Source organism: Streptosporangium sp. DT93 (assembly GCF_049844535.1).
GTDB lineage: Bacteria > Actinomycetota > Actinomycetes > Streptosporangiales > Streptosporangiaceae > Streptosporangium.
In genome coordinates this window covers 1-56,466 of sequence record NZ_JBNCLF010000009.1, presented here as the reverse complement: position 1 = coordinate 56,466, position 56,466 = coordinate 1, and the positions used below count along the sequence as shown (strand labels likewise).

Genomic DNA, 56,466 nt, shown 5'->3' with positions numbered 1-56,466 from the left:
AGCCCGGCGGTCCAGCGCAGCACGATCAGCCACCCGGCGCGCACCCCGTAGCGGTCCAGTGCCCGACCGCCGATCAGCGCGACGATCAGGCCCAGATCCACCATCGGCGAGAGCATCCACGCGATCGCCCGGTGCACGCCATGGGCGATCAACAGGCCGGTCACATTGCCCGCGCCGTAGACCATCACCCCGATCGCGACCCCCCACACCGCCCGGTTCACGATCCGGCTGGTCTTGCGCAGCCCGTCCAACTCGGCGAGGGCTTCGGCGTGAGTCATCAGGGCTCGCTTCCGCAGGTGTGGGGGTGGTCGGTGCCCTCGTCGTAGAGTCGGGCGGGCAAGTAGTGCCGGTCGGCGTAATCACGCAACTCCACCGACACGCCGCAGTAGCGGCATGCCCTGGTACAGATCACACGAGGGTCTATTGGGTGTGTCATGGTCAGGCCGCCTTGACGTTCTCGTCGTCGCAGTCCAGGCAGGTGCCCAGGTGGCGCGGCAGCACATACCCGACATCCCGCCGGCAGGCGGGGCAGGTGCGGCGGGCCGCGAGCGCTTTGGCGAGTGCTTCGAGCTGGGCGGGGGTGGCGGTGCGCTTGGGCAGCGCGAGGCGGACGTCGTACAGGTAGGCGGCGCGCACCCCGGGGGCGCCGTGCCGCTTCGAGCGCCACAGGATCTGCGCTTGGACGCCCTGCCCGCCGGGGCGCAGCCCGGCGGCGGTGAGCTGGCGGCGGGTCAGCAGGTGGGTCGGGGCCAGGCGCCAGGGGTAGGTTGGCAGGCTGTGCTTGGCGCCGGCCGGGTCCCAGAACTGGGCGCGGATGCGGCTCATCAGGCACTCCTCTTCATGGCGCCCGCGCCGGACAGCCCGCATGCGGTGCAGGAGAAGCCAGGCGCGACGGTGGGGGCGGGGGTGCGCTGCCACATCAGCGCCCAGCGCAGGCGCCGGGCCGGGCGGCCGGTGGCCAGGGTCCGGCGCCGCGCCCGCGGGCTCGGGTGCCCATCGAAGGCCCAGCCGATCAGCCGGTAGCCGGGGGGCGCCTCGATCACGTCGGCCAGCGCCGCGGCGACCATGCGCCGGCCCGGCAGCCCGATGGCGTCCAGCAGCCGTACGGCGTGGGTGTCGGCGTCGTACTCCTGCAGCCGATCCCGCCGGGCCGCGGCCAACACAGTGCCCAGCACGGCGAAGGCCAGCACGCCCAGAACCGGCAGGGGCAGGTGGAGGATCGCGCCGATCAGCAGCGCGGCCTTGGCCAGCCAGCGCGGGTCACCCCACAACGGGCGGGGGTGGCCGTGGTCGAGGGCGTGATGGGCGATCTCGTGGGCCAGCACGCCGTACAGCGGCAGCGAGTCCGGGTCACGCAGCAGGTCTGCGCCCAGCTCGACACGCGGGATGCGGTCGCAGCGGGTCTGTCCGGCTTCGGCGTTGCCGTCGAGGTCGGGGGTTATGCGGATCAACAGGCCGGGCAACTGGGCGCAGTGGCGCAGCGCGCACACCAGCTCAGCCAAACCCGGCAGGACGTCCGGGGCGCCGTGGGCGTCGTGGGGAGCGGTCGGGGTGATGATGGGGGCGATGGTCATAGCTCACCTCCTTGGGTTAGAGGTCGGACTGGGAGCGGGTGAGAACGCGGCAGGAACCGCAGCGACGGACGGGGCGGGCGCCGTGGGAGCGACAGACCTCGATCTGGGCGCGCGGGGTGCGACAGCGCGGGCAGCAGGCGGCGGCGTGGTGCTCGTGCTCGCAGTCCAGGCACTGAAAGCGGCTCATCGGCCACCTCCGCACGGGGTCTGCGCGACCGCGGTCACGCAGCCGCCGCACGCCGGGTCGTAGCCGTGGGAGTGGGTGGCGCAGCGCGGCAGGTTCTCGCTGCGGTGGATGCTCTGGCACAGCGGGCACTGGTAGCGGCCCATGTCAGATCACCTCGATCTCGGTGCACGGACAGTCCGGGCAGGCGCCGGTGCTCATCACGCCACCTCCTGCGCGATGTCAGCGGCGGCCTCGACGGTGGGCCACAGCGACAGGGGGCGAATCTCCTCGACCGACAACCCCGCCCACACGCCCTCGGCGGGGCGGATGTCCAGGGCGTAGGCCAGGCACTGGGGGCGGGCCGGGCAGGTAGCGCAGATGCGCTTGGCGGCGGCCTCGCGCTCCTGACGGGCGGTGTCCGGCTCGGGCTCGAAGACGTCGGGGGCAGTGAACAGGTCGGCGTCGGCGCCGGTGCAGGCCGGCCCGGCGGCGAACATCGCCTGACGCAACTGCTGGCGCCGCTTGAGGTAGGCGCGGCGCGGGCTGTTCACTGGGCCGCCTTGGAGGTGGCGGTCGGACGGCAGAACGGGCAGGGGTAGGGGCCAGACCCGGGGTTCCAAATCTGGCCGTTGCGGCAGTCCGACGGGCATCCGGCGGACTTGGACACGCTGAACAGGCGAGTCATGATGGTTGTGCTCCTTGTTGAGGAGTGAAGGGGCGGCCTTGGGTCTTGGCGGATCAGGGCCGCCCCAACGACGTGTAGACCTAGATGTCACGCGCAGGAGCGAAACGAATCCCCTGCGTAAGTCGCCTTTTCAGTGGGAGGCGACGGCCCGGATTCAGTTGGAAAAGAGCGAATGCTTCAGCCCGTTGGCGTGCGGCTTGGCCGCCTTCCCGAGTCTTCCGGCTGAGCAAAAGGGCGATCCCTTAGAGCTAGCTCTATTAGGCCCTCACGGCCCTCGCTTGTCAATAGAGGTAGCTCTATCTCTGATAGTGGGAGCTCCAGACCGATACCGCTACCCTTATTCAGTGAGCGTTGAGCGAAGGGGATGACATGACCGTCGGCTACCGTGAACTGGCCGAAGTCCTTCGCGAGGGCATCGCGCAAGGCGACTACCCGGCAGGGGAGACCTTGCCGAAGCAGGAGGAGATCGCCGTCCAGTACGGCGTCAACATCAAGACCGTTCGACAGGCTGTCCGGCTCCTCGAAGCCGAAGGGCTCGTCACGCCCGTACGGCGCAGGGGAACCGTCGTCCGCGAGCGTCCGCCGATGAAGCGGCTGGGTGTCGAGCGCTACGCCAAGAGCAAGTGGAAGTTCGGTCTGGTCGCGTTCGCTGCCGACCGCGAGGCGTCAGGGCGCGCGTGGAGTCCGGGCGACCAGACACAGAAGGTACGCCTGATCGAGGCGGACGCCGAGGTGGCGAAGGCGTTTGAGTTACCTGATGGCGCCCATGTGTACGAGCGTGCACGGCTTGTCAAAGAGGGGGACTCGCCTACGCACACTCTGACGAGCTACTACCGTCCCGAGGACGTTCAGGGGACACCGCTTGTAGATCCGACCCCTGGACCTGCAGGCCGCGGAGGAGGGTTCGCCGTCCTTACGCTTCAGGGATTAGAGCCGGACAGCATGACCGAGACGATTCACTCGCGTATGCCGACGCCAGATGAGTCTGAGATGCTCGCGCTGCCGGGCGGTGAGCCGGTCGTGATCCTGCAGCGGCGGACGTTCACTCGTGAAGGCCGATTGGTCGAGTTCGCCCGAGGTGTGCATGCTGCGTCGCGCTTCGAGTGGTCTTACACGTTCAAGATTCCCGACTGAAGACAGATAGGTGACATGACTGCCAACGCCCTTATTCCCGACGTTCTCCGCGCCGACGTCGAGACATTGTGGGACTACCACGACATGCATCACGTCGTCCAACCTGCAGATGTCGGCATCGGCCTAGGCAGCCATGACCTAGGAGTTGCTACTTACGCTGCCGATCTTTACCTGCAAGGGCTCTTCCCTCTGATCGTGTTCACCGGGGCCAATGCCCCTACTACAATCAGCAGGTTTCCCCGCGGTGAAGCCGTCCATTACAAAGAGCACGCTGTCGAGCGGGGGGTTCCCGACTGGGCGGTGCTGGTCGAGTCGCAAGCGACGAATACGGGAGAGAACTTCGCCTACACTCGCGCCCTCCTGGCTCAACACGGGGTAATTGTTACGTCGGCCGTGCTCATTTCTCGTCCCTATCAACAGCGACGCGCATACGCCACATGCAAGAAACTCTGGCCAGAGATTGAGATTACTTGCACGTCACTTCCCCTTTCTCTTGACGACTATGTCGAGAGTGTCGGGGATGTAGATCGTGTGATCAACATGCTAGTTGGTGACACTCAGCGGATCACGGAGTATGCGAAAAAGGGTTTTGCTGTCGAGCAGCCGTACCCGAATGAGGTCGATGCTGCCTTCAATCGACTGGCCGCTGCAGGTTATACGAGCCGCCTTATTTGATCGCGAGCATTGCTGAAACTTAAATGGGGACAGTCCCCGGGATTCTATCCCTTAATTGAGACTGTCCCCGAAGTCGAGGAAAATTATTCCCTGGCTTGCATCAGCCGGACCTTTCCATCAAGTGCGCGGCTAACCCTTAATGCTGTGATGACCGAAGAGAGAGACTACTTCGCCTTCTCTCTTGGGTTCCTCGTGGCTATCGGATTCGATATCACCTCGGTCGGCTACTGAGCCTAATGTTCTTGACTGACGTGCAGTGGCTGTTGAAAATATACTCATTGGCGCGCGAGCTTCGCGTGCAATGTCCACAGCCGAAATTCCTGCACCTTCTAAAAGTTCAAGAGACTTGGGCAGCAGCGAAGGTTGCTCAAGTCCGGGATGACGTCCCGGTTCTTGGCGGCGCCACCCCTCCTTGGACATTCTAATCATGGCATTTCGATAAGTTACATCAGATAAGGTCCCCAGCTCCCTGGCTCTGTACAGTAGTGCCTGCATGCTTACACCCCAGTACTCCTTTAGGGTAAGGAATTGTGACCAGTTGAGGCGGTGAGGGAGTTGGCTAATTATTTCATTCGCAGGCATAAGTAGCTCTGAGGCAAACTGGTGAGCTTGTAGTTCTACTATGCGCCCTCCCGGTTCCGCGTCTGTATGCATAATTAAGTGACCTAGTTCGTGGGCAAGGTCAAATCGCTGCCTGTAATAGTCATCCTTTATTGGATTGAGGATGACTATTGGTCGATGAGGTGTCTCGAAGGAGTATGCGTCTACGGATGCTGACTGGGTAGGGCCGAAAGCCACCACGATTCCATTGTTCTCTGCAGACCTTAGAAGGTGCGGGATGGGGCCTTTCTCGACTTCCCACGCCTTACGTAGTTCTTGGGCAGCCGCAGTTGGTTCTGACGTTATTTCACCATCTATTGGTACTGGAAACGATGGAATGCGGCATTTCGGCATATCTATATATCGTTCGAATGTTTGAACAATATCGTGAACCATCCACCCGTAGGCGGTCGCTTGATCTCGTACTAATTGTGTTGTAGTCCTCAGGGATCGAAAGTGCGGAATGACATTTGATGAGAGTGAGAGCATGGTGCTCGGGGTGGCCAAGAAAAAACCTGGCTCCACCCCGAGCGCCACGGACAACTGAGCAACTGTGCTGGGAGCTGGCCGCGTACGACCAGACTCATAAGCCGTAATCGCTGCCGGTGTCTTCTCAATTTGTGCCGCTAGCTCAACTTTGCGAAGTCCAGCTAGCTGGCGTGCCAATTTGAGACGGTTCCCAGCAAAAAGTTTAGCTGCTTCTGTTACCCCTGCCCTGTATTGCTGGTTGTTCACCTTTATTCTTTCTGTGAATTAGCCTCGCGCGGTGTAGCACGAAGAGTAACTTCCACGTCCCGCGCGTCCTGGGGGGGAGGAGTCTTAGGCGGGGTAGTGGAGATGGGCTCCCTGCTCTGCCTACCCTCAGGGGGGCCGTTACGCAGTTCGACACGCCAGTGCCAAGCCTCCGACCCCTTCCTGTTGTAACGCGGCCGGCCGAGGTGGAGCGCAGAAACCTTGGTGTGTGCGTCGATGGCCCACGCCGCGACCAGCGTCACCACAGTGAAGTCGTTGGTAGAGGCATTAAAGACGTCCGCGAGGACATCGATCGCCATGAGCTGTTCGAACCCCGGAAGCACCATCTCGTCGGGGTAGGGCTGTGCGGCGACTGCCCTTTTCGTGGGCCGCGCCTGCGGCCACGGGATGCTGTCCACATCCTTACCGCCGAAGGACTGAAGAAGGAAGCGCCACTCCTTGTAGCGCCACCCGGGGGACCCGTGAAGGTCGTCGCGTACGACAAGACCGGGAGTCAGACGGGGCATGGCCTTGTACTCTCCAGACAGCAGGCCCTCGGCAACCAGGTCCCCTCCGCTCTCGAACGGGTCGTCGGGGTGCACGAAGAAGCGTTCGCACGAGAACACCCGGTCCAGGCGGTCGGTGAAAAACTTCCAGGCGGTGTAACCCACCCAACCTTGATCGTGGCCTGTCGTGGGCTCGTACGAGTCGAGGGCCTGCTTCGCGGCGCTGTCCCAGGCCCAGCACAGAGCCTTGAGTACGGCGGCATCCCCCAGGTCGCCGAGCGCATCATCCTTCTCAGTCATACGGGGAGCATAACTGATCTCAGTAATCCTTGCTTGAAAATGAACCACAAGAGTGATGTTGTGCTTCTAACTGAACCTACTTGGATGTTGAGTCGTGCTCCCGCCAAGCTGCAGTGCTCCTAGCGGCACTGAGCGCTGAGTGACTGATTGTCCGCCCGTGTACGTACCTCCCCTGGTCTGGATGCAAGTCCTGTGGACCAGTCGTGGACCGAGACGGCTTGAAGCCATGGGCGGGTGCTTGTTATCCCAGCTCAAACGCACAATAGGGTTTGCATCCGCACTCCTCTCCGGAGCCGGGAGCGCAAGTTCGAATCTTGCAGGGGGCACCAACCAGGACCAGCTCACACACCTGTGTGAGCTGGTCTTTCGTGTCTCCGGCGTGGGAGTGGTTCCGCCTTTTCGCGACATCGTCCGACCCCGGTGACGGACGCTGCGGGCAGGACATGGGCAGAGATCATGAACTGAGCTTCGGGTGGGAGGCGGGTGCTGCCACTGCCCGGCCGGCCGAGGAGGGTCAGCTCACGGGATTCACGCCAGAGCCGGAGTCCGGGCGTCGTCGGCAGCCGGCTCAGGACCGGGCACCACAGGGTGCCGGCCCCGAAGCCGTCCTGGGCACGCTCAGTCCTCGATGGTGATGCCCATCGCCCCCGCCAGGCCGTAGACCAGCCCCTGGGCGTCCCGGCTCGTGATGGTCGCACCTTTGAGGCTGGTGACGCCGCTGATCCTCAGCAGGGCACAGTCGGCGAACCGCGCACCTTCCATGCGGGCGTTGGAGAACTGCGCTCCCGTCAGCTCACACCGCTCGAAGCGCGTACCTCGAAGGTCGGCGTTCTGGAAGTTGGCCTCCAGCATGGTGCAGTCGCGGAAGACGACGTTCTTGAAGGTGGAGAAGCGAAAACCCGCCAGGTCCATACGGCAGGCGTCGAACACCACGTCCCGGAACACGCATTCCGACCAGGACATACCGGTCAGTCTGCTGTCTGACACCCGGGTTCGCTGCATCACCGAGGTCCCGGCCGCCAGGTTCGACAGGTCGCACCGCCGCATCTCCACGTCGGAGAAGCCTGCCCGGCGCATCTCCATGCCGGAGAGCCTCGCATCGGTGAAACGGCATCCCTCGAAGTCGAACGCGTCCGCGCGGAGGGACGCCATGTCCGTGCCTGTGAACTCCAGGGACCGGTACATGCCGTCGTCCTCAAGTGCGGGAAGCCCAGCGGGGATGAGCGGTGTGGGCAGTTTGGGCGCGAGTGGTTCCTTCGGCTTGGGCGGGCGGGCGGATGAGGCGCGGGAGGGCATGAGCAGAGCGTAATCCCGGCAGTGGGAGCAGAGGCGCGGCCAGGTGGTGATCGCGGGCACGGCGTTGTCGGTGGTGGTTGCGAAGATCGTCGCCATGACCGAACTCACGTCCGCGATCGTCGGCTACTGGGATGCCGCTGCCCGTGCCTTCGATGACGAACCCGACCACGGCTTGCGCGCCGAGCACACACGTGCCGCCTGGGATCGCCTGCTGAGAGCCTGGACGCCCGCAGAGCCGGCCGACATCCTGGACGTCGGTTGCGGCACCGGCTCGCTGTCCGAGCTGCTGGCCGCGGCCGGGCATCGGGTGACCGGTGTGGACCTGGCGCCGCGGATGATCGAGCAGGCCCGGACCAAGCTCGCGGACGCCGAACTCGCCGGGCGTTTCATGGTCGGTGACGCCGCCGCCCCGCCCACCGGCGGCGGACGGTTCGACATGCTGCTGTGCCGGCACCTGGTATGGACCCTGCCCGATCCCCGTGCGGCGCTGCACGAGTGGGTCGCCCGGCTCCGACCGAACGGTCGGCTGGTGCTGGTCGAAGGCCGTTGGGGTGAGACCGGACAGGCGGGATCTCCCTATGTGGCGGGAGCCGAGAGGCTGCCGTGGGGCGGCGGCGTCACTGCCGCTGACCTCGCCTCCGCGGTACGGCCGCTCGTCACCGACCTGCGTATCGAACCGCTCGACGACGATCCCGACCTGTGGGGCGGCCCGGTGAGCGACGAACGCTACGCGCTCATCGCTCATGTCTAGCTGTACTCGGCCAGAAGATCGGTGACGATCCCCCCGTACAGCCACGGCCGTGAGCGCGCGGACGCGTCCAGGACCGCGCCTGGACGACCCGCCGCGGGCGTACGGCGCCGAAGGCCGGTCACCCGCGGCCGTGCCGCCGGCCGGTCAGGGCGGGGCGGCTATCTCAGGACCCGGTAGCGCAGGTGGGTGGCGTGGCGGGACTCGATCACCTCGGCCCGCTCCAGCCGGATCTGACGGCCGAGGTGCTCGAACAGCCGGGTGCCGCCGTTCAGGAGCACCGGGGCCACGTGCACGAACAGCTCGTCGACGAGCCCGGCCGCCAGCGCCTGCTGGACGATGCCGGCGCCGCCCATGATGTGCACCGCCTTGTCCCCGGCGGCCTCGGCCGCCTGCTTGACGGCGTCCTCGACGCCCCCGGTGACGAACGTGAACGTGGTCTCGCCCTTGACGACCACGTCGTGCGGGCGGTGGGTGACCACGAACACCGGCAGCCGGTAGAACCCGTCCTCGGCCGCCCACCCGTCGGTGTCGTCGTACACCCTGCGGCTGGTGATGACCGATCCGGCGAGCTGACGCTCCTCCCCGAAGGCGAGGTCCATGCTCCGGTCCTCGCCGACCCAGGCGTGGAGGGCGTCGCCGCCCTCGCCCAGGCCGGGGTACCGGTCGAGATCCGGGCCGGTGACGAAGCCGTCCAGTGACATCGAGATGTTCGCTTCCACGGTGGCCATCGCGATTCTCCTTTGGGTCGGCGGGGCGCGGCCGTCACATCCGCGGTCGCGTCCCGGTCCGTACGCGTTGAGGTCGTCCCTGTGAACGTCGATCGGGACTACCCGTTTTTCGCGCGTACCGCTCCTGAACGGGTCGTCTTTCGCCTCTCGCGCGTGCCGGCCGCGTGGATCGTCTTCCGGCCGCGCTCACCGGACAGGGCGGGGTGGCCTCGCAGGCACCTGGTCGCAGGCTCGGCCACCGGGCGGCACGGGGCCCGGACGCGCGGTGGCGTGCCGCCCGCCCGGGGGGCGGAGGGCACGCCACGGATCGGCGGGAGGTCAGACCACCTGGCAGGGGCTTCCGTTGAGGGAGAAGGAGGCGGGTTCGGTGGTGTTACCGGTGTGGGTGGCCTGGAAGCCGATGCTGACGGAGCCGCTCGGCGCGAGGGTGCCGTTCCAGCTGGCGTTGGTGGCGGTGATCTGGGAGCCGGTCGCCGCGTACGACGCGTTCCAGCCGTTGGTGAGGGTCTGGCCGGAGGGCAGGGTGAACGTCAGCCTCCAGCCGTTGAGGGCCGAGGGGCCGGTGTTGGTGATCGTGACGTTGGTGGTGAACCCGCTGTTCCACGCGTTCATCGTGTACGCCACCCGGCACGCGGCCGGAGGCATCGGGGTCGGCGTGGGGGTCGGGGTCGGCGTGGGAGTCGGCGTCGGGGTGGGAGTCGGCGTCGGGGTGGGAGTGGGCGTCGGGGTGACGCCGCTGTAGACGGCGGCCTCCTTGGCCGTGGCCTTGATGCCGTTGACGCCGTTGAAGATCCGCTGACCCCAGGTGGTGAGGCGGGCGGGGTCGAAGTCGAGCGCCATGTCCAGGATCGGGTCGGTGTTGCCGCTCCAGGACCAGGCGAGGTAGCCGAGATCGCGCGACACCGCCTCCGACAGCAGCGTCTCGTGGTCCACCTCGCCGGCGTTGAACCGCCAGCCGAACTCGCCGATGACCAGCGGCCATCCGTTGGCCTTGAACCGGTCGAGGTAACCGGTGATCGCCGAGGCGGTGTTGTACACGGCGTACATGTGGATGGACAGGACGGTGTTGCGCTGGCTGTCGGCGTCCAGGACCGCCTGCGCGTTGTCCCGCATGACGTTCTGCCAGTCCTGACCCCAGTTCGGCGCGTCGACCATCAGCAGGTGCTGGAAGCCGTTGCTCCGCATCTTCTTGACGGCGGCGACGGTCGCGGCGGTCCACTGGCCGGCGTTGGTGTTGCCGATCGGCTCGTTGCCGATGTTGATGACGACGTGGTTCTCCTGGCCGACCAGCGCGCTCTTCTGGCTGATCCAGTAGTCGGCGGCCTCGTCGAGCGAGGCGGCCGCGCCCTCCTCGCCGTACCCGGTGGTGTCGTGCACCTCCAGGACGCAGATGAGCCGGTTCTGCTTGCACAGGGTGATCACGTCGGCGACGTCGTTGGAGGGGCCCCAGCGCTTGCCGCTGCCCAGCACGACGCGCACGGTGTTGGCTCCGAGCGCCTTGACGTCGGCGAACGAGGAGGTACGGCCCGTGTACCAGACGTGCGGGTGGTTGACGCCGCGCATGACGAACTTCTGTCCGCCCGCCTCGACGATGTTCGTACCGCTGATGTGGAGTCCCACGGCCGCGTGCGCGGGTTTGACGGCCGTGAGCATGACGGCGCACAGGGCTACGGCCAGGGCGACGATTGCCGCACCGGCCGTGGAGAGACGCCCTATGGATCTCATCGGATCTCCTCGCTGATGTTTCGTACCACTTGGTGGCACCCGTTCGCGGTAGGCGGCGACGCGTCGGCGATGGGGGCCACGGGAACGCCCCCCAGAATGTAGGCAGAGCCACCTGAGCGGTACAGCCGCCGCCGGGCCGACCCGCTGCCGGCCACGGCGCCCGGCCCGGGGGCCTCGCCGTCACAGGGGTACTGAGCTGGCCGGACCTCTCCTCGGGGCGGGCAGGACGATCTTTCCGGTGCCCTCGGCCCGACTCGTCCCGCGATGAAAATTCCACGCGGGAGGCTGGTTCCGCGTACCGAGGAGTCCGCGCGGGCTCGGGGGCCCGGGGGCTCGTGTGGGACGGTCTTGCGCCGCCGGGCTCCCGTACAGACGCGGCCTCTCGAAGGGGACGTTTTACTACTTATTACGCTTTTATGATTTTTGTCGACAATTCTATTTCTTGTCGTTGGAGCTCCAGATTGTTTCGGATATCCAATTTTATGTGTAGCTGTGGCATGTGATATCCGAATTTATGATCTGAAACTCGGTGCCTCGTTGATTCGTTTCCCTCTGTGGTCGCACTGGATCGAATTTCGCGGATCGGGAGCGTGTCCCGGTTGCGGATGCTGTGACCGGGACAAGGAAAACGGAAAGGGCTCCATGGCAGAAATGATCACGGCTCCGTCGGTTCGGCTGGTCACGCCTCGACGCGCACGGGCCGGTGCGCCCGTCACGATACCCGGTCTCCTGCTGGTGCTCCTGGTCCTGACCGGCTGCTCGGCCTCCGCGATCGAGGGCTCGTACCGGCCGCTGTTCATCCCCGTGAAGTTCACGATGAACGGCTCCGGAGAGGTACAGGTCAGCGGCGAAAGCACTCTGGTGACTCCGGTGGGCGTCTTTTCGATCAGCGCGAAACACAACATCCCAAATCGGAGGAGTGACGCCGTCTACGTGATCATTCGGGACGCGAACGGTTCCGGCGACGGGTCGGTGGCGGGACGGGATCATATCTACGAGGTCAGAAGCGGGGCGGGCGAGTTCAGGACTCGCGTGCACGGGAGGGCCTCCGTAAAGGTCGTCGATCGCGAGGTGCTCATCGACGTCACCCCGGGCACGGTTCTGACGATCGAGTTCACGGGGTCGAGGGTCATCGTCCAGGAGCGCCCCGCCGACATCGTGACACGGTGGCAGCAGTACTGGGCGTCCTCCCTGTACACGCCCATGTCGCTGTCCACCTGGGCATACGACGACTCGACGATGGGGAAGTGGTTCGGGATCGGATTCGTCTGGTTCCTGGTCCGGCTCGTGGCGGCCCTGGTCCTCTTCGTGTTCGACGCCCTCCTGACGGTGGGCTGCCTCCTGGCCGCCGCCGCTTTCGCGCTCTTCGGCCCCACCGGCCAGAACATCGTGTACGGGCTGGAGATCCTGCTCGTGCTCGCGGTGATCTGGTGGGGGCGGGTGATCGCTTCCGGCCTGTGAGCGCCGGAAGACCGGGCACGGTGAGACCTTCCGGAGCACGCCGATCGGCTCGTGTCCCCCTCGTCGATGCTCGAACACGGCGGCTCACGGGCACGAACGGGCGTCGTCGGGAAACGCGCGTGACGTACCGGGCATCCTCACCGGGATCGCTGCCGCCGGACGCCGTTCAGGGCCCAGCGGCGCAGTACGGCCATAGCCAGCGGCACCGGGACCGTGCCCGCGCCGAGGCCCACGTCGACCAGCAGGTCGAACACCTCCTTGCGGCGGGCCGCGGTGTCGATCGCCGCGTCGATGAACCCGGGCCGCTGGGAGGCCAGCGCGAGCACGTCGGTGGTGCGCAGGTGCCGCCCGAGGGCCTTGCCCAGGCCGCGCCGGTAGGCCGGCAGCGGATCGCCGGCCGCCCGCACCGCGGCCTCCCCGGCGAGCCGGCCCGAGACGAGCGCGTAGTAGATGCCCTCACCGGTGAGCGGGTTGATCAGCCCGGCGGCGTCCCCGGCGAGCAGGACCCGTCCCGAACCCGGCCTGGGCCGGCCGGGGGAGAGCGGCAGGTGGTGGGCGCGCAGGTCGCGGGCGCGCAGGCCGGGCAGGAGCTCGGCGAGCCGGCCGTGCAGCACCTCGCGGCCCGGCAGGCCGGTGGCGTGCAACCGGGGAAGCAGCATCCCGTAGCCGATGTTGGCGGTGCCGTCGCCGATCGGGAACGACCACGCGTACGCGGGCCACCCGTCCCGCTGCATGAAGATGGACTGCACGTCGTCGTCGGCGGGCACGTCGGCGTAGCCGCGCACCGCGATCGCGGTGTGCCGGTCGGGGGACGGCGGGACGCCGATGAGGCGCCGGACGGTGGAGTTGGCGCCGTCGGCCGCGACCACGGCGCGGGCGGTGACGGTGCCGTCGAGGACGACGTGGCCGTTCCCGGCGACCAGCGAGCGGACCTGGTGACGGCGGACCTCGACGCCGCGGGCCCGGGCGGCGTCGACGAGGCGGGCGTCGAAGACCTTGCGGGGGACGACGTGGTTGGGCCGGGCCGAGGTGGCCGAGACGCGCGCGCCGCCGGGGGAGACCACGGCCAGGCGTTGCGTCGGCCGGTAGTCGGCGATCAGGTCGGGGAGCCCCAGCAGGGCGAGCTCGTCGCGTCCGTGCGCGGCGATGCCGTCGCCGCAGGCCTTGTCGCGCGGGAAGTCGGCCCGGTCCAGCAGGAGCACCCGCGCGTCCGGCCGTAGCTGCCTCGCGCGCAGCGCCGCCGCCGCCCCGGCGGGCCCGCCGCCGACCACCACCAGATCCCAGACGTCGTCCACCCCGCTGAGCCTTCCCCGTACGCCCGGCCGGAACCTTTCCGCATGCCCGGGGTCCTCGCGCGCGGCGGACGTCAGAGGCGGCGCAGCGCGGGGAGCAGCTCCCTCTCCGACCAGTCGAAGAACGCGCCCTGGTGCTCGTGACCGATCTGGACCAGCGCGACGTGGGTGAAACCGGCGTCGGTGAAGGCGCGGAACGCCTCCACGACCGCGTCCACGTCGGAGCCGCACGGCACCTTCTCCGCCACGTCCTCGGGCCGCACGGTCTTGGCGGCGGCGTCGAAGTTGACCGGGGCGGGAAGCTCGGACATGACCTTCCAGCCGGACACCGACCAGCGCCAGAGCCGGTGCGCCCGCTCCTTGGCGGCCTCCGGGTCGGGGTCGTAGCAGATCGGGAGCTGGCCGTAGACGGGCTTGTTCGCGCCGCCCTCCGCGGCGAACAGGCTCACCAGGTCCGCGTCGGGGTCCGTCGCGACCAGCGCGTCCCCGTGCTCGGCGGCGATCCGGCCCGACTGCCCGCCCGAGGCGGCGATCGCCAGCGGGACGGGCCGGTCCGGCCGGTCGAAGAGCTTGGCCGAGTCGACGTCGAAGAACTCGCCGCGGTAGGTGACGTAGCCGCCCTCGAACAGCTCCCGGATGATCTGGACGGCCTCCCTGAACATCCCGTGCCGGGTGTCGGCCGACGGCCAGCCCTGGCCCACCACGTGCTCGTTGAGGTTCTCCCCGGCGCCCAGACCCAGCGTGAAGCGCCCCTCGGTCAGCACGCCCATGGTCGCGGCCTTCTGCGCCACCACCGCCGGGTGGTAGCGCATGATGGGGCAGGTCACGTACGTCATCAGCGGCAGGCTCCGGGTGGCCTGGGCCGCCGCGCCGAGCACCGACCAGGCGTACGGCGAGTGTCCCATCTCCTCCAGCCACGGGAAGTAGTGGTCGGAGATGACCGCGTAGTCGAAGCCGATCCGCTCGGCCGTGACCACATCCTCGACGAGCTGCCGGGCGGGCGTCTGCTCGCACATCATCGTGTAACCGATCTTTGCCATACCCGGCCCCCTACCCCGCTCCTCGCCCCCATCGCCCGGGGAACCGATAAATTCGTCCTCTTTTACGCTTCACCCGCTCGGCGTTGGGAGCCGTCCGGGCTCGTCACCGGTCCGTTCGGTGTGGAGAGCCGGTGGTGCTCGTCATCGGTCCGTTCGGTGTGGAGAGCCGTTCGTGCTCGCCGCCGATCCGCTGAGCACCGAGGGCCGTTCGGGTTCGCAGCAGACGAGAGGCACCGCCGAGGCCGGGACCATGTCGAGCTGGACGGTCTGGCGGGGCAGCATGAAGTCCAGCAGCCAGCTCCCGGCGATCCGTCCCCGGCCGTGCGGGACGGCGAGCAGGTGGTAGGCGCGGGTGACGATCTTGGCCGCCAGGCCCGACAGCGGAACGCCCAGCGGGTTCGCGGCCGCGGAGGCGCCGCCCAGGTCGACGAGGAACCCGAGGTCGCCGTGCCGGTACGGTTGCAGCCGCCCGTGCCCGTAGGAGGCGGCGATGTTGTGGGCGACGCGCCTGCCCTGGCGTTCGGCGTGCTGGGCGGTCATCGGGGTGTACTCGCCCGGCCGGGTGAGGTCGGGCACGGCGGCCGCGTCGCCGCAGGCGTAGACCCCCCGGTGGCCGGGCACCCTCAGGTACTCGTCGACCAGCAGCCGTCCCCGCTCGGTGGGCAGTCCCAGCGACTCCACCATCGGGTCCGGCCGCACGCCGACGCACCAGATCAGGGACCGGGTCGGCACGAACTCCCCGTCGGTGAGCCTGACGCCCTCCGGCATCGCCTCGGCCACGCCGACCCCGGTGCGGATCTCCATGCCCCGCCCCTCCAGGGTCCGGTGCGCCGTCCTCGACAGGTGCTCGTCGAGTTCGGGCAGGACGCGCGGGGCGATGTCGGCGAGGATCCAGCGCAGGGGCTGGTCGCGCAGGTGCGGTCGCGCGTCGCGCAGGTCCCGGGTGAGCAGCTGGCCCTGCGCCGCCACCTCGGTGCCGGTGTACCCGGCGCCGACCACCACGAAGGTGCACCGCGCCCGGCGCTCCTCGGGGTCGGTGGAGGTGTCGGCGAGCTCGATCTGGCGGATCAGGTGGTCGCGCAGGTAGATCGCCTCGGCGATGCTCCGGAAGCCGTGGGCGTGCTCGGCGACGCCGGGCACGGGCAGGAGCTTGTTGACGCTGCCGACCGTGACCACCAGGCGGTCGTACCCCAGCTCGCGGCGCCCGCCCTCGGAGTCGACGCACCTCACCCGGCGGGCGTCGAGGTCGACGCCCTCCACCGTGGCGAGCAGGTGCCGGACACCGGGACGTTCGCCCGCCAGCGGGATCGCCACCTTGCGCGGATCGAGGATCCCCGCCGCGACCTCCGGCAGCAGGGGCAGGTAGAGGAAGTAGTCGGTCGGGTTGATCAGGACGATCTCGACGGCACCTTTGGCGATCTTGGAGAGCGTGCGGACGGCGGTGAAGCCCGCGAACCCTCCTCCGATCACGACGACTCGCTGTCGCTTGGTCATCGGATACCTTTCGTGGATACTCCAGCCTTCAGGCCGGGGAGGAAAAGGGAGCGGGAAGGCGCTGTGGCGCCTGAGCGTGCCTGGACCCGCACGACCCGCTTCCCCCGTTCCATCCAGCACCTAGCTGACGTTGCCATATCGTGTGAGGCATGGCGCAGATCGTGAAGCGGGCCTTCAGGTTCCGCTTCCACCCGACGAACGAGCAGGCAGCGGAGCTGTCTCGCACGTTCGGCTGCGCTCGCCTGGTCTACAACAAAGCCCTCCAACACCGCAGCCACGCCTACACGATCGAAGGCCGCAAGGTCTCCTACGTGGAGTCCTCGGCCACGCTGACGCAGTGGAAGAAGACCGAGGAGCTCGCGTTCTTGAACGAGGTGTCGTCGGTTCCGCTCCAGCAGGCGCTGCGCCACCTGCAGGCGGCGTTCGCGAACTTCTTCGCCAAACGGGCCAGGTACCCGACGTTCAAATCCAGGAAGAAGTCCCGCGCGAGCGCGGAGTACACCCGTAGCGCCTTCCGCTGGAAGGACGGGCAGCTCACTCTCGCGAAGATGGACGCGCCGTTGAAGGTGGTGTGGTCGCGTCCGCTGCCCGAGGGGGCGCAGCCGTCCACGGTGACGGTGTCGAGGGACGCGGCCGGGCGGTGGTTCGTGTCGATCCTGTGTGAGGACCGCATCTCTCCGCTTCCCCCGACGACCGCCACGGTGGGCGTGGACGCGGGGATCACGGCGCTGGCGACGCTCTCCACCGGGGAGAAGATCGTCAACCCTCGGCATGAACGGGCCGACCGCAGGAAACTGGCCAAGGCGCAGCGGCGCCTCGCCCGCAAGGAGAAGGGGTCGGCCAACCGGGCCAAGGCGAAACTCAAGGTCGCGCGGGTGCATGCCCGCATCGCCGACCGCAGGCGTGATCATCTGCACAAGGTCACCACGCGTCTCGTCCGTGAGAACCAAACGGTCGTGATCGAGGACCTCACCGTGCGCAACCTGGTCAGGAACCACACCCTGGCCCGCGCCGTCTCCGATGCCTCCTGGCGTCAGATGCGCACCATGCCGGAGTACAAGGCGGCCTGGTACGGGCGGGAGGTGCTGGTGGTGGACCGCTGGTTTCCCTCCTCGAAGCTGTGCTCGGCGTGCGGCGCCCTCCAGCGGTCCATGCCGCTGAACGTCCGAGAGTGGGTGTGTGCCTGCGGCGCCTCTCACGACCGGGACGTGAACGCCGCGAGGAACATCCTCGCCGCCGGGCCGGCGGAGAGATGAAACGCCTGTGGAGCTGACGTAAGACCTCAACGAGAGTCCTCTCTGACGGGCGGTCGGCGGTGAAGCAGGAACCCTCACGGGCGACCGTGGGAATCTCCTCCCTTCAGGGAGGGGAGGATGTCAACAGGGTCGCTCCTTTCGACGATCCGTTTCCAGCGGCGTTCCCTGTATGCCCCCCGGTCAAGCGCGACGGGCCGGTCCTCCTGTCCCGCGCGGCCCCGCCGGTGCCCCGCGGGGACGCGGCCGGGCCCGCGCCGGTACGGGGGTGGTAATCCGCAGGTCAGAGCGCGTACAAGATGGCGCGGCGGGTGAGTGGGAGCCGTCCCGCCGGGGGATGGCCGGGGGCAGGGCGGTGCGGGGCGGATGCTGCCGTGAGACGAGCTGACGCGACCTGTCGTGAGACGAGCCGGTCCGAAGGGAGTGAGCCGTGACGACCTCCGAACGGTCGCGTGAGGAACCGCTGACCTCACCGCTGGCGCCGCGCAGGAGCGCGCCGGGCTCGATCGTCGTGAACTGGCTCACGAGCACCGACCACAAGGTGATCGGGTACATGTACCTGATCACCGCGTTCCTGTTCTTCCTGTTCGCCGGGCTGATGGCGCTGATCATCCGGGCCGAGCTCGCCCAGCCCGCGATGCAGCTCGTCAGCCAGTCGCACTACAACCAGCTCTTCACCATGCACGGCACGCTGATGCTGCTGCTGTTCGCCACCCCGCTGTTCGCCGGGTTCGCCAACGTGATCATGCCGTTGCAGATCGGCGCCCCCGACGTCGCCTTCCCCCGGCTGAACATGCTCAGCTTCTGGCTGTTCCTCTTCGGCGGGCTGATCGCCAGTGCCGGGTTCTTCACCGACGGGGGCTCGGCCGACTTCGGCTGGACCGGCTACCCGCCGCTGTCGACCGCCTCCTACTCCCCCCAGTACGGCAGCGATCTGTGGATCATGGGACTGGTGATGTCCGGCCTGGGCACGATCCTGGGCGCGGTCAACTTCATCACCACGATCATCTGCATGCGGGCCCCCGGCATGACGATGTTCCGCATGCCGATCTTCACCTGGAACACGCTGCTGACCGCCGTGCTGGTGCTGATGGCCTTCCCGGTGCTGGCCGCCGCGCTCCTCGGCCTGGAGGCGACCCGCAGGTTCGGCGCGCACATCTTCGACCCGCGCAACGGCGGGGTGCTGCTGTGGCAGCACCTGTTCTGGTTCTTCGGCCATCCGGAGGTCTACGTCATCGCGCTGCCGTTCTTCGGCATCATCACCGAGGTCATCCCGGTCTTCAGCCGCAAGCCCATCTTCGGCTACATCGGCCTGGTCGGCGCCACCATCGCCATCACCGGCCTGTCGATGACCGTGTGGGCCCACCACATGTTCCCCACCGGCCAGGTGCTGCTGCCGTTCTTCTCCTTCATGTCCTTCCTCATCGCCATCCCCACGGGGGTGAAGTTCTTCAACTGGATAGGCACCATGTGGCGCGGCCACATCGTCCTGCACACCCCCATGCTGTTCGTGATCGGCTTCCTGGTGACGTTCCTGCTGGGCGGCCTGACCGGCGTCATCCTGGCCTCGCCGCCGCTGGACTTCCACGTGCACGACTCCTACTTCGTGGTCGCGCACTTCCACTACGTCGTCTTCGGCACCGTGGTGTTCGCCATGTTCGCCGGGTTCTACTTCTGGTGGCCCAAGATGACCGGCAAGATGCTCAGCGAGCGCCTGGGCAAGTGGCACTTCTGGACGCTCTTCATCGGTTTTCACACGACCTTCCTGGTCCAGCACTGGCTGGGCGCCCGCGGCATGCCGCGCCGCTACGCCGACTACAGCCAGCTGGACGGCTTCACCGGCCTGAACGTGATCTCCTCGCTGGGCGCGCTGCTGCTGGGCGCCTCGACGCTGCCGTTCATCTACAACCTGTGGTACACCGCCCGGCACGGTGAGCGGGTGGCCGTGGACGATCCCTGGGGGTACGGCAACTCGCTGGAGTGGGCCACCTCCTGCCCGCCGCCCCGGCACAACTTCCTGTCGATCCCCTCCATCCGCTCCGAACGCCCCGCCTTCGACCTGCACCACCCCAGGGCGGCGATGCAACCGCGCCAGCTCGACCCGACCGAGCCCTCCGAGGAGATCTGACCGTCCTTGCGGGAGATCCGTCCGTCCCGTACGCCGCCCCCCGCCGCGTCAGCCGGGAGCCGTCGCGCGGCGCAGGGCGATCCGGGTGGTCTCCTCGGGGTACGGGGACCGGCGCACGGCGTCGGCGGGGGAGGCGAGGCCCGCGGACACCTCCTCGCACAGCCGGGCGAGGGCGGCGATCTCCGCCTGCTGCGCGGCCACGAACGCCCGGTCCACCGGATCGCCGTGACCGGGGACGAAGGCGACCGCCGGGGCGGCGCCGGGTGTGCAGGGACGGGGGCTCCCGGGGGCCGCGGCGCCGGGTGTGCCGGGACGGGGGCTCTCGGGGGCCGCGGCGCCGGGTGTGACGGGGAGGGCGAGCAGGGCGGCGACCGTGGCGGGCCATTCCAGGGGGTAGGCGTCCTCGTAGGCGGGCGGGGCGCCGTTCTCCACCAGGTCCCCGGCGAAGACCACGCCGGCGTCCGGCACGTGGACCACCAGGTCGTTGCCGGAGTGACCGCGGCCCAGGTGGGCCAGGACGATCCGGCGGCCACCGACGGTCAGCTCCGTCCGGCCGGTCACGAGGTGGTCCGGCGGGACGATCTCGGTCCCCTCGATGTCGCCGGCGATGTCCGCGCGTCCCAGATCCCGGTAGTACCGGGCCCACTGCCGCCTGGCGCGGTCACCGTCACCGATCAGGTCGGCGCGACAGCCCGGATGCCCCCAGACGGGGGCACCGAGGAACGGCCGGGTGCCGAAGGCGTGGTCGAAGTGCGAGTGGGTGATCGCCACCGTCCAGGGGGCGGCGGTGATCCGCCGGACCTCGGCGGCCAGCTCGGCCCCCTGCCGCTCGTCCCCGCGGGTGTCGACGACCAGGCAACCGCCCTCGCCCACGACCAGCCCCACGGACAGGTCCAGCTCGTCGTACCGCCGCACCAGCACCCGGTCGGCCACCTCGACCCATCGTCCTTCCACGGGACGTATTCTGCCCCGTCCCCGTCCCCGTCCCCGTCCCCGTCCCCGTCCCTGTCCCTGTCCCCGTCCCCGTCCCCGTCCCCGTCCCCGTGGAGGACCGTCTCAGCGAAGCTTCGCGAAGAACTCGCGGACGTCGCCGACCAGCAGGTCCGGAGCCTCCATCGAGAGGAAGTGACCGCCCCTGCCGAGCTCGGTCCAGCGCACCACGTTGTGGTCGCGTTCGGCCCAGCGCCGGATGGTGACGTCGTGGGCGGAGACCAGCACGCCGGTCGGCACCGTCCCGCGCTGCGGGGTCCAGCCGCCCGCGTCCCCGCCCCAGCCGCTTCCGCCTGTGCCTGCGCCGTCCGTACCGGAGGACTCGGCGCCGTCGGTGTGGTCGGCGGTTCCGCCCCACGCGTTCGTGTCGGTGTCACCGGAGGTCTGGCCCCACGCGTCGGCGTCGGTGTCGCCGGTGGTCCCGCCCCACGCGTTCGCGGAGATCTCCTCGTAGTAGATCTGCGCCGACGAACCGGCCGTGCCGGTCAGCCAGTACAGCGAGACGTCGGTCAGGATGCGGTCGCGGTCGACGCTCTCCTCGGGCAGCCCCTCCTCGGGGTCGGTCAGCTCCTTGAACTTCTCCACGATCCAGGCGAGCTGGCCGACGGGCGAGTCGTGCAGCCCGTACGCCACCGTCTGGGGTCGCTTGGAGTTGCACTGCAAGTAGCCGTCGTTGAAGTTCTCCATCGCCCGCCGGCGCCGCTGCTCGACCTCGGTCAGGCCGTCCATCTCCCCCTCGGCACCGATCGGGAAGGTCAGCAGGGCGTTGACGTGCATCCCGATCACGCGGTCGGGGGCCTGGGCGCCCATCTGGGGGGCGACCCACGCGCCGGTGTCGTAGCCGTGGACCCCGTAGCGCTCGTATCCGAGCCGCTCCATCAGCCGCAGGAGGATCCCGGCCATCCGGGTCGCGCTCATGCCCGGCCCGGCCAGCGGCGTGGAGAACCCGAAGCCCGGCAGCGACGGGACCACCAGGTGGAAGGCCGTGGCGGGGTCGCCGCCGTGGGCACGGGGGTCGCTGAGCGGGCCGATGACGTCGAGGAAGTCCACGACCCCGCCCGGCCAGCCGTGCAGCAGGACCAGCGGGACGGCGTCCGGCTCGGGGGAGCGTACGTGCAGGAAGTGGACGTTCTGCTCGTCGATGACCGTGACGTACTGCGGGTGCTCGTTGAGCGCGGCCTCGTGCGCCCGCCAGTCGTAGCCGGTCCGCCAGTACTCGGCGAGGTCCTTGAGGTAGGCGACGGGCACTCCCCGGCTCCATCCGACCCCGGGCAGCTCGTCCGGCCAGCGGGTGCCCGCCAGCCGCGTCCTGAGGTCGTCGAGCCGGGACTGCGGGATGTCCACGCGGAAGGGGCGCACGTCCTCGTGCGAGGTGTTCGTCATGCCGGTGAATCTGCCAGCCGCTTAGGACGGGATCGCTCCTAAGCGCGTGACATTCTTGACGGCATGACAGAGCCCCCGGCGTCCCAGGCGTCCCCAACGACCTCGGCGCGGCTGCTCACGCTGCTGTCGCTCCTGCAGACCCGCCCCGAGTGGTCCGGCGCCGAGCTCGCCGGTCGCCTGGGCGTCTCCGGGCGTACGGTCCGCAGGGACGTGGAGCGGCTGCGGGGGCTCGGCTACCCGGTGCACGCCGACCAGGGCACCGCCGGGTACCGGCTGGGGGCGGGCGCGTCGCTGCCGCCGCTGCTGCTCGACGACGACGAGGCGATCGCCGTGGCGGTCGGCCTGCGTACGGCGGCGGGCGGCCCGGTCGCCGGGATCGAGGAGACCTCCCTGCGGGCGCTCGCCAAGCTCGAACAGGTGCTGCCCTCCCGGCTGCGCCACCGGGTGAACACGCTGCACACGGCGACCGTCCGGGTCGGCACGGGCGGGCCCCCGGTGAGCCCGGACACGCTGATGGCGATCGCCGACGCCTGCCGCCGCCGCGAACGGCTGCGCTTCGACTACGCCGCGCCGCGCGGGACCGTCGGCGGTGCAGGCGGTGCAGGCGGTGCAGGCGGTGCAGGCGGTGCAGGCGGTGCAGGTGGCGGTGGCGACGGCAGTGGCGGCGGCGGTGGCGGCAGTGGCGGTGATGGCAGCACGGTCAGGTCGGTCGAGCCGCACAGCCTGGTCAGCTTCGGCCGCCACTGGTACCTCGTGGCGTGGGACACCGGCCGCGAGGACTGGCGCACCTTCCGGGTGGACCGGCTGACCCCCCGCACCCCCACCGGCCCGCGGTTCGCGCCCCGGCCGCCGCCGGACGGCGACGTCGCGGCCTACCTGGCGCGCAGGTTGTCGTCGCGGGCCTGGCCGGTGCAGGCGACGGTCACGCTGCACGAGTCCGCCGAGACCGTGGCCGACCGGGTGTGGCCGGGCATGGGCGTCGTCGAGGCCGTCGACGAGGTGAGCTGCCTGCTGCACGTCGGCGCCGAGACCCCGTCCGCGCTGGTCTGGATGATCACATCGGTGGACACCGCCTTCACCCTGGTCAGCGGTCCACCGGAACTGGCCGAGGCCCTGCGCGCCCAGGCCGTCCGCTGCCTGCGCGCCCTGGGCGAGGACTGACGCGACCGGCGTCGACGCGGTCAGGGGTGACGCGGCCGGGGGTGAGGCAGGAAGGGGGACGCGGCCAGGGATGACATGGCCGGCGGTGTCCTCCCGGGCGTTGCCGACGTAAGACGTGGCACGGGTCCACGTCGAACCAGCGCACCCGCCCGTCGGCCCGGCCCATCACGCCCAGCCGGGCGCCGTAGGCGTCGTCCTACCGGTAGGGCATGCCGCGGCGGGCCTCGGTGATCTCGATGTCGAAGATCACCGGCAGGTAGAGCCAGACAATGTGGTTCCGGGTGATGACCAGCGGCCCGCGGCGGCCCGCAGCCCGTCCAGTTCGGCGGTGTCCGGACGCGGCGACGAGGACGCCCAGGCCACGTAGGAGTCGGGACGCAGGAGCAGGGCCGTGGCGGGGGCGTCCTCCGCTCGCCCGGTGACGACCTCCACCCCCTCGGGTGCCGCCCCGGCCGGCAGGCCGTCCTCGGTCAGGTCGATGAGCAGGGGCCGGGCGGTCACGGTCAGGTCGGCCAGCCGGACCGTTCCGGCCCCGGTGCGCAGGACGAGATCGGGGGCGTACCGGCCGGCCAGCGGGTGCGTCGCGGCCGTTCCCATGTCGTAGCGGACGTCGGAGCCGGCCATGAGCGCGGCGATGCGCCCGGCGGTGTGCCGGTCGCCGAGCAACTCGGCGAACAGTTCGCGCAGCGCGGTGACGTCGCCGCCGGGGGCGATGAGCGCCGACTGCGCCTGGGTGTGCATGACCACGCGGCGGGCGGCGGGCCGCCGTTCGCTCTCGTAGGTGTCCAGCAGCCCGGGCGGCGCGTCGCCGCGGATCTCCGCGGCGAGCTTCCAGCCGAGGTTGATCGCGTCCTGCAGGCCGAGGTTGAGGCCGGGCCCGCCGATGGCGGCGTGCACGTGGGCGGCGTCGCCCACCAGGTGCACGCGCCGGTCCCGGTACCGTTCGGCCAGGCGCGTGCTGCCGCCGGCCCGCCTGCGCAGCAGATGCGGGCCGTCACCGTCCGGTGGGGTGAGCGGGACGTCGACGCCGAGCACGCGGCGTACGCTCGCCCGCATCTCGTCGAGGGTCATCGGCCCGTCGCCGTCCCCGGCCGGGTCCCACTCCATGGTGCTCACCAGCGGGGGCCGGCCGGGAGGGGTGGCGAAGACGAACACGCCGCGCTCGTTGCGATGGTGCGCGAACGGCGGCAGGACGCCGTAGCCCGGCACGTGCAGGGCCCCGGTGGCCTGGTCCAGCCACTCGGCGGGCAGGCGGGCGTCGGCGGTCCTGGACACCGTGTCGTCCTTGGTCACGCCGGGGAACGCGATGCCGGACAGCTTGCGCGTGAGGCTGTGCCCGCCGTCGGCGCCGACCAGGTGGCGGGCCGGGAGGCGGTAGGCGCCCCGCGGTCCGGTGACGGTGACGGCGACGGCCTCGTCGTCCTGCGACAGGCCGGTGAGCTCGTGCCCGCGCCGGATCTCCACGCCGAGCTCGACGGCACGGTCGGTCAGGACCTGGGTGACGCGGGCCTGGGGGACGAGCAGCGTGAAGAGCGGGTTGTCCTCCAGGCCGGCCAGTTCCAGCGGCAGCGCGCCGAAGACGAAGCGGGGGACGGGCAGCGGGGGTTCGGTGTCACCGCTGAGCCGTTCGTACAGGCCGCGGCGGTCGAGCATGCTCACCACCTGGCCGACCAGGCCGTTGGCCCGGCGCTCGGTTCCGGGTTCGGGCAGGCGTTCCAGCACGATCGGCCGTACGCCGGCCAGGCTCAGCTCGCAGGCCAGCATCAGGCCGTTGGGTCCCGCTCCGGCGATGACGACATCGTTGATCATTGTGTCTCCCTGTTCCGGGCATGGTGAGGTTCCGGGCATGGCGAGGCCCCGGGCATGGCGAGGTCCCGGGCACGACGAGGTCCCGGGCACGACGAGGTCCCGGGCACGGTGGGACGGCGGGCGCGGTGAGGCGACCCGGCGGGGGAACGGGCGTGGGTCTCAGCGGGTCCCCGAGGACGCCGGTGGCATCCCGCCGGGGCTCCACGGGGTCATCGGGGGGGGCATCGGGGGTCACATCGAGGTCATCGGTGGTTTCGGGGGGATCGTCAGGGGACGGGCAGGCCCGCCCAGAGCCGGTCGAGCGCCTCGCGGACGAGCGGACCGAAGGGGACGGGCGGGTCGGCGCGCAGCCAGTGCTCCATGGCCGTCGAGACGGCGGCGCCGGTGGCGGCGGCGACCAGGGACGGGTAGAGGTCGCGGGCGACGTCGGTGCCGGTCCGCTCGGCGACGACCGCGGCCATCTCGGCCTGGGCGGACGCCATGGCCTTGAGGAACTCGCCCTGCACGTCCGGCTCGGCCAGCATGAGCCGCACGCCGTCGGTCCACTCGCGGCTGGGGGCCCGGTCGACGGTGGCCTCCGGCGGCGGTCCCAGCCGGGCCAGCGTGGCGTTCTTGACGGCCTGCTCCAGGGGCTCGTCCGCCGGGCGGCCGCGCAGCTCGTCCGCGAAGCGGAGCATGCGCTCGGCGTGACGGGACACGACGGCCTCGGCCTTGCCGGAGAAGTAGTTGCGGAAGGTGCGCACCGACACGTTCGCCGCCGCGGCGGCGTCCTCCACGCTCACGTTCTCCCAGCCGCGCTCGACGCTCAGCCGGATGACCGCCCAGCTCAGCGCGTCCCTGGTCTCCCGCTTCTTGCGCTCGCGCAGACCGGGGACCGCTCCGTCGTCCATGGGACCCACCGTAGCCCAAAATTTGCCGCGACGGCAAGATTTCCACATCGGCACATTTTTTTGACCCTCGGCGGGCCGGGGCTCAGGCCAGGACGCGGCCGACCATCCGCGCGTACATCCGTCCCGGGCTCGGCACCGACGACGGGTGCAGGAAGCCCGGCAGCATGGGCAGGTCCACCGCGAAGGGCTGCAGGCGCTCGTAGAGCACGTCGGCGCCGGAGGGGCGCCTGTCGGGGTCCTTCTCCAGCAGCTCGGCGACGAGGCGGTCCAGCGCGGGCGGCACCCCGGTCACCCGGGGCGGGCGCTCCTTCACCTGGCGTTCGAACACGGCGTACTCGGTGAGGCCGGTGAACAGCTGACGTCCGGTCAGCATCTCGTGGATCACGCAGCCGAGGGCGTACAGGTCGCTGCGCGGGCCGGACAGGCCGCTCTGGATCTGCTCGGGCGCCATGTAGGACGGGGTGCCGAGGATCTGGCCCACCCGGGTGAACTGGGCCGAGTCGGCCTCGCGCAGCACGGCCAGGCCGAAGTCGAGGACCTTCACGCTCCCGTCCGGGCAGAGCATCAGGTTGGTCGGCTTCAGGTCGCGGTGGTAGATGGAGAGCGCGTGGGCGGCCGTCAGCACCGCGCAGGCCTGCGCGGCGATCGCCGCCGCCCACGGCACCGGCAGCGGGCCGTGCTCGCTGACCACGTCGGCCACGGTGACGCCCTCGATGAACTGCATCACCTGGAACAGCCGCTGGTCGAAGGTGCCGAAGTCGTACAGGACGGGCGCGCCCGGGTGCTCCAGCCTGGCCAGGATGCGGGCCTCGCGCAGGAAACGGCGCTTGAGCTCCTCGTCGGGGCCGGTGAGGAACCTCAGGAACTTGACGGCCACCCTGCGGTCGAGGTGCCTGTCGTGGGCGCCGTAGACGGCCCCCATGCCCCCCTGGCCGAGCGGGAGGTCGTCGAGCACGTATCGGTCGCCGATGACCATCGACCCTCCCGTCGGCGCGCGGGGCGTCACGCCCCTTGGTCGCACGGCCGCAGATGGCCGTCGACCAGTCCGTCAAAGCCTAGCCGGATCACCGTTTCCCCCAGCGCCCTCGTCGCGCGCAGCCGGTCCTCCAGCTCGAACAGCTCGCGGAAGGCCGTGCCGTACGTCCGCTGGTCGGCCAGGGGCAGCATGGGCACCCGCGCCCGCCGCACGTCCAGGCGGCTGGAGCCGGCGTGGACCCTGGTCCCGTCGGCCGAGCGCAGGAAACCGGCCAGGAACGCCGCGTCGAGCCGCTGCGGATCGACCCGGTAGAGCGTGAGCTGCGGGCCGAGCGCCGCACCGCTCTGGGTGATCACCCTGACCGCGCCCAGCACGCTGGTCACCACGTCGCCCGGCCTGATCATGACCAGCGCAGGGTCGAGGGTGGTACGGCCGGAGGGGGACACGCCCGCCGCGGTGTCGTCGGCGGTCAGCACCGGCAGCGGGCCCCCGCCGGACGACATCCGGGGCGGCGCCTGCAGGATCGTGATCAGGCCCGCCTTGGCCAGCTCGCCCACCGTGGTGGTCGGCAGGTCCTGGCGCTCGGAGAGCGGCTCCAGGGCCGGCGGGGCGTCCGGCAGGGTGGCCGAGGTCGCCCTGAACCTGTCCAGCGCGTCGGTGAAGTCGCGCAGGAAGTCCGGGCCGCCCTGCTGCGGGCGGTGCCTGGCCGGGGTCAGGTCGACCTCGTCGTCGAGCAGGTCGATGATCCGCACCGTGCGGCTGTGGCCGGACGGCTCGGCCTCGGGGTCGTCCAGGTACGCCCGCCAGGCCGGTTCCACGACCGACAGGTCCCCGGAGGCGTCCACCACCAGCAGCCGGGACGGCGGCCGTCCCCCGTCGGGGCGGCGGAGCATCCACAGGTCCGGGCCGCCGGGCGCCAGCGTCATCACGGCCCGCAGCGCCCCGGCCCGCAGCAGGTTGCCGCGGATCCGCTTGCCGGGACGGCGGCCGGCGGCGGCGGGGGGCATCAGGATCGCCACCAGTCCGCCCGGCCGTACGCGGGCCAGGCAGTGCTGCACCCAGGCGAGCTCGGACTCCCCGCGCGGCGGCAGGCCGTACTCCCAGCGCGGGTCCCCGGCGAGCTCCTCGTGCCCCCACACCCGCTCGTTGAACGGCGGGTCGCAGACCACGGCGTCGGCCGTCCGGTCGGCCAGGCCGTCCTCGCGCAGCGAGTCCCCGGCGACGACCCGCGCCCCGGCGCCGCGGAGCAGCAGCCGCACCGCCGCGATCAGCGCGCTCGTCTCGTTGATCTCCTGCCCCGCCAGGACGGTCCTGCGGCGCTTCACGGCGTCCGCGCCCAGCAGCAGGGTCCCGACGCCGCACGCCGGGTCGAGGACGACGCCCCCGCCGCCCGCCGCCAGCCGGACCATCAGCGCGGCCACGTCGTCCCTGGTCACCGAGAGCTGCCGGGAGTGGGCCTCGACGTAGCGCTCGCACAGGAACTCGAACGCCTCCAGCGCGCCGCGTTCGACGGCGAGCTCGGCGACCAGCCGTACGAGGGCCAGGTCCTCCAGGCGGGGATCGGCGGAGCCGGGAAGATCGGTGGTGGCCGCGGCCACCCGGGTGAGAGACTTCACGCCATGATCACGCCAGTCGGCGGGCTCACGGCGCAGGAACAGCAGGAACGCGCCGACCCTGGCCAGCAGCTCGCCCAGCCTGAGGTCGTCGGCCGAGGTGCGCATCCGCTGCCAGACCAGGTCGCCGAGCGAGACCTCGAACGACTTGCCGTTCGCGCGCAACCATCCGGAGATCTCGGGCAGTGAGAAGAGCGGGCTGGAGGCGGTGCCGCCCACCGGCTGGGGAAAGTCCTCGTACCGGCGGCGCCAGTTGCTCACCGCCGCCCTTCCGACCCCGGCGAGGCGGGCGATGTCGCCCGCGTTCACGGTGATCTCCTGGCTCTCCTCCATGGAGGGCCACAGTAGTTGACTGTGCCGCGACGGTCTACAAGGACTTTGCTTGTGAAGTGCTTCAACCAATGATTTACTGCCCTCATGGCACTGAACCAACCACTGGCACTGCGCTACGCGGCCCGCTCGGACGTGGGTGTCCGGCGCGAGGCGAACGAGGATTCGGGCTACGCGAGCGTGCGCCTGCTCGCCATAGCCGACGGCATGGGCGGCCATGCGGGTGGAGAGGTCGCCAGCTCACTAGCGGTCACCGCCGTGGCGTCGCTGGACGAGACCCTGCCCGGCGAGGGGGTCGACCTGCTCGCCGCGCTCAAGGGCGTCGCCAGGGACGTGAACCACACGCTGCGCGAGATGAGCGAGCAGGACCCCGCGCTGCGCGGCATGGGCACGACCCTGACCGCCATGCTCTGGGACGGTGCCACCTTCGCCCTGGCGCACGTGGGCGACTCGCGGGCCTACATGCTGCGCGACGGCGCCCTCTACCAGATCACCCACGACCACACCCTGGTCCAGTCGCTGGTGGACGAGGGCCGCATCACGCCGGAGCAGGCGGCCGAGCACCCGCGCCGGTCGATGGTGCTGCGGGTGCTGGAGGGCACCGGGGACGGGGAGCTCGACCTGTCGCTGCGCGAGGCCTTCCCCGAGGACCGCTACCTGCTCTGCTCCGACGGCCTGACCGCCGTGGTCGGCCCGGAGACGCTGTTCAACACGCTGACCGAGATCTCCGACCCGGACGAGGTCGTCCGCCGGCTGATCGACCTGGCCAACCGTGGCGGCGGCCCCGACAACATCACCTGCATCGTGGCCGACTTCGCGGCATCCCCCTCTCCGGCCCAGGCGGTCCCGGCCGTCGTGGGCGCCGCCGCCGAGCGGAGACTCCCCTCCGAGCCCTGAGCCTCCGGCCCCGCCTCGGACCCCGGAGCCTCACGACCCGGAGTGCCGGATCCGGGCTCCGGGTCCGGGGCTCCGGGGCCGGACACCTCGGGCTCCAGGCTCGGACCCCGGGCTTTGATTCCCGGGCGGTGTGTCAGGACGGGCGGGCCCGCGTCCCGGCGGGACTCACCAGGTCTCGCCGGTGATGCGCTCGTACGCCTCGACGTAGCGGGCCCGGGTGACCTCCACGACCTCCTCGGGCACCTCGGGTGCGGGCCCGGTGCGGTCCCAGCCGGTGCCGGTGGCCCAGTCGCGCACGTACTGCTTGTCGAAGGAGAACTGCGGCCGGCCCGGCTCCCACCGGTCGGCGGGCCAGAAGCGGGAGGAGTCGGAGGTCAGCACCTCGTCGCCGAGCGTCAGCGTGCCGTCGGCCGCCCGCCCCAGCTCGATCTTGGTGTCGGCGATGATCACGCCCCGTCCGGCGGCGAGCTCCGACCCGCGCCGGTAGATCTCCAGCGTGATCCGCCGGAACTCCCCGGCGGCCTCGGCGCCCTCCAGGGCGACCACGTCCTCGAAGGAGATGGGCTCGTCGTGCTCGCCCAGCGGGGCCTTGGTGCTGGGGGTGAAGATCGGCTCGGGGAGCCGGGAGCCGTCGACCAGGCCGGGCGGGAGCGGCACGCCGGAGACCGTACCGCTCGCCCGGTACTCCTTCAGGCCGCCGCCGGTCAGGTAGCCGCGCGCGACGCACTCGACCTTCGCCATCTCCAGGCGCCGGCACCGTACGGCGCGTCCCTCGAACTCGGCCGGCACGTCGGTCGCCGAGATCACGTGGTTGGGCACGATGTCGGCGAGCCGCTCGAACCACCACAGCGACAGCCTGGTGAGGATCTTCCCCTTGTCGGGGATGGGGGTGGGCAGGATCACGTCGTACACCGACACCCGGTCGGACGCCACGAGGACGATGTCCCCGCGGTCCTCGTAGACGTCGCGGACCTTCCCGGAATGAAGAAGCTTCACTGCGTTCCCTGCTCTCGCACGGCCCGGCGGCCCCCCGCGGGTCACCGGTCATCGACCGCCCACCGTATTGGACGCGCCCGGGCCGCCGTGCCGGGTGGTCGGGCCGTCGTCGGACGAGGCATCGCCGAGCCGGGCCATCGGCATGCACCAGGCGGCATGCACCAGGCGGCAGGGGCCAGGCGGCCGGGACCAGGGGCCGGCGGGATCAGGAGGTCGGCGGGATCAGGCCCAGCAGGCGGCAGCAGCGCAGCACGGCCCCGGCGTCCCCGTCGAGGCGGAGCCTGCCCAGCACGACGGCCTCCAGCGGGTCGAGCCGGCCGGCCCCGATCTCCACGAAGGTGATCGCGTCGGTGACGGCGAGCAGGTCGGCGGCCGGGGCGCGGCCGGGCGTGAGCCGGGCGGTCCCCTCCCTGATCTCCAGGTGGAAGACCTCCTCGCGCCCGTCCTTGCCCGCGATCTGGAACTGGTAGCACTCGTCGGGGCCGTCCGGGGGCGGCGTGCCCATCATGGCCTCCACCGCGACCAGCGACCACTCCGGGCGCACCTCGTCCTGCGGGTCCGGCTCGGCCAGCAGCGGCATGCCCCACCGGGCCAGGCCGAGCACCGTGGGACGGAGCGACTGGCCGAGCCCGGTCAGCCGGTAGCGGCGGGCCCGGCCGTCCGGCTCGGAGGTGAGCTGCTCCACCACCCCGGCCTCGCCCAGCAGCTTCAGCCGCACGGCCAGCAGGTTCGTGCCGATGCCGGGCAGGTTGGCCAGCAGCTCGTTGTAGCGGCGCGGCGCGACCAGCAGCTCGCGGACGATGAGCAGCGTCCAGCGCTCACCGATCACGTCCAGGGCCGCGGCCAGGCCGCAGTACTGCCCGTAGTGTCTGCGCCCTTCCTTCATTGAGCCGACTTTACTCGCGTTAGGTATAGCGATGGACGCTCAGCGCCGGGTGAACAGCGCCTGGATCAGATAGGGCATCGCGAGCTCCTGGAAGTCGAGCTCCGGGTGGTGGTCGTTGATGGCGCCCTCGAAGACGAGGATGCCGAGCAGCGGGAAGATGAACAGGGGGTCGGCGTGCAGCCCGTGGCGGCGCTGCAGCTCGAAGAGGCCGGCGGCGAAGCGGAGCAGGTCGAAGTCGGCGGCGCGGGCGCCGGTGACCGAGTCCACCAGGGCGACCATCTCGGCGGTGAACGCGGCGGGGTCCAGCCCGGCCGGGTGCCGGGCGGTGGAGAGCACGATCTCGGCGCAGCGCCGCCCGTTGCCGGTGCCCATCCGGAAGAAGAACTCGGTGAAGGCCCGCCGCGCCGTCTCGGGGAGCCGGACCACGAAGCCCGCGTCGATCATCTGGACCGTGCCGTCGGGCATCGGGTAGAGATTGCCCGGGTGCAGGTCGCAGTGGACCAGGCCGTCCAGGAAGAGGATCTTGTAGATGCCCGACAGGGCCGTCTCCACCGCGCGGACCGACGCCTCGGGGCCCAGCTCGGCGGGGGAGATCCTTCTCAGGCCGGGCAGGTAGTCCATCACGAGCAGCCCGCGGGAGGTCCTGGCCGCGTCGGCCAGGACGGGGTGCGGCAGCGGCACCCGGATCCCCTCGACGGCCTCCAGCGCCGCCGAGAGCCGCACCAGCGCGTCCGCCTCGGCGGTGAAGTCGAGCTGCCCGGCGACCGCCTGCGACATCTGGCGGACCGCGGCCACCGCGGGCAGCCCGCGCATCAGCGGGGTGCGGGCGAGCAGGGCGGTGCCCCAGGCGAGCAGCCGCAGGTCGGCGGCGACGATCCGCTCGACGCCCGGCCTGCGGATCTTGACCGCCACCTCGGTGCCGTCGAGCAGGGTCGCCCGGTAGACGCAGGCGATGCTGCCCGAGGCCACCGCCTCGGCGTCGAAGCGGGCGAAGACCGTCTCCGGCGGGGCGCCGAGCCGGGCCTCCAGCAGCGCGCGGGCGGTCCGCGGGGAGATGGCGGGGACGTCGTCGTACAGGCGGGAGAAGGCCGCGCAGAGCTCGGCGGGGAGCAGGTCGAGCCGGGTGCCGAGCAGCTGGGCCAGTTTGACGAAGGTGGGGCCGGCCCGGTGCAGCCGGGCGGCGACCGCGCGGGCGGTCGCGGCGGGCAGGGCCCGGCGCCGCCCGGTCAGGACCGCGACGGCCCACAGGCCGGCGACGCGGGCGGCCACACCGGCCACCGTACGGGTCACCGTGACGACGCGTCCCGGGACCGCGCTCCCACCGACGCGCGGGAGCGCGCCGGCGGGCCTGGCGGCGACGCTGGTCACCCGCTGAACTGGATCAGTTCGACGACGTTGCCGCTCGGGTCGGCGACACCGAAGTACGGGCCGACCGGGCTCTCCTGCAGGGACTCGTGGAGCAGTTCGGCGCCGGACTCGCGGAGCCTGGCGAACTCGGCGGCGACGTCGGCGACACCCAGGTTGATCATGATGCACGCGCCCGACGGGTAGTCGGCCTTGGCGGGCCGCTCGGCGAGCTGGAGCACCAGCCGCGGGCCGTCGTTGACGAGCTCCACGAAGTACGGCGCTCCGGCGTCGGAGCGGACGGCGAACCCCAGGGCGTCGGTGTAGAAGGCCACAGCCTGGTCCATGTCGTGCACGTTCACGCTGATCACCGCGATTCGCGCCGCGTTCTCGGCCACGGGAAGCTCCTTGTCCGTCGTTCGGTGCGGGATATTAAAGCTAGATGCTGAGAGCGGAGCGGCAACAGCAGAACCTCACCACTGCTTTATCTATATATGTGGACATTTGATCGTTGAGGGGGGTGAGGAGATCCCTACATTTTGTGGAAGTGACCTACCCGAACCCGAGGTGATCGCGTGGCCGTTCCGCTCCGCAGAAAACTGGCTCACTGCTCCTTTTGCGGTGTGAACGAACTGGCCGCCGTCCCCCTGATCACCGGCACCGGGACCGCCATCTGCGTCGACTGCGCGTACGCCGGGATAGCCGCCGTCGAGGGACGGCGCCGCGCCCGGCAGGCGTCGGGCAGGCTCACCCCCTCGATGCTGGTGGCCCGCCTGGACGAGCACGTCATCGCCCAGGACACCGCCAAGCGGGCGCTGAGCGTGGCCGTCTACAACCACTTCAAGCGGATCGGCAGGATCGGCCCCGGGGAACGCTCCACCCGCCTCTCCAAGTCCAACATCCTGCTCGCCGGGCCGTCCGGCACCGGCAAGACCCTGCTCGCCGAGACGCTCGCCAGGACCCTGGACGTGCCGTTCGTGGTCGCCGACGTCACCTCGATCACCCAGGCCGGCTACGCCGGGGAGGACACCGAGTCCATCTTCCGCCGCCTGGTCACGGCCGCCGACGGCGACGTCAACGCCGCCCAGCACGGCATCGTCTTCCTCGACGAGGTGGACAAGCTCGCCCGCCGCGAGGGCGGCACGCTCGACGTCTCCGGGGAGGGCGTGCAGCAGAGCCTGCTGAAGGTCCTGGAGGGCACCCAGGTCTCCCTGGACCCGCGCGGCGGCGCCGGCGGGGGCCCCGCGGGCGGCGAGACGCGCCGGCTGGACACCTCCGACATCCTGTTCATCGCCGGCGGGGCCTTCGTCGGGCTCGACGAGATCGCCGCCGAGCGCGGCGGGTCCCGGGGCATCGGCTTCGCCGCCGACATCGGGGGCGAGCGCGCCCCCGCGCCCGAGGTGGAGCCGCAGGACCTCGTCTCCTTCGGGCTGCTGCCGGAGTTCGTGGGCCGCATGCCGGTGGTGGTCCAGCTCCAGCCGCTCGGCCTGGCCGAGTTGCGCCGGATCGTCTCCGAGCCGTCGGGCTCCCTGCTGTCGCAGTACGAGGAGCTGTTCCGGCTCGACGGGCACGTGCTCTCGTTCACCGACGAGGCGCTGGTGGCGGTCGCCACCGCCGCGCACGGCAGGAAGACCGGGGCCAGGGGCCTGCGATCGATCATGGAAAGCACCCTGCTCGGGCTGATGTACGACAGCCCCGACTGGGACCCGGGACGGCGCCTCGTCGTGGAGGCCTCCGACGTGCGGGCCGCCGCCGACACGGCACCCCGACCGCCGGTCCCGGCACAGACCTCCCCGCCCGCCGAGGCGGGGCGGAACACCGAACACACCGGGCGGCGGGCACCGCTTCCGCGTGTCGTGCAGGCCGCGGCGCCCGACCACCCGATGTGAACCGTCACCCACGCGAGCGTGGGATCAGCAAGGAGACAACATGACAACCCCCCAGATCGTCAACCCGCTCCCGCTGCAGACCGAGTTCCCCCCGGTCGCCGACGTCGAGTTCCAGCAGTCCGAGCTGAACATCCCGATCGTCTCCGGCGGCGAGGTCAAGGAGATCCTCAAGATGACGGCGGTGCTCCGCCTCGACCGCGGCGCCCCCGTCACCAACGCCGGTGGCCACCGGCAGTTCGAGTTCGCCATCGAGCAGTGGGAGGTGGCCGGCTTCTCCGAGACCTTCGGTGAGTTCGTCACCATCACGCTGTCCGACACCCCGCAGCCGCGCAGCCTGGCCATCGCGCAGCAGGCGGGCAACGACTACCCGGCGATCATCGTCTACAACGCCATCTTCGACGTCTACGTGGGCAAGCGCCGCGTGGCGGAGAAGGTCACCGGTCTCGGTGTCGGCGTCGACGCCTACGAGGTCCCCCCGCGCGTGAACATCCAGTTCCAGAAGGCGTTCCCGCTGGGCCCCGGCATCGAGGCCAGCGCGGGCGCCTGCGCCGAGGAGACCGCCCTGAACGAGGGCGACTTCCAGGCGAAGGTCGACGAGTTCCGTCAGCTGCGCGGCTGAGGACTCGGGTAGCCCAGGCGGGCCCGCGACCGGCGACGGCCGCGGACCCGCCCCGGGCCCCGGGATCCCGGGGCCCCTCGTCCGGAATCCGGCATCGCGGGTCCTGGCGGCCCGGGCTCGGAACCCGGGAGTCCCGGCACCCGATCCCCGGTGCGGGGACCTCACCCGGCGGGGGCGACCCCGCCGGTTCTCCTCCCTTCCCCCGGTTGCACCCCGGTGCCCGCGGCGTCGTGACGTCACGGTCACCTCTGCCTTGAGAGGACCTTCCTTGACGTCCCTGAGTTTCCGGCCGGGCAGCAAGCAGGACCCGAGTTACGCGCACGAGGACGGCACCCACTCGCTGCTCGTCACCGACATCATCCAGCGCGGCACGGCCAGCCAGATCTACCGGGCCCTCACCGACCCGGCCTCCCTGGCGGCGTGGACCGGCGAGCCGGCCGGCGAGACCTCCGACGGGGTGAGCTGGAGCGTCGCGGAGTTCGGGCTGTCGGCCACCACCGCCGAACTCGTCCTGGGCGAGCGGGTCGCGATCACCATGGACTGCGAGGGCTGGCCCACGCGGCGCAGCGTCGCCGAGATCAGGCTCTGGCCGACCCCCAGGGCGACCATGGTCGTGGTCACCCACCGGGGCCTGTCCGAGGCCGACCTGCAGCACGCCCGGGAGATGTGGGCGCCCCGCGTCCTGGACCGGATGCGCTGGTACATCTGCGCCGTCGGCCCGCAGAGCAGCCCGGTCGGCGTCGTCGACCGGGGTGAGAGGGGATGAGCCGGGTCGAGGCGCGGCTCGCCCCGCCTCCCGCGCCGTCGACGTCGTACGCGGTCTCGCTGCGCGGGGCCTTCACGGTCACGTTCCTGCTGCGCGCGTCGCAGATGGGGACCATCGCCATCATCGTGCCCTACCTGCTGGACCGCGGGGTCGAGCTGGCCATGCTCGGCACGGTCATGATCTGCTCCGCCTTCGGCGCCGCCGCCTCCAACCTGATCACCGGCCGGCTGGTGGACCGGTTCGGGGCCTGGCGGGCCCTGGTCGGCGGCTGCACGGTGGCGTTCCTCGCCGCGCTGGCCTTCATCATGATCTCCTACCTCCCGGTGATGGCCGTCGCCTACCTGTTCACCACCGGCGGCATGGCGGCGGCCGGGAACGCGCTGCGCACCACGATCGGCCTGGCCACCCCGGCGGCCGAGCACGAGCGGATCTTCGGCCGGTTCAACAGCGTGGGGACGGCCGGCGCGCTGGTCGGGCCGATCATGGTCGGCCTGGTCGTGATCGACGGCACCGCCGCCGCCCCCTGGTTCGCGGTGGTGGCCCTCGGCAGCGCCGGAGTCGTCAGCCTGCTGAGCCGCACCGCCGCCCTCCCCGCGGAACTGCGCAAGGACGGGGTCGAGAAGACCGCGGAGACCGGGAACACCGAGGGCGGGGAGGACGCCGCGAAGGCGGACGGGACCGCGCCGGCCGGGAAGGCCGCGGGTACGGACGCGGACGCGGTGGACAGGACCTCGCTGCTGGACGTGCTGCGCTCCATCGGCCCGGTGATCGCCCTGGTCTCGGCCACCGCCACCATGTACGGCGTGTACGCCGTGCTGTGGGGGCCCTACCTGCGCGAGCTCGGCGCGGCCGACCCGATCATCCCGTGGTCGTTCACCGCGACGATGCTGCCGGTGGTGCTGCTGTCGCCGCACGCCTCCAAGGTGCTGCCCAACACCCCCCGCTGGCTCGTGGTGGGCGTGGTCACCGGCCTGCTGGGCGTGCTGGCCTTCGCGTACGCGATCACGACCAGCATCTGGATGGCCATCGTCATCTCGGTGGTCGAGGGTGTGCTGATGGCCGTCTCGGTGCCCCTCACCTACGCGCTGATCACCAAGCTGGCGCCCCCGGCGGCACTCGGCCGCTCCTTCGGCGTGGCCAGCGCCTCGGACTCGGTCTCCTCGGGCATCGGCACCTCGGTCGCCGGGATCCTGATCGCCGCGGGAGGCGTGGCGTTCGTCTTCCAGCTCGCCGGCGCCTACTGCGTGCTCGGCACGGTCCTGGCGATGTTCTGGTGGTGGCGCAAGAGCGTCCGGCGCTGAGCCTTCGATCCGGGTCCGGGTTCCGGGAGCACGGCGGTCCCGTCCCCCGGGGCCGCCGTGCCCGGGGGACGGGTGCCGCCCGATCAGGGGGCCGGCGCGTCCAGGATCGGGATCAGCCACTCCTCCTCGTAGTCCAGGTGGGCCTCGACCGCGCCGGTGAGCCGCTCGACCTCGGTGAGCACCGGGAGGGGGTCCGTACGGTCGGCGGAGACGACCTCGCGCAGGTCGTCCAGGAGGGTCGCGATCGTCCGGTGCTCCTCGCGGAGCCGCTCCAGCACCGGCTCCAGGTCGGGACGCTCCCGGCCCAGGGCCGGGAACATCATCAGGTCCTCACCGGTGTGGTGGTTGTGCATCCCCTGGCAGAGCGTCAGGCAGTTCACCCGGAGCTGGGCGCCCAGGCCGGGACCCGACCGCGCGACCTCCTCGCGGATCAGGGCCAGCTCCCGCCGGAACGCGTCGTGGACCAGCCTCAGGTGCGCGCCCCAGGACGTGACGTTCGGCGCGGGAGGTCCGTCCCCGGCCTGCCGGAGGGCGACCACCGGGATGACGCGGTCGGTCCTGGCCTGGTACTCGGCCCATCCCGGATCGGCCTCGGCCGCGCGGGCGAAGACCCGGTCGCGTTCGGCGCCCTCCAGCACGACGGCCCGCGCCTCGTAGGTGAAGGCGCCGGTCTCGACCGTGACGCGGGGGTCGGCCACCAGGTTGTGGAACCAGGCGGGGTTCCTCGGGGCGCCCGCGGCCGAGGCGATGACCAGGACCTGCTCGCCCCCGTCGGGAAGGTAGCCGAGCGGGGTCGTGTGCGGGGCCCCGGACCGCGCGCCGACGGTGGTCAGCAGCAGCAGCCGGGCCCCCTCGAAGAAGCCGCCGACCCGGCCGGCGTTGGCGCGGAACTCCTCGATGACCTGCTGGTTGAAATCGTTGGGCATTCTCTGTACGTGCTCCTGTTCCGGTGGCCCGCGGACCGTTCGCGGGCATGGCGAATGACCGCACGGCGGGCCGCGGGAAATCACCGTCGGGTGATGCCGGCCGCGGTGCGGGTGACAAAGGGAAAGGGCGTGCCGAATATCCGGCCGGGGTGGAGTGCCCACCCGCCGGACCGGCTCGTCGAAGGCGCGCCGAAGCGACGGTGACCTGCACCGTCGTACTCATGGAAACGTCGCGTCGAATGCGCGGGATTCGCGGCATGCGCGGCATGCACGGAAAAAGAAAAGGCGGGCCTCTGGCCTGCCCGGCGATCACGTGGTGGCCGGGTGCCCCACTCGCTCTTGGCCCAAGGCCGACCCGGCAGTCATGAATTCAATGTAGTGCTTGGTGAAGGGGTGAGGCAACACGGGTTTCCCGGCGGAACGTCTTTTCGCCGGCGTGTTTTCCCGCGGGCCGTTTCCGTGCGCAGCCGTCCACCGGCCGGTCCGGTGAACCGGGTGGCGCGTTCCGAGGGATCGGCCCGTGCGCCCGCCGGTGGGTGGGCGGACGAGAGGCCGCCCACCCACCGGGGTCACGGCTCGGAGGAGAGCCGGTCGGCGGCGTGCTCGATGGCGCTGCTCACCCGGTCGGCCAGCAGGCCGACCGCGCCGACCGCGCGGGTCATCGGGTCGTCCTCGGCGCCGCCCAGCGCCTGGGAGCGCAGGTGGGCCGCCTTCACCTCCGCCCACCGGGCGGCCTGCCCGGCCGTCATGGTGCCGCGCAGCTCGGCCAGCTTGAGCAGGTTGGACTCCGCCCCCGAGGTGAGCGTCTGCGCCTCGCCGACGTAGTGGTCGTCGATCACGGCCTCCAGCTCCGCGTCGTTCATCACCGGCATGACCCGTGCCGCGAGCCTGTTCATGTTCCGGTACGAGCCCTGGAGCCGGAACGGCGGCTCGGTCCGCGAGGCGTCCGACCGCGCGGCCGAGGCGATGTACTCCTGGTTGCACGCCAGCACCGTCCGCTGGATCCGGAGCAGCTTGCGCAGTACCGCCAGGATCTGCTCCAGCTCCGTCGGCGAGTACGGGTACGAGAGCCGGTCGGCCCGGACGCCCTCCTCTCCCCGCGCCAGCCGCACCAGCAGGCGGATGTCGCCGCGGTCCCGGCCCGCCAGCGGGGCCAGCACCGGGTTGGAGGTCAGCGCGTTGTCGATGTAGCTCAGCGCGAACAGCTCCTCCCTGCCGGAGAGCACGTCGCCCAGGTTCCACACGTCGGCTCGGTTGGCCAGCATGTCGGGGATGCGGAAACGCCCGCCCGACTCGGTGTACGGGTTGCCCGCCATGCAGACCGCGAAGCGCTTGCCCCGCAGGTCGTAGGTGCGGGTACGGCCCTCCCAGACGCCCTCCATCCGCCGCTGGCCGTCGCAGAGCGAGATGAACCTCTGCAGCAGCTCGGGGGAGGTGTGCTGGATGTCGTCCAGGTACAGCAGGACGTTGTTGCCCATCTCCAGCGCGAAGGAGATCTTCTCGACCTCCTGCCGGGCCGTGGCGTCGGGCGCCCGCGCCGGGTCCAGCGAGGTGACCAGGTGTCCCAGGGCCGGCCCGTCGACCTTCACGAAGATCAGCCCGAGCCGGTCGGCCACGTACTCCATCAGCGTGGTCTTGCCGTACCCCGGCGGGGAGATGAGCAGCAGCATGCCCATCTGGTCGGTCCGCTCGGCGTCACCGGCCGCGCCGAGCTGCTTGGCCAGGTTGTCGCCGATCAGCGGCAGGTAGACCTCGTCGAGCAACTGGTTGCGGACGAAGGCGCTCATCACCTTCGGGCGGAACTCCTCCAGCCTCAGCCGCTCGCGCTCGGCCGCGACCAGCTCGTTGCGCCGCCGCTGGTAGGCGCGGTACGCCGGGACGCGGTGCTCGCGGAAGCGCCGGGTCCTGGTCAGGAACTCGTCCAGGCGCAGCTCCATCCGGTGCGCGGAGATGCGGGGGTGGGTGCCGAGCAGGCCCTCGACCACGACGGCCCGCGCCGCCTCCGAGTCGTAGCGCGGCAGCTCGCACAGCAGCACGGCCACCGCCTCCGCGAGCTCGGCCGACCTCCCCTGACCCGCGCCCGCCCCCCGGGCGGAGTCCGCCCCGGAACCCGTCGCGGAGCCCGTTCCCGAGCCCGTCGTCGCGGCCGGGTCCCCGGTCGTCCCCGCGGTCGTGCCGGCGGCCCGTCCGGCGCCCTCGAAGGCCGACAGCCACGCCTCGGCCAGGCGGTGACGCCCGGCGAGGTCGTCGCCCAGCGCCCGCAGGTCGTCCTCGAACCCCGCGCGGGCGGGTCCCAGCGCCCGGTCGAACCGCTCCAGCAGCGACCGCGCCCCGGCGCTCGTCACGAACCCGTCGGGACCGCCCGCGAGCTCCTCGAAGAGGTACTCACCGGCCTGCCCGGCGTCCAGGGCGTCCCACTGCCCGTCGTCCGGATGGCCCGCCGTGCCCGCCGAACTCGGCGAGCCCGTTGTACCCGCTGTGCCCGCCGTGCCGCCCCGCAGGGGGAGGACGAAGGACGCGATCGCGCGGGCCAGGGCGTCGCGGGTCTCGTTCACCGCCTCCACGTGCCCGAACAGGGACCGTGCCCGCGCCAGCGACCCCACCCGGGTCGTCCAGGCCGCGCGGGCGTCGGCGTCGACGCCGAACGCCCAGAAAAGCTGGGCCGCGGCCCTGGCCTCCGGAGGGTGGCGCAGCAGGCCGGCGTCCGCGTACAGCCGCAGCGCGGCCCGCAGGACGGCGGTGGCGTCGTGGTCGTGGACGCCGCGCTCGTACCCCTCGTCGTAGCGGGTCTCGGCCACCCGGCGGACGATCTCCAGCAGCTCGCCGCCCTCGGACGCCGCGGCCTCCCGCAGCGCCCGCAGCGGGACCGGGATCTCGCCCGCGGTCAGGGCACCGGCCTCGGCGGCGGCCAGGATCGAGGCGGCCAGGTACTCGCCCCGGTACACCTCGGGCGACTCCGAGACGGCCGCCTGGTCCCAGAACGGCCGGGTCCCGGCGAAGTCCGCGTCGCGCACCGGGGAGCGGTAGTCGGTCCCGGTGACGGCGAACGCCATGCCACCCTCGTGGGGCACCAGGGTCAGGTCGGCCGGCCGGGTGTTGACCGCGAACAGGTGCCGGCCGAGCCGGATGGTGTCGCCGCCGTCGGTGTAGAGGTCCAGGCGGTCGCGCAGGGCCCGGCCCGCCTCCTGGCGGGCGGACGCGATCCGCCCTTCGAGCTCCTCGGCGCGCACCTGGTCGCCCAGCGCGCGCAGCTCGCCGGCCACGGCCCTGAGCTTGAGCACCATCGGGTCGGACCCGAAGTAGGTGTTGACCTCGTCCTGGGACGCCAGGCCCGCCACCCGGCGCCGTACCCCGGCCAGGATCCGGGTCGCGGAGTCGGCCAGCCGGTCGGCCCGGCGGGCCCGCTCGTCGAGCAGCGCCTGACGGCGCGAGGAGAACGCCTCGTAGACGTCCTCCCGCTTGGCGGACAGCCGTACCAGGAAGTCGTCGAACTCGGCGAAGCGCGACTCCAGGTTCTCCAGCTGGAGCATCAGGCGGCCCAGCTGCTCGTCGCAGCGCTCGGGGGTGTCGGACATCGCCAGGGCGCCGGTGATCGCCTGGCCCAGCAGGGCGTACTCGGCGGCGAAGGCGGCCCGGCCCTCACCGGCCAGCAGCTCCGTGCGGCGGGACCTGAGCGTGGCGCGGGCGCGGTTGACGCCGCCGAGCACCTCGCCGACCCGTTCCAGGATGGCGGTGCGCACGGTGGCGTCGGCGATGTCGAGCGTGCCGACGACCTCGACCAGCACCTCCAGGCCGCGCGCCTGCCGGTCCATCCGCTCGGCGACCGGCCCGGCCTCGGCCACGGTGGCGATCGCGCCCGCGTCCGCGACCAGCCGCCCGACGTCGGCGTGGTAGCCGGCGAAGGCGTCGTCGCCGCTGAGGAAGCCCGCGGCGCTCCGCGCGGCGGCGCCGAGCTCGGCGGTCAGTTCCGCCTCCAGCGCGTCGATCCCGCCGAGGTCGACGTGGCGCATCTCGCGCAGGGTCACCAGGTGCCCCTGCGCGCGGCGCAGCTCCGAAAGCCGGTCCACCCACCCCTGGGCGGTCCCCGGCGCGTCGACCCGCGCCTGCCGTACCAGCGAGGTGACGTCCGCGGCGGCGGCCTCCAGCGCCTCGGCCGCCTGCCGGGTGAGCTCCTGGACCGCCTCGAACTCGTCCAGCACCTGCTCGGCGGTGGCCCGCACGTCGGCGAGCGGGCCGCGCAGGTGGTGCTCGCCCAGCCAGTGGTAGTGGTCGAAGACCCGGGCGCAGGCGGCGATCAGCGCCTCGAAGACCGGCACCGACGGCGCCGTCTCCTCGGTCATCCTGGCCACCGACAGGCAGTCGGAGATGCCGCGCACCAGCTCGGCGTTGCCGATCCGCTCCAGCGGCCCGGTGCCCGTGCGCCGCCCGGCGGCGTACAGGTCGGACTGGTAGGCCGTCTGCCAGACCTGCATGGGATGGACGCGGGTGGGCTCCTCGGAGACCGCCCTGAAGACCACCAGCGTGCCGTCGTCGAACAGCGAGTACCCGTGGCAGGACAGCGGCGTCGCCACCTGCTTGCGGATCACGTTGTACGGCAGCAGCAGCGACCGCCCCTCCGCCCTGGCGTGGAAGACGTAGAGCACGTCCTCGCCGTTGGGGGAGCGGACGACCCGCTCGAACTCCAGGTCGGACACGTCGGTGTCGAAGGTCTTGCTCACGCCGGTGGACAGGTGGTAGCCGCCGGGGAAGATGATCCCCTGGTCCTCGGGCAGGCGCCGGCAGGCCTGCCCGATGCCGTCGAGGCGGACCACGCCCTTGGTGCGGGTGTTGAAGACCAGGTGCCGCCACTCGGTCTCCTTGTACGGGCGCACCCGCAGCAGGATCAGCGGGCCGATCCTGGCGTGCTGGACCTCCGCGTCGGCGAGGCTCTGCAGCGGCTCGGCGACGGGTTCGCGGTAGACGCCCTCGCCGGTCTCGGTGTTGTTCTCGACCTTGATGGTGAGGTCGCCGCCGACCGTCTCGACGAACACCTCGCCCTCGATCGAGATGTGCGGGTGGCGGCCCGGGACGTGGTCGTCGCGGGTGGCCGGGATCCACTCGAAGTCGTGCGAGGGCGGGAACGTGTGGTCGCGCTCCCCGCGGTTGTCGATGTAGGTGAGCGTGCCGCCGGTCTCGACCTGCCAGCGCAGCACGCGGGTGTCCTGCGGACCGGTCCGGAAGACGGCCAGCAGCTTGCTCTCGACACGGCGGAGCTGGAGCAGCCGCGTCTCCCGGTAGTAGCGGTAGAGCTCGGCGAAGTCGTGCTCGAAGCGGGGGTCGCGGAACATCGGCGCGGGGTCGAAACGGAACGGCCTGCCGGCCTCGCCCGCGCCGCCGTCCGCCGTGCTCCCGGGAACCTCGCCGTTCCCCGCGCCACCGTTCTCGGCGGGGGCGCCGGAGGCGCCGGGGACACCGGCGCCGGTGTCCCGTACGAACGTGTGCACGGAGAAGACGTCCTCGACGGTCGTCTCCGGCTTCAGCCCGATGAACACGTTGTAGCCGAAGAGCATGAGCCCGCCGACGGACACGATGTCGCGCGGCACGCAGTTGTTCTCGGTGCGGATCCGCTCGGTGCCCAGCAGGCGCATCTCGGTCCCGCCGAACACCGCCAGGCGTTCGGCGTTGAGCCCGTCGGCCCGCCGGGCCAGCTCGGCGGCCTGTTCGGCCAGCCGGGCGCGGAGCACCTCGTAGGTGCCCGCGTCCAGCCCCGCCCCCTCGCCGGGGGTCCGGACGACGGCTTCCGCCGTGGAGGACGTCACCGCCGGGCGGAGTCGAGCGCGCCGGCCGGGACCTCGGCGGTGCCGGACGCCTGGGCCTCGGCCAGCAGGAGGCGAAGCCTGTCGGCGTCGGGCCCGCCCTCCTTGATCAGTTTCATCAGCAGCGCCGAGAGCGAGAGGTCGCGCACGCCCGCGGTGTCGATCGAGCCGAGCATCCCGGCCAGGTCGGCGGGAAGGCTCGCCGAGCCGTTCAGGTAGGGCCCGGCCAGCGTCCTGGCGACGTCGGAGTGGTCCATGAAGCCGTCCACCGCCTTGCCCATGGTGATCGAGCCCATCAGCCGGTCGAAGAACACGCTGTCGCCGCCGACGATGTCGATGTTGGCCTTGGACAGGCCGGCCGACAGGACGGAGGCCTGCGCCTCGGCGATCCTGCGCTGCACCTCCACCCCGGCGAGCCGGATCTCCTTCTCCGCCTCCAGCCGCAGGCGGTACTCCTCGTGGGCGCGGGTCGCGTCGTCGAGCGCGGCCATCGCCGCGGCCTTCTCGGTGAGGCCCTCGGCCTCGGCCTTGAGCTTCTCGCCGATCGCGGTGGCGGCGGCCATCGCCTTGGCCTGCTCGCCCTCGGCCTCCGCCTTGAGCTTCTCGCGCACCCCGGTGGCCACGGCGAGCGCCCTGGCCTGCTCGCCCTCGGCGGCCGCCAGCGCCCGCTCCCGCTCGACGGTGGCCTCGGCGCGGCCGACCTTCTCGATCGCCGCGGCGTCCCGCTCGCGTACCTGCACCTCGGCCAGCCCGGTGGCCGCGACCTCGGCCTGCACGCCCTCGGCCATGCGGATCTTGGCGCGGGCGTCCAGCTCGGCGGCCTGCTGGCGGGACTCGGCCAGCACCAGTACCTCGCGGGCCCGGTGCTTGGAGGCCGCCTCGGAGGCCTCGGCCGCCTTGATGTCCTTGACCAGGCTCTCCTGCGCCTCGGCCTCGGCCTGGATGATCACGGCCTGGCGGGTCCGCTCGGCCTCCTCGACCACCCGCAGGCGCTTGATGCTCTCCTCCTGCTCGGCGACGGTCCTCTCCACCACGATCCGCTCGCGGACGACCTCGGCGATGGAGCGCTTCTCGCCCTCCACCTCCTTGTCCTTGGAGATGCGCGACAGCTCGGTCTCGCGCTCGCGCGCGATGACCTCCAACAGGCGGTCCTTCTCGATGCGCTCGGTCTCGATGGCGAGGACCCGCTCGCGGTTCTTCGCCGCGACCGCGATCTCGCGGGCCTGGTTCTCCTGCTGGACACCGAGCTGCTCGTCGGTACGGAGCCCGGCGGCCTGCGCCTTGAGCCGCTCCTCGGCCTGCACCTTGGCGGTCTCGGCCTCCTCGCGGGCGCGCATCGTCGCGACCTCGCGCTTCTGCTTGGTCTCGGCGTCGGCCTGGCGGCGCTCCAGCTCCAGGATGGCCTCCCGCGCGTCCACGTTCTGGCGGGTGATCTCCTTCTCCTCGCGCCGCCGGAACTCGTTGGTGCGCACGTGCTCGATCGCGGTCAGCTCGGTGATCTTCCTGATGCCCTGCGCGTCGAGGATGTTGTTCCTGTCCATGGAGGTCAGCGAGGTCTGCTCCAGGTAGTCGATGGCCGCGTCCTCGAGGCTGTAGCCGTTGAGGTCGGTGCCGATGACCTGGATGATCTGGTCGCGGAAGTGGTCGCGCTGGGTGTAGAGGTCGACGAAGTCGAGCTGCTTGCCGACGGTCTTGAGCGCCTCGGAGAACTTGGCGTTGAACAGCTCCTGCAGCGTCTCCTGGTGGCTGGCGCGGGCGGTCCCGATCGCCTGGGCGACCTTCACCACGTCCTCGACGGTCTTGTTGACGCGGACGAAGAAGGTGATGCGGATGTCGGCGCGGATGTTGTCGCGGCAGATCAGGCCCTCGCGGCCGGTCCGCGCGATCTCGATGGTCTTCACCGAGATGTCCATCAGTTCCGCCTTGTGGAAGACGGGCAGCACGACGGCGCCGGTGAACGTGACGTCCACCTTGTTGATCTTGGAGACGATCAGCGCCTTGCCCTGTTCCACCTTGTTGAACAGGCGGCTGATCAGGAAGAGCATGCCGATGACGAGCAGGAGGACGACGGCGAGGAGAATGCCGAGTCCGGTGGAGATGACGTCCATGTGGTCCCTCGATTAAATCGGACGATCGGGGTCGAGTTCCGCGTCGTACGGCATCACCCAGAAGAATTCGCCGGGGGAGTCATAGGCGAAGATCAGGGCGGTGCTGCCGGCTGCGAAATCCTCGTCGCCGGTCTGTCGTACTTGCACGAGAGCGGATGAGCCGTCCGCGGAGGTGACCTCGGCCTGGCCGAAGTCGCGGCCGACCCGTCCGGTGCGGATGACGCACGCGCGGCCCACGAAGTCGGCGCGGGAGGGGAGGCGCTCCTTCGGGACGAGACGCCGCAGCGACACGACGATGAGACGGGTGCACGCCCAGGCGCAGAGAAGTGCCCCGAGGAGCACCGCGACCAGGGCGGGGGTACCGGTGAACAGGGTGCCGCCCACCAGGCTGACGAACCAGGCGACGGCCACCAGCAGCGAGACGGCGATCGCGGCCGGGACTCCGCCGAGTCCCAGCCCGCTCATCAGGCCTGCCGCGCCCGTCGCCTCGGAGGCGTCGTCGTCGAACCCGAAGACGCCGGCCACGACGAGCACCCAGTAGACGACGATGACCAGGAGCAGGAACGTGAACAGGACGGTCGGGAAAGAGAGCGCGGCGTCGACGAACGGACCCATCGGCGTGTGAGATCCCCCTGCTGGTGTACCGGATCGCGCTCCCCCGAGTGCGCGTTCATGACTATATACAGATAAAGATCCGTTAAATGCGAAAGTTCCCCAAAAGGGAAAATATCCGTATGAGTACCCCGGAGGTCAGAGGCGCGGACCTATCTGGTTATGCCCGTGTTATCCCGTGACTGCCACCCTTGGACCGCGTGCGGGCATGCCATGCCCGCCGGGGAGGTACGGGGGTGAACGGGTGGAGAACGGGGAGAGCGGTATGCGGGTTCTGATCGCCGAGGACGAGCGGATGCTCGCCGACTCGATCGCGGCGGGACTTCGGGCCGAGAGGTTGGTCGTGGACGTCGTCCACGACGGCGGGGCGGCCCTGGAAAGGCTCGCCGCCTGCGACTACGACGTGCTGGTCCTGGACCGGGACCTGCCGGTCACGCACGGGGACGACGTCTGCAGGACGGCGGTCGAGACGGGCGGCCCGGCCCGCATCCTGATGCTCACCGCTGCGGGCGACGTACGGGACCGGGTGGAGGGCCTGTCCCTCGGCGCGGACGACTACCTGCGCAAGCCGTTCGCCTTCGAGGAGCTGCTGGCCCGGGTACGCGCGCTGGCTCGCCGCACCGGCCCGGTGGATCCGCCGGTCCTGCGGCACGCCGACATCAGCCTCGACTCGGTCCACCGGCAGGTCTTCCGGGCCGGCCGTTACGTCCCGCTGGCCCGCAAGGAGTTCGGCCTGCTCGCCGAGCTGTTGCGCGCCCGCGGCATCGTGGTCTCGGCGGAGGTCCTGCTGGAGAAGGTGTGGGACGAGCGGATCGACCTGTTCACCAACACCGTGCGGACCACGATGATGCGGCTGCGCCGCAAGCTGGGCGACCCACAGGTCATCGAGACCGTCACGGGAGTCGGGTACCGGATCCCGTGAGGACGACCGTCCGGACGAGGTTCGCCCTGCTGTTCGGGGCCATGTCCCTCCTGATCGGCGCCCTGCTGCTGGGCACCGTCCTGTTCGTCGTGCGACAGAGCCTGCAGCCCCTTCCCCACGAGAGCAACACCGGGGTGGTCCGCGTGCCCGACGGATGGGCCCTGCAGGAGGACTTCCGGACCGGCTACGAGCGGGCGGTCCGGCGGCTCTACCTGCGCGACACCATGCGCTCCGTACGCGACTGGGGAGTTCTCGCCCTGCTCGGGACCACCGCGATCGGCGGCGGGGCCGGCTGGTGGGCCGCGAACTGGGCGCTCCGCCCGGCCAGGAAGGTCACCGCCGCCGCCCGGCGCGTGGCGCAGAGCCACGACCTGGCCGAACGCATCCGCCACGACGGCCCGGACGACGAGGTCAAGGAGCTGGCCGACATCTTCGACGGCATGCTCGGACGGCTGGCCCGCGTCGTGGACGGGCAGCGGCGGTTCATCGCCAACGCCTCGCACGAGCTGCGCACCCCGCTCGCCGTCAACCGCACACTGGTCGAGGTGGCGGTCCGCGCGCCTGGTACGACCGCGGAGGTACGGCGGCTCGGCGAGTCGCTGCTGCTGGTCAACACGAGGCACCAGAGGCTGATCGACGGCCTGCTCGCGCTGGCCGAGGGCGAGCAGGTGATCCACGACCGGAGCCGGTTCGACCTGGCCGACGTGGTGGAGCACGTCGTGGACCAGGCCGAGGCCGAGGCGGGGGAGCGCGAGGTGAGCATGCGCGGCGCGCCGGGACACGCGCCGATCGCGGGTGACCCGGCGCTGGTCGAGCGGCTGGTGCAGAACCTCGTGGAGAACGCGATCAGGCACAACCTGCCGGGTGGACAGGTGTGGGTGACCAGCGGGCGGTGCGGCGACACGGTGGAGCTGGTGGTCGCCAACACCGGTGCCGCCGTGTCGCCCTTCGACGTCGAGGCGATCTTCCAGCCGTTCCGCCGGTTGAGGGTCGAACGGCTGGACCCCGGGCGCGGCAGCGGGCTCGGCCTGTCGATCGTCCGGGCCGTCACCGGCGCGCACGGCGGCACGGTCACCGCCCGGCCGCGCGACGGGGGCGGTCTCACGGTCACCGTGCGGCTGCCGTACGCGGAGTGACGGGCGGGCGGGTCAGACGGGCCGGGTGATCATGTAGGCGAGGCCGACGAGGATCACGACGGGAATGAGCCAGACGACGGCCTCGATGGCGAATTCCTTGTACATGGGGACATCCCTCCGCAGCGGTGATCGGCAGGAGCGCGGATCTCCGACGATAACCGCCACGGCCTCTTCCGGCCAGGACCTACCGCACGGCTCACGCGAGACCCCGTCCGGCTCACCTCAGACCCCGCACGGCTCACGCGAGACCCCGTCCGGCTCACCTCAGACCCCGCCGGGGCGCCGGAACCCTGAGCCGGGCGCCGGGTCGCCGCCCGGCTCTCCGGGCCCCTGAGGCGTTCCCGAGCGGGATCCCCGAGCAGGGTTCCCGGGTCGGGTCCCCGGGCCCGGTGCCTACGCCGGGTCCGCGGAGCCGACCACCAGCGGGGTGTCGGAGATCTCCCCCTCGACCACGTCGGCGACCACGCAGGTGATGTTGTCGGGTCCCCCCGCCTCGCAGGCGAGCTCGATCAGCCGCCGGGTCACCTCCGTCAGGTCGTCGACCTCGGCGAGCACCTGCCGCAGCCGCTCGGCCTCGACCACCCCGGACAGCCCGTCGGAGCAGAGCAGGTAGCGGTCACCGAGCTCGGCGTCCCGCAGGGACAGGTCGAGTTCGAGGTTCTCGCCGCCGTCGAGGACCTGCAGCAGGATCGACCGGTGCGGGTGGCGGGCGGCCTCCTCGGCGGTGATCCGGCCGTCGTCCATCAGCGTCTGGACCAGCGTGTGGTCGTAGGTGATCTGGTACAGGTCGCCGTTGCGGAGCAGGTAGGCGCGGGAGTCGCCGATGTGGGCGAGGGCGACGCGCGAGCCGTTCCAGAGCATCAGGGTCAGGGTGGTGCCCATGCCGCTGAGCGTCGGGTCCTCCTCGACCAGCTCGCGCAGGCGCTGGTTGGCCTTGCGGACCCCGACCTCGGCCGCGGCGACGAGGTCACCCGGGCACTCCTGGTCCAGGGACGCGACGGTGGCGATCGCCGCCGAACTCGCGACCTCACCGCCCACGTGACCGCCCATCCCGTCGGCGACGGCGAGGAGCCAGGCGCCCGCGTAGGCGGCGTCCTCGTTGCCTTGCCGGACGCGGCCCACGTCGGAGCCCGCCGTATAGCGCAGCGTGATCATATGCACACCACTGGATCGTCGAGTTGCACGAGCTAAGCCGCTTTCGGACAGTTGGGATGGGCGTGGGCGAACCGAGATGTTCCACGATCCACTTAACACCATGGTGGCGCAAGCGGCCTGGGGAAGTGTTGCCACATCTGTTGACGGCTGTGGCGGCGCGTAAGCTGTTTCAGAACACTCTCGGGACTCTTCGGTGCCCTCCGCACCGTGCCCGGAGTCCCGCGCCTTACGCACCGAGGAGACCAGGAATGGCCGCGATCATTCAGGAGGCGGCACGGCGCCGCACGTTCGCGGTGATCAGCCACCCCGACGCGGGCAAGTCGACCATGACGGAGGCGCTGGCCCTGCACGCCTCGGCGATCAGCCAGGCCGGCGCGGTGCACGGCAAGTCCGGGCGGCGCGGGGTGACCTCCGACTGGATGGAGATGGAGAAGGCCAGGGGCATCTCCATCACCTCGGCCGCGCTCCGCTTCGAGTACCGCGGGCACATGTTCAACCTGGTCGACACCCCAGGTCACGCCGACTTCTCCGAGGACACCTACCGGGTGCTGGCCGCCGTCGACTGCGCGGTCATGCTGCTGGACGCCGCCAAGGGCATGGAGCCGCAGACGCTCAAGCTCTTCGAGGTCTGCCGGCACCGGCGCATCCCGGTGATCACGTTCGTCAACAAGTGGGACCGCCCCGGACGCGAGGCCCTGGAGCTGCTGGACGAGATCCAGGAGCGGACCGGCCTGAAGCCCACGCCGATCACCTGGCCGATCGGCACCGGCGGGTTCTTCCACGGGGTGGCCGACCGGGCCGCCGACCGCATCGTCCGCTACACCCGCACCCCCGGCGGCGCCACCAAGGCCATCGAGACCGACCTGACCGCCGAGCGGGCCCTGGCCGAGCTGGGCGAGGACTGGGAGCGGGCCAAGGACGAGATCGACCTGCTCTCCGCGATCGGCTCCGACCACGACCAGAAGACCTTCGAGGCGCACGAGTCCACCCCGGTGCTGTTCGGCGCCGCCCTGTCCAACTTCGGCGTCGGCCGCCTGCTGGACGCGATGGTCGACATCGCCCCCGCCCCCACGCCCCGCCCGGACGTCTCCGACGACCCGCGCCCGCTGGAGGAGCCGTTCTCCGGGCTGGTCTTCAAGGTGCAGGCCAACATGGACCCCTCGCACCGCGACCGGATCGCCTTCGTCCGGGTCTGCTCGGGCAGGTTCGAGCGCGGCATGGTGCTCGTCCACGCGGCCACCGCCCGCCCGTTCGCCACCAAGTACGCCCAGTCGGTGTTCGGCCAGGAGCGCGCCACGATCGACGAGGCCTACCCCGGGGACGTGGTCGGCCTGGTCAACGCCAGTGCCCTGCGTCCCGGCGACACCCTCTACGACGGCGCGCCCGTGGAGTTCCCGAGGATCCCGAGCTTCGCCCCCGAGCACTTCTCCACCGCCCGGGTCCGCGACTCCAGCCGGTCCAAGCAGTTCCGCAAGGGCATCGAGCAGCTCGACGCCGAGGGCGTGGTCCAGGTGCTGCGCTCCGACGTCCGCGGAGACCAGTCGCCGGTGCTCGCCGCGGTGGGCCCGATGCAGTTCGACGTGGTCAAGCACCGGATGGGCGCCGAGTTCAACACCGAGATCCTGATGGACCGGCTCGATTTCGGTATCGCCAGGCTCACCGACGCCGAGTCGGCGCCGATCCTGGCCCGCCAGCGCGGGGTGGAGGTCTTCACCCGTTCGCTGGACGGTGCCCTGCTGGCGCTGTTCACCGACGAGTGGCGCATGCGCGGTGTGATGCGCGACCATCCCGACCTGGTGCTGAACGCCCTGCTCGCCGACACCCGCGGCTGAGCGGTTCCCCTCGCGGCCGCCGGTCCGTGACGCACGTCCGCGGGCGCGCCCGCGCAGGGGCGACGGCCCTGGCCCATACGGGTGGCGGTGACCACCGGTCCGCGGGGTGCGTGCGGTGGTCCGTACCGGCCGATCGTTGGAAAATGACGCATGGTGAGATATGAGGCTATGAGCGTGATTAAGCCGATTAAGTGGGGCATCCTGGCGACCGGCGGCATCGCCGCCACCTTCACCGAGGACCTGAAGCTCCTGCCGGACGCCGAGGTGGTCGCGGTCGGATCGCGGTCGGAGGCGTCCGCGCGGGCCTTCGCCGACCGGCACGGCATCCCGCGGGCCCACGGAAGCTGGGCGGAGCTGGCCGCCGACCCCGACGTGGACATCGTCTACGTCGCCAACACCCAGAACGCCCACCACGACGCCGTACGGACCTGTCTCGAAGGGGGCAAGGCCGTGCTGTGCGAGAAGGCGTTCACCCTCAACCGGGCCGAGGCCGCCAGGCTGGTCGACCTCGCGCGCGAGCGGGGCCTGTTCCTGATGGAGGCCATGTGGACGCGCTGCATCCCGGCCATCCGTACCATCATGGAGCTGGTCGAGGGCGGCGCCCTCGGCCCCGTCGCCACCGTCCACGCCGACTTCGGGTTCTCCGTCTCCGTCCCGCCCGACCACCGGCTCCGCAACCCCGCACTGGGCGGTGGCGCGCTGCTCGACGTGGGCGTCTACCCCGTCTCCTTCGCCCACATGGTGCTCGGCGCTCCCGCCGGGGTGCGATCCTGGGCGCGGCTGACCCCCGAGGGGGTGGACGAGAACACCGGCGTGCTGCTCGGCTACGACAGCGGGGCGGTCGCCCTGCTGTCCTGCGGCATCACCACGCACAGCCCGGTCGCCGCGTCGATCTCCGGCCCGCTCGGCCGGATCGAGGTGCCGGCCCCGTTCTTCCGTCCCGACACCTTCGTCCTGCACCGCGTGGAGGGTGAGCCGGAGACCTTCCACGTCCCCTTCGAGGGCAAGGGCATGCTGCACGAGGCGGCCGAGGCGATGCGCTGCATGCGCGAGGGCCTGCTGGAGAGCCCGCTGATGCCCTGGCAGGCGACGCTGGACGTGATGGCCACCCTGGACGAGGTTCGCGCGCAGGTGGGCGTCCGCTTCCCCGGCGAGTGAGGCGGATTCCCCGGCGAACGAGGCGAACGACCGGCCGGGGCGGTTCCTGCTCGCCCACCTGAGAGGGTCCCCCTTCCGCGTGGCCGGGGCGTTCGTCCTCTCGTACCGGACGGGGCGGTCACGAGGGTGTCCAGGTTCGCCGTCATGAACGATCATGGACACCCTCTATCTCACGTCCGCGGCCGGCCGGAGGGACTCTCAGGAACGAACGGCGCCGGCGCCGGGACCGATCAGAGGTGCAGGGTGGTCGACGCGGTGCCGATCCGCAGGCCCCCCGAGAACAGGTCGGTCCTCAGCGCCTTGTTCAGGGCACCCGCCGCGACGGAGGTCAGCTTGACCCGGATGTTGCGGGCGTGCACGACCGAGCCGTCCACCTTGAGCTTGGCGGCCGACAGGTCGAGGTCGAAGACCGGGACGCGGGTCCTGGGGTCGTCGTTGACGTTGCCACTGATCCTGCCCTTGGCCAGGTCGATGACGAAGTCGCCGACCTTGAGCCGCTTGCCGTTCCTCACGTTGACGAACGCCAGGTCGCCGCGGTGCTCGACCTTCCCGGCCAGCGGCTTGACCGAGGCGCGGCCACCGGTGACCGGATAGCGGAAGGACAGGGACAGGTTGTCGCCCGAGACGTGGACGCCGGTCTTGCCGGGAGAGGTCGTGTAGGCGGCGATCCCGTTCTCGAGAAGAACCTTGCCCAGGCCCCGGGCCGTGGTGACCTTGGTCTCGCCGCCCTTGACGGGCGCGGCCGTGGCGGCCGAGGCCGGAGCCTGGAGGGGGAGGACGAGCAGGGCGGCGCAGGCCGCGACCGAGCTCAGCGTACGAAGAAGGCGCATGGTAAGTTTCTCTTTCCTTGACGACATCACCCCCTCTTCTTGGGCTGGGCGCCGTATGGATGCACCGCCATCGCCATTCGTCGCCCAGGAAACGGATGACGATCGTCCCCGACCCCCCGACCGGACATGTCGCACAGAACTGACGACGACAGCACCGAGCTGGACGACGACGCCCTGGCCGCGGGCCTGCGTGACGGAGACGAGCGCTGCCTGGCCGAGGCGTACCGCCGATGGGCTCCGACGGTCTACACGCTCGCACTGCGCTCGCTGCGGCACACCGCCGACGCCGAGGACGTCACCCAGAAGGTGTTCGTCGCCGCGTGGAACGGCAGGGCCGGCTACAACGCCGAGGCCGGGTCCCTGGCCGCCTGGCTCACCGGCATCACCCGGCACAAGATCGCCGACCAGTGGAGGCTGATCCAGCGGGACCAGAGGATCTCCCACACCGTGGCCTCCGAGGTCCGGGAACCCGCCGCCCTGGACACGGTGACCGACGGGGTCCTGCTGGCCGACGAGCTGAACAAGCTGGGCGAGCCACGACGTACCATCCTTGAACTGGCCTTCTACCAGCAGCTCACGCACATCGAGATCGCCGCCAAGCTGGATCTGCCGCTGGGCACGGTCAAAAGTCACATCAGCCGGGGGCTCGACCGGCTGCGCCGGCGTCTGGGGGTGAACAGTGCACCATCCGAACGATGACACGCTCGCGCTGATCGCCCTGGGGGAGGAGGCCGATTCCGCGCACCTGGCCACCTGCCCGGACTGTCGCGAACGTCTCGACGGGCTCGTCCAGGTCGTCTCCGCCGTCCGGCGGGGGCCGCTGGAGCATCCCGGCCCCGGTGTGTGGGAGGGCGTACGCGCGGAACTCGGCCTCTCTCCCGGCCTCCTGCCCGGCCCCGCCGCCCGATCCGCTCCGGCCGCCTCGCTTCCGGGGGCTCCGCTTCCGGCGGCCCCGCCCGTCCGGGCCGAGCCGGTCCCGTCCGGCCCGGACGCCCAGGACGGGTCCGTCGATCCGGGTGCTCCGGCGGCCCCGGCCGCTCCTGCCGTCACGCCCACGCGGCCCCGGCCGCTCCGTCCCTCCCGTCAGGCGGGCAGGGGGGCGGTGGGCCCGCGTGCGGGCCGGCGCGTCCGGCTGCTCACCGCCATCGCCGCCGGTCTGGTCGCCGGGATCGGCGGCACGCTCCTCTTCCAGGGGCTGACGTCCGACCGTGACACCGTCGTGAGCCAGACGGTGCTCGCCGCCCTGCCGGGCAAGCAGGGGGACGGCGTGGCGGAGCTCCGGACCGGGGCGGACGGCGACCGCCTGCGGGTCCGGCTCAGCGGGCTGCCCGCGCCCGACGGCTTCTACGAGGTCTGGCTGCTCGACCGGGCCGCCAAGCGGATGATCTCACTCGGAACGCTGGATCCTTCGGGACAGGCCTCCTACTCCCTGCCCGCCGACGTCAGGACCGCCGACTACCCGGTGGTGGACGTCTCCCGCGAACCGCTCGACGGGAACCCGGGGCACTCCTCCGACAGCTTCCTGCGCGGCACCCTGCACGGGTAGGAGGCGAGCCCGTCGCGTCGGCGGCGGGTTCGGCGTGTCCGCGCGGGACCCGGGCCGGGTGCCGGGTGGCGGTTGCCGTGTGTCAGGTGCCGAGCGGCGGATGTCGGGCGTCGGGTGCCGGGGGTCAGACGAGGCGCCAGTCGTGGCGTTCCAGGAAGGCGCGCCCGCCCGTGGCGTACTCGGCGAAGGCCTCCTGGACCGCCGCCAGGTCCGGGACGTGGGTGCGGAACATCCGGCCCCTGACACTGTCCCTGTACTCCAGCTCGTACCCCGAGAGCTCCGGGGAGGTCTGGACGAAGTGCTCGCCGAAGACGACCAGCGCCATGAACGGGTTCTGCGGGGACAGGGTGGTGAGCGCGTCCGAGACGAGCCGCAGGTCGGGATCGACCACGATCATTCCGTCGCCCGTGCGCATCTCCATGGCGGGGTGGACGCCCCGCGGCTCCCGGTTGTGCACCAGGTGCCGCTGCGGGTCGTAGCAGACCAGCCCGCACTCGGCCGCCAGCGCGAAGACCTCGGCCGATTCCTCGTCGGCCCGCTCGGGGGGCAGGGTCACCAGGACGAGGCCCGGGGAGAGCCGCTCGGCGCCGGGAAGCCGTTCCGTGAACGCGGCTACCCCTGGATGCCGCTCGGCTGCCTCGGCCTTGCCGGGGGTCTCGTCCGGGGTTGTCGGCCTATCGAGGCGCTCACCGGCACGTGCCGGTACGCCCCCCGGTTCCGCGTGACGCGCCGCCTGGAAGACGTCCCGGGCGCGTTCCCTGGTGATCGGCTCGGGCTCGTGCCAGACGGCCAGTTCGAAGCTCACGACTCCATTGTCCCCTGGTGAGGAGACCCGGCGGATCCGGTGACTCACGGGTCCCCGCCCCTGTCGGGAAGGCCGCGATCGCGTGGGACGCCCGGTCGCGTCACCGTGTCCCCCGAGGGGCTGGGAACGAACCGCCTCAGCGTGGCGGGCGGGGCGGGGGTCTGCGGGGGCGGGCCCCCGGCGGCCGGCGGGGGGCCCGGCGGGGGCCGCGGGCCTGGCGCGGCCCCCGCGGGGGGCGTGCGCGGCCGGGT

Annotated in this window: 49 protein-coding genes and 2 pseudogenes (1 of these 51 only partly in view); 19 read left to right on the top strand and 32 right to left on the bottom strand. The window is 71.0% G+C overall.

The window, feature by feature from the left end:
• The 7 genes from ACLQ2R_RS20495 to ACLQ2R_RS20465 form a co-directional block, all read right to left on the bottom strand.
• Positions 1-278, bottom strand: partial view of a hypothetical protein gene (locus ACLQ2R_RS20495; RefSeq protein ID WP_425961693.1) — the 5' portion only. It extends 601 nt beyond the left edge of the window; 278 of the gene's 879 nt are visible here — the first part of the coding sequence; the start codon lies at positions 276-278; its stop codon lies beyond the left edge, outside the window.
• 160 nt (positions 279-438) lie between these two features.
• A complete protein-coding gene (locus ACLQ2R_RS20490; protein WP_425961692.1) occupies positions 439-825 on the bottom strand; it encodes an RRQRL motif-containing zinc-binding protein in 387 nt (128 codons plus the stop codon).
• A complete protein-coding gene (locus ACLQ2R_RS20485; RefSeq protein WP_425961690.1) occupies positions 825-1,574 on the bottom strand; it encodes a M48 family metalloprotease in 750 nt (249 codons plus the stop codon). Before ACLQ2R_RS20485 ends, ACLQ2R_RS20490 begins: the two co-directional genes overlap by 1 nt.
• A 16-nt stretch (positions 1,575-1,590) precedes the next feature.
• On the bottom strand, positions 1,591-1,761 hold the full coding sequence (locus ACLQ2R_RS20480; RefSeq protein WP_425961689.1) for a hypothetical protein: 171 nt from the start codon (positions 1,759-1,761) through the stop codon (positions 1,591-1,593).
• Positions 1,758-1,904, bottom strand: a complete 147-nt coding sequence (locus ACLQ2R_RS20475; RefSeq protein WP_425961688.1) for a hypothetical protein — start codon at positions 1,902-1,904, stop codon at positions 1,758-1,760. Before ACLQ2R_RS20475 ends, ACLQ2R_RS20480 begins: the two co-directional genes overlap by 4 nt.
• Before the next feature lie 54 nt (positions 1,905-1,958).
• Positions 1,959-2,291: a WhiB family transcriptional regulator gene (locus ACLQ2R_RS20470; RefSeq protein ID WP_425961687.1), complete on the bottom strand. Its 333-nt coding sequence runs from the start codon at positions 2,289-2,291 to the stop codon at positions 1,959-1,961.
• Positions 2,288-2,425: a hypothetical protein gene (locus ACLQ2R_RS20465; RefSeq protein ID WP_425961686.1), complete on the bottom strand. Its 138-nt coding sequence runs from the start codon at positions 2,423-2,425 to the stop codon at positions 2,288-2,290. The genes ACLQ2R_RS20470 and ACLQ2R_RS20465 overlap by 4 nt, the downstream gene beginning before the upstream one ends.
• A gap of 369 nt (positions 2,426-2,794) precedes the next feature.
• On the opposite strand from ACLQ2R_RS20465, the gene ACLQ2R_RS20460 reads away from it, so the two are divergent.
• Together ACLQ2R_RS20460 and ACLQ2R_RS20455 are read left to right on the top strand one after the other, a co-directional pair.
• Complete coding sequence (locus ACLQ2R_RS20460) at positions 2,795-3,559, top strand: GntR family transcriptional regulator (RefSeq protein WP_425961685.1); 765 nt, start codon at positions 2,795-2,797, stop codon at positions 3,557-3,559.
• Between the two features lie 15 nt (positions 3,560-3,574).
• Positions 3,575-4,234, top strand: coding sequence for a YdcF family protein (locus ACLQ2R_RS20455; RefSeq protein ID WP_425961684.1), 660 nt, complete (start codon positions 3,575-3,577; stop codon positions 4,232-4,234).
• Between the two features lie 129 nt (positions 4,235-4,363).
• On the opposite strand, the gene ACLQ2R_RS20450 is transcribed toward ACLQ2R_RS20455, so the two are convergent.
• The 3 genes from ACLQ2R_RS20450 to ACLQ2R_RS20440 all read right to left on the bottom strand — a co-directional run bounded on the left by ACLQ2R_RS20450 (position 4,364) and on the right by ACLQ2R_RS20440 (position 7,776).
• Complete coding sequence (locus ACLQ2R_RS20450; protein WP_425961682.1) at positions 4,364-5,569, bottom strand: helix-turn-helix domain-containing protein; 1,206 nt, start codon at positions 5,567-5,569, stop codon at positions 4,364-4,366.
• A gap of 2 nt (positions 5,570-5,571) precedes the next feature.
• Positions 5,572-6,372: a hypothetical protein gene (locus tag ACLQ2R_RS20445; RefSeq protein WP_425961681.1), complete on the bottom strand. Its 801-nt coding sequence runs from the start codon at positions 6,370-6,372 to the stop codon at positions 5,572-5,574.
• Between the two features lie 618 nt (positions 6,373-6,990).
• Positions 6,991-7,776, bottom strand: a complete 786-nt coding sequence (locus tag ACLQ2R_RS20440) for a pentapeptide repeat-containing protein (protein WP_425961680.1) — start codon at positions 7,774-7,776, stop codon at positions 6,991-6,993.
• Between ACLQ2R_RS20440 and ACLQ2R_RS20435 the strand changes: the two genes are divergently transcribed.
• Complete coding sequence (locus tag ACLQ2R_RS20435; protein WP_425961679.1) at positions 7,763-8,419, top strand: class I SAM-dependent methyltransferase; 657 nt, start codon at positions 7,763-7,765, stop codon at positions 8,417-8,419. The two genes, ACLQ2R_RS20440 and ACLQ2R_RS20435, sit on opposite strands and share 14 nt — an antisense overlap.
• Before the next feature lie 158 nt (positions 8,420-8,577).
• On the opposite strand, the gene ACLQ2R_RS20430 is transcribed toward ACLQ2R_RS20435, so the two are convergent.
• Entirely contained in the window at positions 8,578-9,147 is a 570-nt protein-coding gene (locus tag ACLQ2R_RS20430) for a dihydrofolate reductase family protein (protein WP_425961677.1), read from the bottom strand.
• 318 nt (positions 9,148-9,465) lie between these two features.
• Positions 9,466-10,872, bottom strand: a complete 1,407-nt coding sequence (locus ACLQ2R_RS20425; protein ID WP_425961675.1) for a cellulase family glycosylhydrolase — start codon at positions 10,870-10,872, stop codon at positions 9,466-9,468.
• 642 nt (positions 10,873-11,514) lie between these two features.
• Here ACLQ2R_RS20425 and ACLQ2R_RS20420 point away from each other — a divergent pair.
• Positions 11,515-12,333: a hypothetical protein gene (locus ACLQ2R_RS20420; protein WP_425961674.1), complete on the top strand. Its 819-nt coding sequence runs from the start codon at positions 11,515-11,517 to the stop codon at positions 12,331-12,333.
• Between the two features lie 137 nt (positions 12,334-12,470).
• Here ACLQ2R_RS20420 and ACLQ2R_RS20415 read toward each other — a convergent pair whose 3' ends face one another.
• From ACLQ2R_RS20415 to ACLQ2R_RS20405, 3 genes are all read right to left on the bottom strand, one after another.
• Complete coding sequence (locus tag ACLQ2R_RS20415) at positions 12,471-13,628, bottom strand: NAD(P)/FAD-dependent oxidoreductase (RefSeq protein WP_425961673.1); 1,158 nt, start codon at positions 13,626-13,628, stop codon at positions 12,471-12,473.
• Positions 13,629-13,699: 71 nt separating this feature from the next.
• A complete protein-coding gene (locus ACLQ2R_RS20410) occupies positions 13,700-14,665 on the bottom strand; it encodes a TIGR03557 family F420-dependent LLM class oxidoreductase (RefSeq protein ID WP_425961672.1) in 966 nt (321 codons plus the stop codon).
• Between the two features lie 141 nt (positions 14,666-14,806).
• Complete coding sequence (locus tag ACLQ2R_RS20405; RefSeq protein ID WP_425961671.1) at positions 14,807-16,159, bottom strand: NAD(P)/FAD-dependent oxidoreductase; 1,353 nt, start codon at positions 16,157-16,159, stop codon at positions 14,807-14,809.
• Between the two features lie 149 nt (positions 16,160-16,308).
• On the opposite strand from ACLQ2R_RS20405, the gene ACLQ2R_RS20400 reads away from it, so the two are divergent.
• Positions 16,309-17,415, top strand: coding sequence for an RNA-guided endonuclease InsQ/TnpB family protein (locus ACLQ2R_RS20400; RefSeq protein ID WP_425961670.1), 1,107 nt, complete (start codon positions 16,309-16,311; stop codon positions 17,413-17,415).
• 460 nt (positions 17,416-17,875) lie between these two features.
• Positions 17,876-19,540, top strand: coding sequence for a cytochrome c oxidase subunit I (ctaD, locus tag ACLQ2R_RS20395; RefSeq protein WP_425961992.1), 1,665 nt, complete (start codon positions 17,876-17,878; stop codon positions 19,538-19,540).
• Between the two features lie 48 nt (positions 19,541-19,588).
• Here ctaD and ACLQ2R_RS20390 read toward each other — a convergent pair whose 3' ends face one another.
• Positions 19,589-20,494 carry an MBL fold metallo-hydrolase gene (locus ACLQ2R_RS20390; RefSeq protein WP_425961669.1) on the bottom strand — a complete coding sequence of 302 codons (906 nt, stop codon included), beginning with the start codon at positions 20,492-20,494 and terminating at the stop codon, positions 19,589-19,591.
• Positions 20,495-20,596: 102 nt separating this feature from the next.
• Entirely contained in the window at positions 20,597-21,913 is a 1,317-nt protein-coding gene (locus ACLQ2R_RS20385) for an epoxide hydrolase family protein (protein WP_425961668.1), read from the bottom strand.
• 63 nt (positions 21,914-21,976) lie between these two features.
• Here ACLQ2R_RS20385 and ACLQ2R_RS20380 point away from each other — a divergent pair.
• Together ACLQ2R_RS20380 and ACLQ2R_RS20375 are read left to right on the top strand one after the other, a co-directional pair.
• Positions 21,977-22,174: pseudogene (locus ACLQ2R_RS20380) on the top strand (helix-turn-helix domain-containing protein); the annotation flags it as partial.
• Between the two features lie 429 nt (positions 22,175-22,603).
• Positions 22,604-23,074 (top strand): annotated as a pseudogene (locus ACLQ2R_RS20375) (WYL domain-containing protein); the annotation flags it as partial.
• A gap of 246 nt (positions 23,075-23,320) precedes the next feature.
• On the opposite strand, the gene ACLQ2R_RS20370 reads toward ACLQ2R_RS20375, so the two are convergent.
• The 4 genes from ACLQ2R_RS20370 to ACLQ2R_RS20355 all read right to left on the bottom strand — a co-directional run bounded on the left by ACLQ2R_RS20370 (position 23,321) and on the right by ACLQ2R_RS20355 (position 28,695).
• Entirely contained in the window at positions 23,321-24,883 is a 1,563-nt protein-coding gene (locus ACLQ2R_RS20370; RefSeq protein ID WP_425961666.1) for an FAD-dependent monooxygenase, read from the bottom strand.
• Positions 24,884-25,149: 266 nt separating this feature from the next.
• Positions 25,150-25,773, bottom strand: coding sequence for a TetR family transcriptional regulator (locus ACLQ2R_RS20365; RefSeq protein WP_425961665.1), 624 nt, complete (start codon positions 25,771-25,773; stop codon positions 25,150-25,152).
• A gap of 82 nt (positions 25,774-25,855) precedes the next feature.
• Positions 25,856-26,749 (bottom strand): serine/threonine-protein kinase, encoded by an 894-nt coding sequence (locus ACLQ2R_RS20360; RefSeq protein WP_425961663.1) that lies wholly within the window; start codon positions 26,747-26,749, stop codon positions 25,856-25,858.
• 26 nt (positions 26,750-26,775) lie between these two features.
• Entirely contained in the window at positions 26,776-28,695 is a 1,920-nt protein-coding gene (locus ACLQ2R_RS20355) for an HsdM family class I SAM-dependent methyltransferase (RefSeq protein WP_425961661.1), read from the bottom strand.
• Between the two features lie 84 nt (positions 28,696-28,779).
• On the opposite strand from ACLQ2R_RS20355, the gene ACLQ2R_RS20350 reads away from it, so the two are divergent.
• Positions 28,780-29,589 (top strand): PP2C family protein-serine/threonine phosphatase, encoded by an 810-nt coding sequence (locus tag ACLQ2R_RS20350; protein WP_425961659.1) that lies wholly within the window; start codon positions 28,780-28,782, stop codon positions 29,587-29,589.
• Between the two features lie 165 nt (positions 29,590-29,754).
• Here ACLQ2R_RS20350 and ACLQ2R_RS20345 read toward each other — a convergent pair whose 3' ends face one another.
• The 4 genes from ACLQ2R_RS20345 to ACLQ2R_RS20330 form a co-directional block, all read right to left on the bottom strand.
• Positions 29,755-30,585 (bottom strand): phosphoribosylaminoimidazolesuccinocarboxamide synthase, encoded by an 831-nt coding sequence (locus ACLQ2R_RS20345; RefSeq protein WP_425961657.1) that lies wholly within the window; start codon positions 30,583-30,585, stop codon positions 29,755-29,757.
• A gap of 205 nt (positions 30,586-30,790) precedes the next feature.
• A complete protein-coding gene (locus tag ACLQ2R_RS20340; protein ID WP_425961655.1) occupies positions 30,791-31,471 on the bottom strand; it encodes a winged helix-turn-helix transcriptional regulator in 681 nt (226 codons plus the stop codon).
• 39 nt (positions 31,472-31,510) lie between these two features.
• A complete protein-coding gene (locus tag ACLQ2R_RS20335; RefSeq protein WP_425961653.1) occupies positions 31,511-32,839 on the bottom strand; it encodes an ABC1 kinase family protein in 1,329 nt (442 codons plus the stop codon).
• A complete protein-coding gene (locus tag ACLQ2R_RS20330; RefSeq protein ID WP_425961651.1) occupies positions 32,836-33,213 on the bottom strand; it encodes a VOC family protein in 378 nt (125 codons plus the stop codon). The genes ACLQ2R_RS20335 and ACLQ2R_RS20330 overlap by 4 nt, the downstream gene beginning before the upstream one ends.
• A gap of 177 nt (positions 33,214-33,390) precedes the next feature.
• On the opposite strand from ACLQ2R_RS20330, the gene clpX reads away from it, so the two are divergent.
• The 4 genes from clpX to ACLQ2R_RS20310 all read left to right on the top strand — a co-directional run bounded on the left by clpX (position 33,391) and on the right by ACLQ2R_RS20310 (position 37,390).
• Positions 33,391-34,704 (top strand): ATP-dependent Clp protease ATP-binding subunit ClpX, encoded by a 1,314-nt coding sequence (clpX, locus tag ACLQ2R_RS20325; protein WP_425961649.1) that lies wholly within the window; start codon positions 33,391-33,393, stop codon positions 34,702-34,704.
• Positions 34,705-34,744: 40 nt separating this feature from the next.
• A complete protein-coding gene (locus ACLQ2R_RS20320) occupies positions 34,745-35,323 on the top strand; it encodes a hypothetical protein (RefSeq protein WP_362813095.1) in 579 nt (192 codons plus the stop codon).
• Positions 35,324-35,591: 268 nt separating this feature from the next.
• Complete coding sequence (locus tag ACLQ2R_RS20315; RefSeq protein WP_425961647.1) at positions 35,592-36,089, top strand: SRPBCC family protein; 498 nt, start codon at positions 35,592-35,594, stop codon at positions 36,087-36,089.
• Positions 36,086-37,390: an MFS transporter gene (locus ACLQ2R_RS20310; RefSeq protein ID WP_425961645.1), complete on the top strand. Its 1,305-nt coding sequence runs from the start codon at positions 36,086-36,088 to the stop codon at positions 37,388-37,390. The genes ACLQ2R_RS20315 and ACLQ2R_RS20310 overlap by 4 nt, the downstream gene beginning before the upstream one ends.
• 83 nt (positions 37,391-37,473) lie before the next feature.
• Here the strand turns inward: ACLQ2R_RS20310 and ACLQ2R_RS20305 are convergent, their stop codons facing one another.
• From ACLQ2R_RS20305 to ACLQ2R_RS20290, 4 genes are all read right to left on the bottom strand, one after another.
• Complete coding sequence (locus ACLQ2R_RS20305; RefSeq protein ID WP_425961643.1) at positions 37,474-38,316, bottom strand: nitroreductase/quinone reductase family protein; 843 nt, start codon at positions 38,314-38,316, stop codon at positions 37,474-37,476.
• 569 nt (positions 38,317-38,885) lie between these two features.
• On the bottom strand, positions 38,886-44,114 hold the full coding sequence (locus tag ACLQ2R_RS20300) for a DNA repair ATPase (protein ID WP_425961641.1): 5,229 nt from the start codon (positions 44,112-44,114) through the stop codon (positions 38,886-38,888).
• Positions 44,111-46,219: a flotillin family protein gene (locus ACLQ2R_RS20295; protein WP_425961640.1), complete on the bottom strand. Its 2,109-nt coding sequence runs from the start codon at positions 46,217-46,219 to the stop codon at positions 44,111-44,113. The genes ACLQ2R_RS20300 and ACLQ2R_RS20295 overlap by 4 nt, the downstream gene beginning before the upstream one ends.
• Positions 46,220-46,231: 12 nt before the next feature.
• Positions 46,232-46,834: a hypothetical protein gene (locus ACLQ2R_RS20290; protein WP_425961638.1), complete on the bottom strand. Its 603-nt coding sequence runs from the start codon at positions 46,832-46,834 to the stop codon at positions 46,232-46,234.
• 262 nt (positions 46,835-47,096) lie between these two features.
• Here ACLQ2R_RS20290 and ACLQ2R_RS20285 point away from each other — a divergent pair, with 262 nt between their 5' ends.
• Together ACLQ2R_RS20285 and ACLQ2R_RS20280 are read left to right on the top strand one after the other, a co-directional pair.
• Positions 47,097-47,753, top strand: a complete 657-nt coding sequence (locus tag ACLQ2R_RS20285; RefSeq protein WP_425961636.1) for a response regulator transcription factor — start codon at positions 47,097-47,099, stop codon at positions 47,751-47,753.
• Positions 47,750-48,889 carry a sensor histidine kinase gene (locus ACLQ2R_RS20280; protein ID WP_425961634.1) on the top strand — a complete coding sequence of 380 codons (1,140 nt, stop codon included), beginning with the start codon at positions 47,750-47,752 and terminating at the stop codon, positions 48,887-48,889. The genes ACLQ2R_RS20285 and ACLQ2R_RS20280 overlap by 4 nt, the downstream gene beginning before the upstream one ends.
• A gap of 393 nt (positions 48,890-49,282) precedes the next feature.
• Here the strand turns inward: ACLQ2R_RS20280 and ACLQ2R_RS20275 are convergent, their stop codons facing one another.
• Positions 49,283-50,044 (bottom strand): PP2C family protein-serine/threonine phosphatase, encoded by a 762-nt coding sequence (locus ACLQ2R_RS20275; RefSeq protein ID WP_425961632.1) that lies wholly within the window; start codon positions 50,042-50,044, stop codon positions 49,283-49,285.
• A gap of 248 nt (positions 50,045-50,292) precedes the next feature.
• On the opposite strand from ACLQ2R_RS20275, the gene ACLQ2R_RS20270 reads away from it, so the two are divergent.
• Complete coding sequence (locus tag ACLQ2R_RS20270; RefSeq protein WP_425961630.1) at positions 50,293-51,876, top strand: peptide chain release factor 3; 1,584 nt, start codon at positions 50,293-50,295, stop codon at positions 51,874-51,876.
• A gap of 168 nt (positions 51,877-52,044) precedes the next feature.
• Positions 52,045-53,034, top strand: coding sequence for a Gfo/Idh/MocA family protein (locus tag ACLQ2R_RS20265; RefSeq protein ID WP_425961628.1), 990 nt, complete (start codon positions 52,045-52,047; stop codon positions 53,032-53,034).
• A gap of 230 nt (positions 53,035-53,264) precedes the next feature.
• On the opposite strand, the gene ACLQ2R_RS20260 is transcribed toward ACLQ2R_RS20265, so the two are convergent.
• Positions 53,265-53,864: a hypothetical protein gene (locus tag ACLQ2R_RS20260; RefSeq protein WP_425961626.1), complete on the bottom strand. Its 600-nt coding sequence runs from the start codon at positions 53,862-53,864 to the stop codon at positions 53,265-53,267.
• A gap of 126 nt (positions 53,865-53,990) precedes the next feature.
• Here ACLQ2R_RS20260 and ACLQ2R_RS20255 point away from each other — a divergent pair, with 126 nt between their 5' ends.
• Both ACLQ2R_RS20255 and ACLQ2R_RS20250 read left to right on the top strand, forming a co-directional pair.
• The gene (locus tag ACLQ2R_RS20255; RefSeq protein WP_425961624.1) at positions 53,991-54,563 is read left to right on the top strand and encodes an RNA polymerase sigma factor; all 573 of its coding nucleotides are present in this window, start codon (positions 53,991-53,993) and stop codon (positions 54,561-54,563) included.
• A complete protein-coding gene (locus ACLQ2R_RS20250; protein WP_425961622.1) occupies positions 54,544-55,410 on the top strand; it encodes an anti-sigma factor domain-containing protein in 867 nt (288 codons plus the stop codon). The genes ACLQ2R_RS20255 and ACLQ2R_RS20250 overlap by 20 nt, the downstream gene beginning before the upstream one ends.
• Positions 55,411-55,534: 124 nt before the next feature.
• Here ACLQ2R_RS20250 and ACLQ2R_RS20245 read toward each other — a convergent pair whose 3' ends face one another.
• On the bottom strand, positions 55,535-56,215 hold the full coding sequence (locus ACLQ2R_RS20245) for a hypothetical protein (RefSeq protein WP_425961620.1): 681 nt from the start codon (positions 56,213-56,215) through the stop codon (positions 55,535-55,537).
• Between the last annotated feature and the right edge of the window lie 251 nt (positions 56,216-56,466).

Coding starts and splice junctions, on each gene's coding strand:
- ACLQ2R_RS20490 (WP_425961692.1), bottom strand. CDS start 825: ATGAGCCGCATCCGCGCCCAGTTCTGGGACCCGGCCGGCGCCAAGCAC.
- ACLQ2R_RS20485 (WP_425961690.1), bottom strand. CDS start 1,574: ATGACCATCGCCCCCATCATCACCCCGACCGCTCCCCACGACGCCCAC.
- ACLQ2R_RS20480 (WP_425961689.1), bottom strand. CDS start 1,761: ATGAGCCGCTTTCAGTGCCTGGACTGCGAGCACGAGCACCACGCCGCC.
- ACLQ2R_RS20475 (WP_425961688.1), bottom strand. CDS start 1,904: ATGGGCCGCTACCAGTGCCCGCTGTGCCAGAGCATCCACCGCAGCGAG.
- ACLQ2R_RS20465 (WP_425961686.1), bottom strand. CDS start 2,425: ATGACTCGCCTGTTCAGCGTGTCCAAGTCCGCCGGATGCCCGTCGGAC.
- ACLQ2R_RS20460 (WP_425961685.1), top strand. CDS start 2,795: ATGACCGTCGGCTACCGTGAACTGGCCGAAGTCCTTCGCGAGGGCATC.
- ACLQ2R_RS20455 (WP_425961684.1), top strand. CDS start 3,575: ATGACTGCCAACGCCCTTATTCCCGACGTTCTCCGCGCCGACGTCGAG.
- ACLQ2R_RS20445 (WP_425961681.1), bottom strand. CDS start 6,372: ATGACTGAGAAGGATGATGCGCTCGGCGACCTGGGGGATGCCGCCGTA.
- ACLQ2R_RS20435 (WP_425961679.1), top strand. CDS start 7,763: ATGACCGAACTCACGTCCGCGATCGTCGGCTACTGGGATGCCGCTGCC.
- ACLQ2R_RS20430 (WP_425961677.1), bottom strand. CDS start 9,147: ATGGCCACCGTGGAAGCGAACATCTCGATGTCACTGGACGGCTTCGTC.
- ACLQ2R_RS20425 (WP_425961675.1), bottom strand. CDS start 10,872: ATGAGATCCATAGGGCGTCTCTCCACGGCCGGTGCGGCAATCGTCGCC.
- ACLQ2R_RS20420 (WP_425961674.1), top strand. CDS start 11,515: ATGGCAGAAATGATCACGGCTCCGTCGGTTCGGCTGGTCACGCCTCGA.
- ACLQ2R_RS20410 (WP_425961672.1), bottom strand. CDS start 14,665: ATGGCAAAGATCGGTTACACGATGATGTGCGAGCAGACGCCCGCCCGG.
- ACLQ2R_RS20405 (WP_425961671.1), bottom strand. CDS start 16,159: ATGACCAAGCGACAGCGAGTCGTCGTGATCGGAGGAGGGTTCGCGGGC.
- ACLQ2R_RS20400 (WP_425961670.1), top strand. CDS start 16,309: ATGGCGCAGATCGTGAAGCGGGCCTTCAGGTTCCGCTTCCACCCGACG.
- ACLQ2R_RS20385 (WP_425961668.1), bottom strand. CDS start 21,913: ATGACGAACACCTCGCACGAGGACGTGCGCCCCTTCCGCGTGGACATC.
- ACLQ2R_RS20370 (WP_425961666.1), bottom strand. CDS start 24,883: ATGATCAACGATGTCGTCATCGCCGGAGCGGGACCCAACGGCCTGATG.
- ACLQ2R_RS20365 (WP_425961665.1), bottom strand. CDS start 25,773: ATGGACGACGGAGCGGTCCCCGGTCTGCGCGAGCGCAAGAAGCGGGAG.
- ACLQ2R_RS20360 (WP_425961663.1), bottom strand. CDS start 26,749: ATGGTCATCGGCGACCGATACGTGCTCGACGACCTCCCGCTCGGCCAG.
- ACLQ2R_RS20355 (WP_425961661.1), bottom strand. CDS start 28,695: ATGGAGGAGAGCCAGGAGATCACCGTGAACGCGGGCGACATCGCCCGC.
- ACLQ2R_RS20350 (WP_425961659.1), top strand. CDS start 28,780: ATGGCACTGAACCAACCACTGGCACTGCGCTACGCGGCCCGCTCGGAC.
- ACLQ2R_RS20340 (WP_425961655.1), bottom strand. CDS start 31,471: ATGAAGGAAGGGCGCAGACACTACGGGCAGTACTGCGGCCTGGCCGCG.
- ACLQ2R_RS20320 (WP_362813095.1), top strand. CDS start 34,745: ATGACAACCCCCCAGATCGTCAACCCGCTCCCGCTGCAGACCGAGTTC.
- ACLQ2R_RS20310 (WP_425961645.1), top strand. CDS start 36,086: ATGAGCCGGGTCGAGGCGCGGCTCGCCCCGCCTCCCGCGCCGTCGACG.
- ACLQ2R_RS20305 (WP_425961643.1), bottom strand. CDS start 38,316: ATGCCCAACGATTTCAACCAGCAGGTCATCGAGGAGTTCCGCGCCAAC.
- ACLQ2R_RS20295 (WP_425961640.1), bottom strand. CDS start 46,219: ATGGACGTCATCTCCACCGGACTCGGCATTCTCCTCGCCGTCGTCCTC.
- ACLQ2R_RS20290 (WP_425961638.1), bottom strand. CDS start 46,834: ATGGGTCCGTTCGTCGACGCCGCGCTCTCTTTCCCGACCGTCCTGTTC.
- ACLQ2R_RS20285 (WP_425961636.1), top strand. CDS start 47,097: ATGCGGGTTCTGATCGCCGAGGACGAGCGGATGCTCGCCGACTCGATC.
- ACLQ2R_RS20275 (WP_425961632.1), bottom strand. CDS start 50,044: ATGATCACGCTGCGCTATACGGCGGGCTCCGACGTGGGCCGCGTCCGG.
- ACLQ2R_RS20270 (WP_425961630.1), top strand. CDS start 50,293: ATGGCCGCGATCATTCAGGAGGCGGCACGGCGCCGCACGTTCGCGGTG.
- ACLQ2R_RS20265 (WP_425961628.1), top strand. CDS start 52,045: ATGAGCGTGATTAAGCCGATTAAGTGGGGCATCCTGGCGACCGGCGGC.
- ACLQ2R_RS20260 (WP_425961626.1), bottom strand. CDS start 53,864: ATGCGCCTTCTTCGTACGCTGAGCTCGGTCGCGGCCTGCGCCGCCCTG.
- ACLQ2R_RS20255 (WP_425961624.1), top strand. CDS start 53,991: ATGTCGCACAGAACTGACGACGACAGCACCGAGCTGGACGACGACGCC.